This window comes from Streptomyces sp. 2A115 (genome assembly GCF_052245575.1).
Taxonomy (GTDB): domain Bacteria; phylum Actinomycetota; class Actinomycetes; order Streptomycetales; family Streptomycetaceae; genus Streptomyces.
This window is the reverse complement of record NZ_JBQQCG010000006.1, coordinates 115,344-170,207: the sequence shown is the minus strand read 5'-3', so window position 1 is coordinate 170,207 and position 54,864 is coordinate 115,344. Positions and strand designations below refer to the sequence as shown.

Here is a 54,864-nt window from a genome sequence, read left to right as displayed (position 1 = left end):
GTCGCGCGGTTGACGGAGCTGGCCGGTTACATGGCGGTCGACACCGGGCAGCCGGGTCTCGCGCAGCGGTACTACATCCAGGCGCTGCGGCTCGCGCAGGCGGCGGGCGACCGTGGGTACGGCGGGTACGTACTGGCCGCGTCCATGAGCCACCTGGCCGCGCAGCTCGGAAATCCGCGGGAGATCGCGCAGTTGGCGCGGGCGGCGCAGGAGGGGGCGCGCGGGGAGGTCACTCCGCGCGCGGAGTCGATGTTCCACGCCGCGGAGGCGCGGGGGCACGCGTTGATGGGCGACGCGCGCTCCGCGCAGGTGGCGTCGGGGCGTGCCGTGTCGGCGCTGGAGCAGGCCGATCCGGAATCCGGGGACGATCCGCGGTGGATCGCCCACTTCGACGAGGCCTATCTGGCCGACGAGTTGGCGCACTGCCACCGGGATCTGGGGCAGGCCGAGGCGGCCGCGCGGTGCGCGCAGGAGTCCCTGGACGGGCACCCGGAGTCGCGTGCCCGGCGGCGCGCGATCGGGTACGTCCTGCTGGCCAGCGCGCAGGTGCAGCAGCGCGAGGTGGAGCAGGCCTGCCACACGGGGATGCGGGCGGTCGAACTGCTCGGGACCCTTCGGTCGAACCGTGGGGCCGAGTATCTCGACGACTTCCAGCAGCGGCTGGAGCCGTACCAGGACGAGCCGGTGGTGAGGGAGTTCGGGGCGCGGATGGAGTTGCAGGCGGCCGCGTAAGCGTTCCGCTGGAAGAACGGTGATGCTGTGTCGATATGCGGCTCCGCCGCGGGCACGGGCGGGTGGGGGCTGGTCGCGCAGTTCCCCGCGGCCCTTACGGGGCGCGGTACCGCACCGGACTCAACCAAGGCCGCTCAGGTGTACGACATGAGGACTCCGGACTACGCGGGTATGAACGTACGGGATATGGGACGTACGTTGCGAAAGGGGGCATGAACAGCGTCCTGAGAGGCGGTTTTGTTACTTGCTGTCCCGGGTGGCAGGGGTCACGTCCTGTGCTGCGTGGCACCGGGTTGTGGGGACCCGGTAGCGTGAACCGACGATTCCGAAGGTCCCCCATTCGTAGGAGTCCCGGTGACGCACAACGGACAGGGCGACGAGCCCTCGGCGCGGCCCGCGCGCGAAGGCATCGTGCTGCCGTCCGACGGCGGCGAGCCGCTCCTGCCGGGCCAGACTGGCGACCGCGCGGTCCCGGCGGGCGGCCAGGCGTGGGGCCAGCCGTGGGGCCCCGGTCCCGCCCCGCAGGCTCCCCAGGAGCCCGGGCAGGGCTGGACGCCCACCGGTGAATGGGGTAATGCGGGCCCGGATCGGCCGGACCATGGCGCGCAGGCCCCCGGCTGGGACCAGGCCGCTTCGGGCCAGGGTGCGCCGGGCGCGGGTTCCGGTGCGCAGGATTCGGGCTGGGGCGCGCAGGGCGGGGCCGCCGAGGGGGCGCCCGGATGGGGCGCAAACGGGCCGACGTCGCAGTACGCAGACCAGACGTCCCAGTACAGGGCACAGGATGCGGGCCCTCAGTGGGACGGCCGGCAGTCGCCGAACGGCGGAGGCGGGCTTCCGCGGTCGCGGACCGATGGAGCGGGGACCCCGCCCCAGCAGCCGGGCGGTGGGACCCCCCTCTCGCACGAGGGTGCGGGAACGAACGGATACGGCACGCCGCAGACGCAGGGCACGTACGGCACGCCGCAGACGCAGGCCGCGTACGGGGCTCCGCAGCCGGCGGCCCCGCAGGCTCCGGCCGGACAGGCGGACCCGCTGCCGCCCGCCGCCCGCCATGCCGCGCCGCAGGCACCGGCACAGGCACAGGGCGGCTCTGCCGAGTCGCAGGGCTCGGGCGGCGGCTACGGCTTCCCGCACGCCGCTGCCGCGGCACCGCCACCGTCCGGTGCGTACGACGCCTCGCAGGCCCCAGGAGGCCGCGCCGCGCCGCTTCCGCCCGCGGACGCCGGAGCCGGCTCACTGCCTCCGGCCGCTCCCATGGACGAGGGCGCGACCCAGTACCTGCCTCCCGTCGCCGCGGCGGCTCCCGCGGACGAGGGCGTCACGCAGTACATACCCCCCGTGGGCCCCGGTGCGCTGCCGCCCGAGATGTCCTCCGGGTCGCCTTCCCAAGCGATGCCCTCCCCGGCGACACCTTCCGAGGCCACGCAGTATCTCGGGTGGGTCCCCCAGGACCGGCCCGGGCCGATGCCCGGAGGGGGCGGCGCCGGGCCCATGCCTCCGGTCGCGGACCCCGACGCCCAGGCCACGCAGTTCATCGCACCCGTGCCCGCGCAGCCCGGCGCGGCGCCGTACGGGATACGGCCGGGCGGGCCGGAGGGCCGGCAGCAACCGCCGGCCGAGTTCGACAACCTCTTCCGGGCGGACGCCGCGGGCTCCACACAGCAGCTGCCCCGGTTCGAACAACCGCGGGCGAGGCAGGGCGGCGCTCCCGGATACGGCACCCCGGGCCATCCGGGCACCCCAGGCGCCCCCGGCTCTCCCGACGGCCCCGCCGGGCGCGGCACCCGCCGCGGTGCGACGGACGGCGACAACGGCCGCGGCGGTGGTGGCCGTGGCGGCCGCACCCGTTCACGCGTGCCCCTCGTCGCCGCCGTCGGCGTGGGCATCGCCGTGCTCGGCATCGGCGCGGGCGCCCTGCTCAGCGCCGGCGGAGGCGGAGACGACGACAAGGACGACGAGAGCAAGCCGGTGGCGGCGACCGCGCCCGCGACGGACGGCTCGGCGTCCCCGTCCGCCGACCCGGCCAAGGAGCAGGCCGTCGCCCTGGACAAGCTCCTGGCGGACAGCAACGACAGCCGCGACTCGGTGATCAAGGCCGTCACCAACGTACGGGCGTGCACCGACCTCGGCGCGGCCGCCACCGACCTGCGCAACGCGGCCAAGCAGCGCAACGGCCTGGTCACCCGCCTCGCGGCCCTCCCCGTCGACAAGCTGCCGAACCAGGCGCAGCTGACCGCCGCGCTCAACAGCGCCTGGAAGGCCTCCGCCGCGGCGGACACCCACTACGCGGCCTGGGCCGACCAGGTCGCCGGCAAGAAGGGCTGCCCCAAGGGCAAGGCCCGCACCACGGGGCAGACCCAGGCCGGCAACCGCGAGAGCGGCACCGCGACCACGGAGAAGGCCAAGGCCGCGAAACTGTGGAACTCCATCGCCCAGACCTACGGATTGACGGAGCGTCAGCCCAACCAGCTCTGACAAGCGGGGATCGGCTCGGGTCGGCGCGGAGGCGGGGCGGCCCGAGCCGGCCAGGTCAACCTGGATCAGGACGCGTCCGTGCTCTCAGAGGGCGCCTCTCAGAGCGCGTCCGTGCTCTCCAGCACCTTCGACACGTTGACGAACCCCTTGCGTGCCGACACCAGTTGGCCTCTGCGTACCACCTGGAAGGTCACGTCCGAGTTGACCAGGCGTGGAAAACCGGTCGCCGCGATCAGATCCTGGAAGCTCCAACTGAGCGTCGGAGTCAGCCCGCCCGTGTTGACCTTCAGCCCGTCGTCGAGCGTGCGCCGCAACGTCCGCGAGGACACCTCGCCCTCGCCCAGCGACTCGACGGCCTTCTTCAGGACGGTGTACGCGACCCACGTGGTCTGCACACCCGGGTCCGCGGCGTCGACCCGGTTGTCGCCGAAGGCCTCCTCGCGGATGACGTCGCGCATCGGCTTCCAGCGCGAGTCGCTCGACGCGGGGTACCAGCCGGTGACGTACGACCCCTCGTACGTGCTGCCCGCCGCGTCGACCACCGACTGGTCGACGTTGCCCATCACGGATGCCGTTCGCACCTTCGGGAAGTTCTGGCGGGCACGCCGGAAGGAGTCCATGAAGGTGCTCGTGCGGTCGCCGAGCGCGGGCACCACGCACCCCTCCTTCAGCGGGTCCGACGTGACCCTCTTCAGCGCCCGCTCGGCATGACCCGAGTACTCCGTGGCGTCCTCGGCGGCCTGCTGGTCGACGGCGGCCGGATGCCGGCCCGTGGACAGGCCGGAGTCGAGCAGCACGGGCAGTTCGTCGCCGGCGACCGAGTCGGGGCGTACGAGGGTGACGGGGCCGCAGGTCTTGGCGAGCTCCTGGCCGAGGCCGGCGAGGAGGGAGGGCTGGCCGCCGTTGACGGGGTAGGAGAGCGGGCTGGTGAACTCGTCGTCGGTGAGGCCGTACCCGCCGAGGTACGGGATGCCGGCCGCCTCCAGCGGGGAGAAGAAGGAACGGGCGTGCTGGCTGTACGAGCCGACTACCGCGACGACGTTCTCCTTGACCGCGCGCCGCGCGCAGTTGGCGGCGCCCACCGTGTCGTTGTGGTCGTTGCAGGTGAGGACCTTGAGCTTGCGGCCGTTGATACCGCCGTTGGCGTTGACCCAGCGCGCGTACGCCAGCGCCATGGCGGGCATGCCGGGCTTGTTGGTCGCCGGGGTCTTCTCCGGAGCCCACGTCATGACGACGACGGGGCCGTCGTCCCCGGAGCCCCCCGAGACACCGGGGACGACCCCGCAACCGACGGCTATGGACGCGCACGCCGCCAGCGCTCCCGCGGACAGCACTCTGCGCGAGAGCGCTTTGTGCCTGGCGGGACGGGATCGGGCGGGGAGGAAGGTGCGGGTGCGTCGCCTGCCGGTCATGGACATGCACGATTCCGTCACATCGCTAAGGCCTGTGTGACCCGCGGTCAACGCTTGGTGACGGGAAGGTGAACAGCGGGGTGCGATGCGAGACGATCGGACGGGAACGTACGATCGATGACCGTGCAAGGTTCGGAGAACTCTTCCCGTCGCGGCCGTCGCTCATCCACCATGGGCGACATGCCACTGAACGACATGCCCTGGTGGCGCTGGCGCAGCAATGTGCGCTCCGCGCTGCACATGCTTTCCGACCCCGAGTTCCAGCGGGGCGTCTGGCTCGCTGGGATCGACGGGTACGGAGACGTGACCGATGCCGTCTATCGGCTCGTCGAGGACACCTGGCTGGACAACTGGTCCGCCGAGAAGTACGTCGGGACGATCTTCCGGGACTCGCAGGAGGCGGCGCTTGTCGATACCGCCGTGCTTCGGGTGCTGAGGATCATGCATCAGGTGGGGCCTGATGCGGCCGTCTCCGCGTACCTCGATCACGAAGGGTGGGGGGAGGCTGTGCGGGCCGCGCGGGACGCGCATGTGCGGATGGCCGTGAGCGATGGGGAGGATCCCGACGCCGCGCCTCGCACTCTCGAGGTTTTGCGGATCATGACCCGGACCGCGTAGGCGCTCCGCTCGGTGCGGCGGTGATCCGCGGGTTGCGGGCGCCGGCCGCGCCCGCGAGGGGTCCGGCACTCGGGACGCCTGCTCGTCGCGGTGTGGGGATATGGGACCCTGGCGGGCATGAACGAGCAGTCCGTCCGTGTCGCCGCGCCGGTTGAGCAGTACGTCCTCACTCTTTCCTGTCCTGACAAACAGGGCATCGTGCACGCCGTGTCGAGTTATCTCTTCATGACCGGGTGCAACATCGAGGACAGTCAGCAGTTCGGTGATCACGACACGGGGCTGTTCTTCATGCGGGTCCACTTCTCGGCGGAGGCGTCGGTGACGGTGGAGAAGCTGCGGGCGAGCTTCGCGGCGATCGGTGACTCCTTCCAGATGGACTGGCAGATCAACCGGGCCGAGGACAGGATGCGGGTCGTGCTGATGGTCAGCAGGTTCGGGCACTGCCTGAACGATCTGTTGTTCCGGGCTCGGATCGGGGCGTTGCCCGTCGAGATCGCGGCTGTGGTGTCCAATCACACTGATTTCGCTGAACTCGTTGCTTCGTACGACGTTCCCTTCCATCACATTCCGGTAACCAAGGACAACAAGGCACAGGCTGAGGCGCAGTTGCTGGAGCTGGTGCGGGAGAAGGACGTCGAGCTTGTCGTGCTCGCGCGGTATATGCAGGTCCTCTCCGACGACCTCTGCAAGCAGTTGAGTGGGCGGATCATCAACATCCATCACTCGTTCCTGCCTAGCTTCAAGGGCGCGAAGCCTTACCACCAGGCGCATGTTCGTGGTGTGAAGCTCATTGGTGCCACCGCGCACTATGTGACGGCCGACCTCGACGAGGGGCCGATCATCGAGCAGGAGGTCGAGCGGGTCGGGCATCAGGCCACGCCGGAGCAGTTGGTCGCGGTGGGGCGTGATGTGGAGTGCCAGGCGCTGGCGCGGGCCGTGAAGTGGCATGCGGAGCGGCGGATTCTGTTGAACGGGCGGCGGACGGTCGTCTTCGCGTAGGCCGCCGGCGGTTTGTTGGGTGCGGGTCCGGTGGGGGGCCGGTCGCGCCCCGCGGCGGAGCCGCGTATATCTCAGCTCCGCGCCCCTACTGGGCGCGGAGCCCCCGATTTCGGCTTTCTACATGCGGCTCAGTGAGGCCGCTGCGAAAAGCACGTCTCTGATTGCCTCTCGGTCTCCTACCTGGCCTGCTGCCGCCTCTTCAGGGGAGACGTGGCCCGCGGCCAGTTGGCAGAACTCGACGCCGTCCAGGGCTACGTGGGCCACCTCGTGTTCGGCGGAGGCGAGGGCGCCGGGAGAGTCGAGGGGGATGAGCCACTCGCCGCCTCCCAGGCCCTCGATCTCCAGGCGCAGGCTGCGGCCGGGGGCGCCGGCCGGGACCAGGTGCCGGGCGTGACCCGGAGGGGCGAGGCCTGCCTGGCGGCGGGCGGCCAGGGTGTTGGGGAGCATGCGGGCGCCCAGGTCGATCATGGCGTGCAGGTGGCGCGGGGAGGGAGGCCCGTAGGGGTAGTCGACGGCGTCCGCGATGTCGCCGGCGTGGACCCAGCACTCGAAGGCGCGGTCCAGCATCGAGTCCCGTAGGGGGAGTTCGAAGTCGCCGTACGAGACGGGGAGCCGGCCGGAGCCTCCCCCACGCTCGGCTTCGCTCGCGCGGGAGGTACCCCCAGCCGCGAAGGCCACCGTGCGGACCAGGTTGTGGGCCTGCTCGCGCCACGGGGCGCGTACGGAGCGGGTGGGCGGGAAGTGCGAGGCTCGCCAGAAGGCCTCCGTGCGGGCCGAGGGGGTCGCCTTGTCCGCCGGTGTGTCGCCGAGGGGGTCGTCCAGGCCGAGGGCCAGGGCGACCAGGCCGTCGACCGTCAGGAGATGGGCGATCACGCCCGCGACTGTGGTGCGGCGGCTTGTCGGGTCGTTGCCCTCGAACCAGCGCAGGCGTACGGGTGCGTGCCACTCCGCGTCGCCGATGTCCTGCAACAGGGCGTCCAGGCGGGCTGTCTCCGCGTCGTACGGGGCCGCCCATTCGGGGACCGGGATGCGGGGCGGGCGTCGGTCCAGACAGCTCTCCAGGACGCGGTTGCGCAGGGCCGGGTCCAGGTCGAGGCTCTCCGACGGGTGCAGGAGGCCGACCGCCTCGCGCAGGCGCAGGGCCTCGTCCGCGCAGGCGCCGCAGGTGCCGAGGTGGTCTTCGACGGCCGCCGTCTCCTCGGGCGAGCAGGCCGCCAGGGCCCACGCGCCGAGCAGGGCCTTCAGGACCCGGTGTTCCAGGACGAGGGGTGTGAGAGCTGGTTCGGGGAGAGGTAGGCCCGTGTCCTCCACCGACGAGCGCGGCATGGGTATGCGCGGGGGCTCGTCGGGATCCTGGCCGTTCCCCTTCTCGGGGTTCCTGGGGTCGCCGGGTCCTTGTGGGCCGTGCCCGGAGCCCGGACTGTTGTGCTCCGGTGGGTCCGCTCGGCCGTCGTACTCCTCCGGGTCCGTGCCGTCCCCGTGCCCGTACCCGTCGTGGCCGTCGTGCGCCTCGAAGCGGTTCGCGCCGCTCACCGCGCACCTCCGTGCTCGGGCGGTGCCCCGGACGGGCCGGTGTCGTGGGCGGTGGACAGGAGCTGGAGGCCGAGGCGGAGGCGGCGGCGGGCCTCGTCCTCGGTGACGCCGAGGTCGGTGGCGGCCTGGCGGTAGTCGCGGCGCTGGAAGTAGGCGAGTTCCAGGGCGGCGCGCAGCGGAGTCGGCATGGACGTGACGATGTAGTCGGCGCGGGCTGCCACCGAGGCGCGGCGAACCCTGCGCTCCAGCTCCTCGGTGCTGCCCCGGCCGTCCTGGGCGAGCGCGGCCGTCTCGGTCGCGCGCAGGCGCTGCACGGCGAGGCGGTGGGTGAGCGTGGCGACCCAGGAGCGCAGGGGGCCGTGCTTGGGGTCGTACGCCTCGGGGTTCTCCCAGACGTGGGCGAAGACCTCGCGGGTGATCCCGTCGGCGGCGTGTTCGTCTCCGAGCACACGATGGGCGAGGGCGTGCACGAGTGAAGCGAATCGGTCATAGAGCTCGCCGAGCGCGGCCGCCTCCCCGCGTGCGAGCCGCTGCTGCATCTTGCGGTCCCAGCGGGGCGGCGCGTCCTGCTTGGCCATGCGGCCCCCTCACCCCTGGTCGTGCCCGGCGCCTGTCCCTGTGTCCACCGGATTCTCCTCTCCGGCTTCCTCCCGAATGTAGTCGGCACCCCTGACAGCGCACGCCCCTTTGTGGCAATGCGCGCCCCTGGCCGAGCCGCGGATGGTAGTGCCTTCCTCACGCGCTGCGCGCGCGGCCTCACGCTGCGCGCGCGCCGAGCCGCTCTGCGCGTGCACTTACCCCAACTTGGCCTGATCAGGCCTGACTGGAATCGATCGTTCTCGACTGAAGGGGTCCACGCGGGGGCACGCTTCGTTTCAGCATCCCGTGTTTCACGCCGCGAGGGCGGGGCAGCCGCGCACCAAGGGAAGCGAAGGAGTTTATTCCGCTTCCGATTTCGGGGGTCCGGCGTCGCCGCGCGGTCCGGGTCCGACAACGTCGAGCGAGGGGCAGGCGCGTGACGCTCAGGGTGACCGACGATGAGCAGGGTGACTGGGCCGTGCTCTGGGTCTCGGGCGAGATGGATCTGGTGACGTCACCGGTGCTGCGCCAGCGGGTGCACGACGCGGTGGCCGACGGCCGGCACAGTATCGTCCTCGATCTCTCCGGAGTCCTCTTCTGCGACTCCAGCGGCGTCGGGGTTCTCATCGCCACCCGCCGGCTGGTCCGTTCCTGCCAGGGCCGGCTTCGTCTGATCCTGCCCGCTCAGGGAGCGGAAGGAGGCGCCTCCCGGCCCGGTGAACTCGACATCGGGGGAGGGGCCCACGTCAACCGGGTCCTCGGTGCCCTGGGTGTGCGCCGCCTCTTCGACGTGTATCCCGACGTGAGCGCGGCCGTGGACGACGAATCGAGCCCTTTGTCGGCATGATTCGCGTCACGTGCGGGATGATCGTCCCGGAACCGTGCAACGACGTTGTCGGGGAATTCCCTCGGTCTTGGCACAAGCGTCGCTTTCCCGCTCCCCGAGGGCCCCGCTCGTCGTACGCTCCGTGCCAGACGCACCCACGTGATGTAAGGCGGCCCGAACAGACATGGTCAGCACCGAGTACGAGCGAAAGATCGCCGCCCGGTTCGCCACCTTCGACCAGGACGGCAACGGCTATATCGACCGCGAGGACTTCAGTGCGGCGGCCAAGGCGCTGCTCGCGGAGTTCGGCACGACGGCCCGGTCCGACAAGGGCCAGGCCCTCTACATCGGCGCCGAGGCTTTTTGGCAGGGCATGGCCGGGATCGCGGACCGGGACGGCGACCAGCGCATCACCCGCGAGGAGTTCGTGTACGGCGCCGTGAAGCGGCTGCGGGACAACCCGGACCGGTTCGCCGACATCGCCCGCCCCTTCCTGGACGCGGCCCTCGCCGTGGCCGACGGCGACGCGGACGGAGCCGTGACCGTGGCCGAGACCGCGCGCGTCCTGAAAGTCCTGGGCGTGAGCGAGGACATCGCCACCGGGGCCGCCACCGCGCTCGACACCGACACCGACGGCCGCGTCACCGAGCCGGAGATCGTGAGCGCCTTCGCCCGCTACTTCACGGTGCCCGAATAGCGCTCCCTGAGCTTGTACTTGAGCACCTTCCGCAGTGTCTCGTTGCGCGGAAGGGCGTCCACCACCTCCAGCTGCTCCGGCAGCTTGTGCACGGACAGCCCTTCCGCGCGCAGGTAGGCGGTGACGGCGGAGAGAGTCAACTCCGAAGCTCCCTCCGGCTGTTCGACCACCGCGCACACCCGCTCCCCGCGCTCGGCGTCCGGCAGCCCGACCACCGCCACGTCGCCCACCGCCGGATGCCGGTGCAACAGGTCCTCGATCTCCTGGGCCGAGATGTTCTCGCCCTTGCGGATGATGACGTCCTTGAGGCGGCCGGTCAGCACGAGATGCCCGCTCTCCGTGAGCCGACCGAGGTCCCCGGTGATCAGGAACCCGTCCTCGTCGAAGGCCTCCGCGGTCTGCGCCGCGTCGAGGTACCCCTTGCAGACGGCCTCCCCGCGCAGCCGCACCTCCCCGTCCACGATCCGTATCTCCATGCCCTCCGGGGGCCGTCCCTCGGTCGTGGCGAGGTTCTCCGGAGTGTCGTCGGGCGAGCCCATCGTGATCATCGGCACCTCGGTCATGCCGTATCCGTGGGTGAGCTGGACGCCCATCTCGCGTACGACGGCGTGGTGCACCTCGGGCGGCTTCGGCGCCCCACCGCCCGCGAGGAGCCGCAGAGTCGGGATGATCCTCTCGCCCGGCTGCTTGCGCTGCTCGGCCAGGAACATCGAGTAGAAGGCGGTCGACCCGCCCGCCACCGTCACCCCGTGCTTGCGACAACCCTCCAGAGAGTCCGGCAGCGCGAACTTCTCGAAGAGCACCGCCGGGAACCCGTACAGCAGCAGCATGACCAGATAGTCGGGCCCGCCGATGTGCGCGAACGGGAACGCGATCGACCCGACGTCGTCGGCCGACAGGTGCAGCGCGTGGGCGAGGCACGAGCCGCCCGCGATCAGCGAACGGTCCGTGTGCAGCACGCCCTTGGGGTCGGAGGTCGTCCCCGACGTCCAGTAGATCCAGCGCACGTCCGTGCCGCTCACGGGCGGCGGGGGCAGCACCGACGGGTCCCCTTCGGGGAGTGAGTCGTACGCCTCGAAGACGCCCCGCGCCCCGATGCGCCGCGCCATCTCGGTGTGGTCGAAACCGCGCCACTCGCCCGGCACGGCGAAGTGCGCGGCCCGCGACTCCCGTAGCGCGAACGCGACTTCGCGGTCCCGGTAGAAGGGGATCACCGGCGACTGCACGGCCCCGAGCCGGGCCAGGGCCATCGCGAGCAGGGCCGTCTCGATGCGCGTGGGCAGCTGCCAGGCGACGACCGTCCCGGGGCGTACGCCCATGTCGTACAGGCCCGCCGCGGCCCGCTCCGCACCCGAGCGCAGCTCCTCGAAGGTGAGGGTCCGGTCGTCCTGGAGGAGGACGGGGCGATCGGGGGTGAGCGCGGCGCGGCGCTCGACGAGTTCCCAGAAGGTCCGGGAGGCGCCCAGTACATGCGCGGTATCGGTCATGCCCGTACTCCTCATAGCTGACGGACAGTCAGATTTCGTGGAGAGCGTAGGCCCCGGCGCCTTGTCGGTCCAGGGTGTGGGGGCTAGCGTTCTTTCTGACGACCCATCAGATCTGCCTGCCGGAGGGGAAGTGGCCCGGGCCATGGATCTCACGTACACGCCCGAGGAGGACGATTTCCGGGCGCGGCTGCGGGAATGGCTCGCGAAGGTGCTCCCCACGCTGCCCCCGAAGCCGTCCCCGGACGACTGGCCCGGGCGGCGCGCGTACGACCTCGACTGGCAGCGGATGCTGTACGACGCCGGGTACGCGGGACTCCACTGGCCCGTCGACGCGGGCGGCCGCGGAGCCACCCCCACCCAGCATCTGATCTTCCTGGAGGAGACGGAAAAGGCGGGTGCCCCCTACGTAGGGGCCAATTTCGTCGGGCTGCTGCACGCCGGGCCCACGATCGCCGCCGAGGGAACCGCCGAGCAGCGGGCGCGCTGGCTGCCGCCCGTGCTGCGCGGCGAGGAGGTGTGGTGCCAGGGGTTCAGCGAGCCGGACGCCGGCTCGGACCTCGCGGCACTGCGCACGCGCGCGTGGCGGGACGGCGACGACTACGTAGTGAGCGGATCCAAGATCTGGACCTCCCACGCGGAAGTCGCCGACTGGTGCGAGCTGTTGGTGCGCACCGATGCGAAGGCGCCGAAACACCGGGGAATTTCGTGGCTCGCGATGCCGATGGACGCCCCGGGGATCACGGTGCGCCCGCTGCGTACGCTCGCGGGTTCGACCGAGTTCGCGGAGGTCTTCCTCGACGAGGTGCGGGTGCCGGTCGCCAACAGGGTCGGCGAGGAGAACGACGGCTGGCGCGTGACCATGGTGACCCTGTCGTTCGAGCGCGGCACCGCCTTCGTTGGCGAGGTGGTGGCATGCCGCCGCGTCCTCGGCGGACTCGCGTGCGAGGCCCGGAAGAACGGGCGCTGGGACGACCCCTCGCTGCGGCGCGGGCTCGGCCGGCTCAACGCGGAGTTCCGCGCGCTGTGGCGGCTCACGCAGTGGAACGTCGGCGAGGCGGAGCGGACGGGCGGGGTGCCGGGGGTCGGGGGTTCGGTCTTCAAACTGAGGTACTCGCAGGCGCGGCAGGAGTTGTACGACCTGGCGGCGGACGTGCTCGGCCCGGAAGGGCTCGACCTCGACAGTGAGTGGACCCTGGACCGGCTGTCGTCCCTCTCCTACACCATCGCGGCCGGCACCTCGCAGATCCAGCGGAACATCGTGGCCGAGCGAATCCTGGGCCTGCCGAAGGGGCGGTGACGTCGCGGGTATGGACTTCCAACTCTCCGATGACCAGCGAGCCTTGCGGGCAGGCGTACGAGAACTGCTGGACCGGCGCTTCGGACGCGAGCGACTACGGGCCGCCGTGGACCTGCCGAGCGGGCCCGGCCTCGACCGCGCACTGTGGCGGGAGTTGGGCGAGGCGGGGTTCTTCGCGCTCCGGCTCCCGGAGGCGGACGGCGGGGTCGGACTCGGTCTTCCCGAGGCGGTGTTGGCCTTCGAGGAGGCCGGGCGGGCCCTGCTCCCCGGACCGCTCGTGGCCACGCACCTCGCGGCAGGCGAGGTGCCCGGCGCCGCCACCGGCGAGACCGTAGTCGCGGCCGTGGACGGCACGCTCGTGGAGTGGCTGAACGAGGCGGACGTCGTACGCGGAGACGTGACCGGAGCCGTCGAGCTGCGGTCGGTGGACCCCCTCACGCCGCTGCACCGGGTACCCCGGGCCGCACCGCCCGATCCCCTGGCCGCTCTGCTGACCGCCGCCGAGCAACTCGGCTCGGCCGCACGCACCTGTGAGCTGGCCGTGCAACACGCCCGGACCCGTGAGCAGTTCGGGCAGCCGATCGGGGCCTTCCAGGCGGTGAAACACCTGTGCTCGGAGATGCTGGTGCGCGTGGAAGTCGCGCGCGCGGCGGTGTACGCGGCCGCTGTCACGGCCGACCGGCTCGACATCGCGGCGGCCGGGCTGCTCGCCGACGACGCCGCCGAGCGCGGCGCCCGCGACTGCCTTCAAGTGCACGGCGGCATGGGCTTCACATGGGAGTCCGACGTGCACCTTCACCTCAAACGGGCCTGGCTGCGGACCCGGCGGGGACAGAGCGCGGCCGAGGCCGAGGAGGCACTCGCGGAGGACTTGCTGATCGCCGCGGCCGAGCCCAGGAGGTGAACCGTCGGAGCGAATTGCCGCCGATCGTGGCACCACGGAAAGGGTCGGAAGGGATGGAAGTCGCGGAACGTGGCATACCGGAATTACCGAGCGTTGATATCGGGTTGTGTCCTAGGCGTGACTCGTCACGGCCTGGAGTCAGCGCTCTGCTCCGGTACCTTGTGTGGGATGCGAGTGGTTCTGAGGCCGGGCCATCACGGTGTTGCCCCTGAGGCAGCCCCGGATCCGGCGATGCGCGCCGCTCGCAGGGCAGGGCGAAGGATCGTACCTGCTTGTTCGACTCCCCGTGGCGAGCGTCGCACAGTATGCCGCACGCGTACTCCTTCGCGCTGGAATATGCCCGAAGCGCTTGTTGGGGTGACTGTACGTCAACCATGCTGTCTCGTAAGGGAATCACGTTCCGTGAGCCCTTTTCTGACCACGATCGTGGCCCTTGCGAGGCGCGAGGCGATGTGTCCGCCGGTTCGGATGGTGTGAGCGGTGCAGGTGCTTCAAGTGCAGCTGGAGATCCGGCCCGACCCCGCGGAGGTGGGGCGAGCCCGGAGGTGGGCCCGTTCGCGGCTTGCCGGGTCCGGGATAGGGGTCGATGAACCGCTCGCGGAGACGCTGATCCTGCTCGTCTCGGAACTCGTCACCAACGCCGTGGTGCACACCGGCCGACCCGCCGTGCTGCGCCTGTCGCTGCCGGATGCGGCGGGGGACGCGGCCGTGGGGGAGACCTCCGCCACCGTCCGTCTGGAGGTCGCCGACGCCAGCGCCCGCCCGCCCCGCCCCCGGTGCGCTGACGGCGACGAGACCAACGGCCGCGGCCTGGCGCTCGTCGACGGCCTCGCCGACCGCTGGGGCTGGAACTCCGAGGGCGTCGGCAAGAGCATCTGGTGCGAGGTGGACAGCTGTTCACCCCAGGCCGCGGTCAGGGCGACGTGCGACTCGGCTCCGGTGGCGTACGGGGATCTGGCGTACGAGGCGGTCTGAGCGGGGCGTGCCCCGTGGCGTCGGCGCACGGCGTCGGGGTTTCGGGCGTCCGGTGCCGCCGGGTGCGCCGGGCAGTGCTTCCGCCGGTGACCCTCGCAAAAGGTGCGTAAGTGGCGAATCCCCGAGTGGGTATTGACGTGACCTGTCCGTTTGATCACGCTTGTGGTCAGCGATTCGCCGTGAGGGGACGACGAGGGTTTCGGTGACGGGAGCCCTTGACGAGTGCGGATCGTGATTCGGCGTCGGCTCCTACGGGGTCAGGAGCGGGGCGGGTACGCCGGAGCCGGATGGCGGCGCGCGGTGCTGTGCTCGGGGCGAGCAGTGACGCGCCGCCAGCCGACCCTTCTTGCGGGCCCTGCTCTCTCAAGGTGTCGTCGCCTGTTCGGCGGGGTCGCTCAGGGGTGTCTCAGAGGATGGCGACCGGTGCCACGGGGGTCCCTGTGCCGCCGACGAACGGTTCGGGCATCGCCGACAGCAGGAACACGTACCGGGATTCTTGTCCACAGGCTGTGGACAACTCTTCGAGATTCCAGTTCTGGCCTTGGAGCATGCCCATCTCGACGAGGTCGAGAGCGTGCACAGGCAGCCACAAATCCTCTATTTCCGGCGGAAATATCTCAAAGGTCATGGTGTCGTTCGCGACCGCCGCGACGTCGCGCGCGTGGAACCACTCCGGGGTGCGGACGGAGAGTCCGGGGGACGGGTACGCGTACGCGTGCTTGTCGCCGGCCAAGTAGAGCTGGATCTGGCCGGTGCGGACCAGGACGATGTCGCCGGCGCGGACCTGTGTGCCGGCGAGTTCCTCGGCCGCCTCCAGGTCCTCGGGGGTGACCGGGTGGCCGCCGTCCAGGCGCTCCTTGCCGCGTGCGCGGGCCACGTCCAGGAGGATGCCGCGCGAGACGATGTGCCGGGGCTTGTCGATGCCGCTGAACTCGGCGCCCGCGTGGGCCGTGACGGTGTCGGCCGGGCGGCCGTTGTAGATCTTTCCCGAGTGTGAGACATGGGTGAGCGCGTCCCAGTGAGTGGCCGCCTGGAGGCCCATCGTCACCGCGTCGTCGTTGCACGCGACCGTGCCGGGGCCGAAGATCTCCTGGTTGATCTGCACCATCGCGTGCAGCGGGTTGATCCGGCCCGGGATCATGCCGGTCTGCACGCCGTCCTGCTGGAGGGGGAGGGCGAGGGGGACGCGGCGGCCCGTACGGACGGTCGCGGCGGCCTCGCGGACGACCGCGTCGGTGATGAGGTTCAGCGTGCCGATCTCGTCGTCGGCGCCCCAACGGCCCCAGTTGTTCACGCGCTTGGCGATGTCGTGGAACGCCGGATGCAGCGTCGGCAGTGACATGGACCCTCCCCAGGGCTTGTCTTCGGGTATCTGACGGGTCGTAGAATCTGAGTCGAATCTAACGGACCGTCAGAAACTGCGGGAAGGGGCCGGGGCGTGGGGAACTTCTTGGCAGGCAAGGTCGTCGCCGTGACCGGGGCGGGGCGGGGCATCGGACGCGCGGTCGCGCTGGCGGCCGCGGCTGAAGGGGCGCGGGTCGTCGTCAACGACTTCGGGGTGTCGATCGAGGGGGCGGAGCCGACGAGCTCGGTGGCCGATGCCGTGGTCAAGGAGATCGAGGCGGCGGGCGGGGACGCGGTCGCGGTGGCCGACGACATCTCGACGATGGCGGGCGGGCAGCGGGTCGTCGACACGGCGGTGGAGGAGTACGGGCGGCTCGACGGGGTCGTCTGCGTGGCCGGCATCCTGCGCGAGCGGATGCTCTTCAACATGTCCGAGGAGGAGTGGGATCCGGTCCTCGCCACGCATCTGAAGGGCACGTTCACGGTGTTCCGCGCGGCGTCGGCGGTGATGCGGGGGCAGCGGTCCGGGACGCTCATCGGGTTCACGAGCGGCAACCATCAGGGATCCGTCTCCCAGGCCAACTACAGCGCGGCGAAGGGCGGGATCATCTCGCTCGTACGGAGCGCGGCGCTGGGCCTCCACAAGTACGGGGTGACGGCGAACGCGGTCGCACCGGTCGCCCGTACGCGCATGTCGGCGAACGTGCCGATGGAGTTGAAGGAGATCGGCGAGCCCGAGGACGTGGCCGCGCTGGTCGCCTATCTGCTGTCGGACCGGGCCCGCGAGGAGCGGATCACCGGGCAGGTCTACACGATCGCCGGGCCGAAGATCGCGGTGTGGGCGCAGCCGCGGGAACTCCGCGCCGCGTACGCGGAGGGGTCCTGGACGCCGGAGAGGATCGCGGACTTCCTGCCGGGGACCGTGGGCGTGGACCCGATGCCGATGCTCGAGCAGGTGGAGGAGATGGCGGAAGCGGCGAGGCGCTCCGCGCGGCGGGCGTGACGGGCGCCGCAGGGGCTGGGCGGTTCGGTGGGTGCGGGTTGTCTGTGGCCGGTCACGCCCACACGGCGGAGCCACGAACGTCACAGCCCCGCGTCCCTATCCAGGCGGGCGGGAGTACTTCATGGAGTTCGGATTCACACCGTCGGACGAGGCGTTTCGTGCGGAGGCGCGGGCGTGGCTCGCGGAGCACGCAACGGATGCCGAGGAGCGCAGGACGTGGGAACGCGCGCTCGGCAAGGCCGGTTGGATAGGCCTTGGCTGGCCCGAGGACGGCTACGGCAACCGGCGGGCCGGCCTCACCCAACAGGTCGCCTGGGCGGAGGAGTACGCCCGCTCCCGGGCCCCCGCTCGCTCCGGGCACATCGGCGAGAACCTCCTCGCCCCCACGCTCATCGCCAACGGCAGCGACGAACAGAAGAAACGCTTCCTGCCGCCGATCGCCCGCGGCGAGGAGCTCTGGTGCCAGGGGTACAGCGAGCCCGGCGCGGGTTCGGACCTCGCGGGGGTTCGGACGGCGGCGGTACGGGATGCGGACACGGGCACGTATCGGATCACCGGGCAGAAGATCTGGACCTCGCTCGCCCACGAGGCGGACTGGTGCTTCGTCCTGGCCCGCACGGAAACGGGATCCCGGCGGCATCACGGGCTGAGCTTCCTGCTCGTGCCCATGGACCAGCCGGGTCGCATCGAAGTCCGGCCGATCCGCCAGATGACCGGGACGAGCGAGTTCAACGAGGTCTTCTTCGACGGTGCGCACGCGCGCGTGGAGCACGTTGTCGGGGGCGAGGGGAACGGGTGGCAGGTCGCGATGGGGCTGCTGGGCTTCGAACGGGGCGTCTCCACGCTGGCCCAACAGATCGGCTTCGCGAAGGAGTTGGGGCGGGTGGTCGAGGTGGCCGTCGCTACGGGTGCGGTGGACGATCCCGTCGTACGTGACCGTCTCGTACGGCAGTGGGCCGAGCTGCGCGCCATGCGGTGGAACGCCTTGCGGACGCTGGGGAGTTCGGCCGATCTCGGTGCCCCCAGTGTGGCCAAGCTGCTGTGGGGGCGGTGGCATCAGCGGCTCGGTGAGCTGGCCGTGCAGGTGCGGGGCGCGGGCGCGGCGGTGGGGCCGGTGGACTGGTCGGCCTCGAAGCCGTACGAACTGGACGCTCTGCAGCACCTGTTCCTCTTCAGCCGGGCCGACACCGTCTACGGGGGCTCGGACGAGATCCAGCGCACGATCATCGCCGAGCGCGTGCTCGGCCTTCCCAGGGAGCCGAGGGGTTGAGTATGGGCGCGATGCGAGACGGGGTCACCCGAGGTGAGGTCTCCCGGGACGGGCTCTCCCGAGGTGGGGTCTTTCGAGGTGTGGTCTTCGACGGGAAGCAGACCCAGGTCGTGGACGACTTGGAGGTACGAGACCCCGGGCCCGGCGAGGTGCAGGTCGCGATCGCGGCGGCCGGGCTGTGCCACAGCGATCTGTCGGTGGTGGACGGGACCATACCTTTCCCGGTTCCTGTGGTGCTCGGCCATGAGGGCGCGGGTGTGGTCGAGGCGGTGGGTGTGGGCGTCACCCATGTTCAGCCCGGAGATCATGTCTCCTTGTCCACGCTCGCGAACTGCGGTGCGTGCGCACAGTGCGACCGGGGACGGCCGACGATGTGCCGGAAGGCGATCGGGAGGCCGGCCCAGCCGTTCACGCGTGACGGTCGGCCCGTGTACCAGTTCGCTTCCAACTCGGCCTTCGCGGAACGGACGTTGGTGAAGGCCGTGCAGGCGGTCCGGATCCCGAAGGACATTCCGATGGCCTGCGCCGCGCTGATCGGGTGCGGGGTGCTGACCGGGGTCGGTGCCGTGCTCAACCGTGCGCGGGTGGATCACGGGGAGAGCGTGGTCGTCATCGGCACGGGCGGGATCGGGCTCAATGTGATCCAGGGAGCACGGATCGCCGGTGCGCTGAAGATCGTCGCGGTGGATGCCAACCCGGCGAAGGAGGCGACGGCGCGGCAGTTCGGGGCGACGCACTTCCTGCCCTCGACGGAGGGGGTGAAGGACATCCTCCCCACGGGCGCGGACCACGCCTTCGAGTGCGTCGGCCGCGTGGAACTCATCCGCCAGGCCATCGACCTGCTGGACCGACACGGCCAGGCGGTCCTCCTCGGGGTTCCCCCGGCGACGGCCGAGGCGTCCTTCCTCGTCTCGTCGATGTACCTCGACAAGTCCATCCTCGGCTGCCGCTACGGCTCGTCGCGCCCGCAACGGGACATCGCGCTGTACGCGGAGCTGTACCGGGAAGGGCGGCTGCTGCTGGACGAGTTGGTGACGCAGACGTATCCGGTGGAGGACTTCGAGAAGGCGGCGGCGGACGCGCATGCGGGGCGGGTGGCTCGGGCGGTGCTGACGTTTTGACGTCGCGGTGATGGCGAGGTCGAGTCGCTGTCGCTGTCGCTGTCGCTGTCGCCGAGGTCTGGTCAGGGGCGCCGATGTCCGGCACGCGGAGTTGTCCACAGGGCCGGAAATCCTGTGGGCCGCTGTCAGTGCCGTCCCATAACGTCGTCGCCATGACCTACCGCGATGTCGCCTCCAAACGGGTGCTGACCTGGGCGCTTGTGGCCATCGGCGCGAGAATGCCGGTGGCCATGGCACCCCTCGCCCTCGTGTTCCTCGTGCGCGAGCGCCCCGGCGGCTACACGCTGGGCGCGATCCTCGCGGCGGTGTACGTGATCGGCGAGATCGTCGGCGCACCGCTGCTCGGCATGCGGATGCGGCCGGAGCGGGCCCGCCCACAGCTGGCCCTGGGCCTGGTGGTGGGGGCCGTCGGCTTCGCGGGACTGGGCGCGCTGCCGGAGGCACACCCGGTGGTACTCGGCGCGTTCGCATTGGTCGCGGGCTCCGCTCCGGCGGCCGTGACCGGGGGCCTGCGGACGCTGCTGACCGAACTGGTTCCGGAGCGGTCCGTCGCACAGGCGCTTTCGCTCGAGTCGGTGTTGACCTCAGTCATATGGGCCCTGTCGCCGGCCGCGGTCGCGGGATTCGCGCTCGGAGTCGCCCCCTGGGTTCCGCTGCTGCTGGCGGCTGCCCTGATGGCGGCCTCGGTGGGGGGTCTGTGGGCGCTGCCGACGGGCTGGTCGGCGGACGAGACGGACCGCGACGGCGAGTCGATGGTGCGCATCCTGGTCCGGGCCTGGCCGGTGTACTTCACGGGTGCGGCCAGCCTCTCCCTGCTCGCCCTCGCCGAACTCGTGCTGCCCGCACTCATGGAGCAGCGCGGCACAGGTGTCGGCTGGTCGGGCCCGCTGCTCGTCGGGTTCTCCCTCGGCTCGGCGGTCGGTGCGTTCGTCTACGGGCTGCGTTCCTGGCCGGGACAGCTGCGTACGCGAAGTCTGGTGCTGATGACCGGCGTCTCGGCCTGTGTGGCGCTGGTCGCGCTGATACCGGACCTCGCCTGGATGGCCGTTGCCCTGGTCGCCGCGGGCATGTTCCAGGCGGGCGCGACGCTCACCCGCAACGTCGCCCTGCGCGAGGCCCTCCCGCCGAGCGCCCTGGCCGCGGGCTACTCCGTGATGTACGCGGCCGTGGGCGCCGGTTACGCCGCGACCGGTTCCTTCGCGGGCGCCCTGCTCCAGGTCGTGGCGCCCTCGACGGCGATCCTGGCGGGGGTGGGGCTGACGATGGTGCTGGCCCTCATAGGCGCGTGGGGCGAGCGGGGCCGGGCGGGAGAGGCGCCGTCAACTTCCGGCGCCGGAGACCAGGTTGGACGCGAGGTTGTCCGATCGGAAGGTACGGCGATACGCGGTCGGCGTGACTCCGAGCGCCGACTGTAGGTGCTGGCGCATCGACTGGGCCGTGCCGAAGCCGGAGTCGTGGGCCACCTGGTCGATGCCGAGGTCGGTGGATTCGAGGAGGTGCCGGGCGCGTTCGACACGTTGCTGGGTGAGCCACTGGCCGGGGCTGACGCCGGCCTCCTCGCGGAAGCGGCGCGTGAAGGTGCGTACCGACATGGACTCCTGCTCGGCCATGTCGCGGAGCTGGATCGGCTCGTGCAGACGGCTCAGGGCCCAGGCGCGGGCGGCGGTCGTGGTGGCCAACTGCGGCTCGGGCACGGGGCGTTGGATGTACTGCGCCTGTCCGCCGTCGCGGTGCGGCGGTACGACCGTGCGGCGGGCCACCTCGTTGGCGACGGCCGTGCCGTGGTCGCGGCGCACGATGTGGATGCACAGGTCGATGCCGGCCGCGACACCGGCGGAGGTCAGCACGTCGCCGTCGTCGATGAACAGCACGTCCGCGTCGACCCGGACCTTCGGGAAGAGGCGCTGGAAGTGCTCGGCGGAGGACCAGTGCGTGGTCGCCGGGCGGCCGTCGAGGTATCCGGCGGCGGCGAGGACGTATCCGCCCGTGCAGATGGAGACGAGCCGGGTGCCGGGCCGGATGTGCGCGAGGGCGGCGGCCAGTTCCTCGGTGACCACGCCCTCGTCGTGGACCGGGCCGCGGTCGTAGAAGGCCGGGACGACGACGGTGTCGGCGGTGGCCAGGGCCTCAGGCCCGTTCTCGACGAGCACGGAGAAGTCGGCGTCCGTCTCGACCGGGCCCGGCGGCCGGATCGAGCAGGTGACGAGCTCGTACAGCTTCCGGCCCTCCGCGTCGCGGGCGCGACCGAAGATCCGTTGCGGAATGCCCAGCTCGAAGGGGAGGAGGCCGTCCAGGGCGAGGACGACGACGCGGTGCCGACGGTGTCGACCGTGTGGACGGAGAGGGGTCTGAGTATCCGTGTGCGTGCCCGTTCCCGTGTAGGTACCCATGGCCCGATCCTAGCGAATGATGTCCTTCGGGCCACTCGCTCGTGGGGCTCACGGGCCGGAAGCTCTATGACGTGACACAGACATCCGATGCCGCGGCCGAAGCGGCACCTGGCACCGCATCCGGAGCCGCATCCGCCTCCGCATCTGAAGCCGCTGCCGTGGTCGCAGCCGCTCGGGAGTCCGAGACCGGAAGGCGTCGCACTCGGGTGCACCGGGCGTGGTTCGTGGCCGCCGTTACCTTCGTGACGATCATCGGGGCCGCGGCTTTCCGGTCGCTGCCCGGGCTGCTGATCGACCCGTTGCACCAGGAGTTCCACTGGTCGCGCGGCACGATCGGTCTCGCGGTCTCCATCAACCTCGCGCTGTACGGTCTCACGGCGCCGTTCGCCGCCGCGCTGATGGACCGGTTCGGCATCCGGCGGGTGGTCGCGCTCGCCCTGGTGGTGATCGCGCTCGGCTCGGGTGCCACGGTGTGGATGACGGCGGCATGGCAACTGCTGCTGTGCTGGGGGCTGTTGGTCGGCCTGGGTTCGGGTTCGATGGCGCTGGCCTTCGCCGCGACCGTCACGAACCGCTGGTTCACCGAGCGGCGCGGCCTGGTGACGGGCATCCTCACGGCGGCCTCGGCCTCAGGCCAGTTGATCTTCCTGCCGGTGTTGTCGTGGATCGTGTCGGAGCACGACTGGCGTCCGGCGGCGGTGACGGTCTCGCTGGCGGCCCTCGCGGTCGTCCCCTTCGTGTGGCTGCTGCTGCGGGACCACCCGGCGGACGTGGGACTGAAGCCGTACGGGGCGACGGAGTTCGTCGAGAAGCCGCCGCCCATGCCCGGGGCGGCGCGGCGGGCGGTGAAGGTCCTCTTCTCGGCGGCGCGCACCGGTCCGTTCTGGCTGCTGGCCGGTACGTTCGCGATCTGCGGGGCCTCGACGAACGGCCTGATCCAGACCCACTTCGTGCCCGCGGCCCACGATCACGGCATGCCCATCACGGCGGCCGCGTCGCTGCTCGCGGTCATCGGCGTCTTCGACGTCGTCGGCACGATCGCCTCCGGCTGGTTCACGGACCGCTTCGAGCCGCGACGACTGCTGGCGGTCTACTACGCCCTGCGCGGCGTGTCGCTCCTCTTCCTCCCGATGCTCCTCGCACCGAGCGTCCACCCCCCGATGATCTTCTTCATCGTCTTCTACGGTCTCGACTGGGTCGCCACGGTCCCGCCCACCATCGCCCTCTGCCGCGAGCATTTCGGCGACGACAGCGCCATCGTGTTCGGCTGGGTCCTGGCCTCCCACCAGGTGGGTGCCGCCCTCGTCGCGTTGCTCGGGGGCATCGCTCGGGACACCTTCGGCTCGTACGACGTGATGTGGTACGCCTCCGGGGCGCTGTGCGCGGCGGCGGCGCTGATGGCCTTGGTGATTCGGCGGCGGCCGGTTCTGGACGCCAGTCCGGCAACCGTCAGTCCGTGAGCGGGCCGAACCGGCCGAACCGGCCCCGGTGGAACAGCAGCGGGGTGTCGTCGGCATCGTCGGACGTACCCAGTGCGTCCACCCGTCCCACCACGATCAGGTGGTCGCCGCCCGTGTGCATGGCGTGGATCGTGCAGTCGATCCACGCGGGGGCGCCCGCGAGGCGTGGGGAGCCGGAGACCGGCGCCGCGTCGTACTCGACCCCGGCGAACTTGTCCGTTCCGCTCACCGCGAAGCCCCGGCACAACTCGCCCTGGTGGGCGCCCAGGACGTTCACGCAGAAGACGCCCGCGCGGGCGATGCGCGGCCAGGTGGTCGACGTACGGCCGACCATGAAGGCGACGAGTGGCGGGTCGAGTGAGAGGGAGGAGAAGGACTGGCAGGCGAAGCCGGCGGGGCCGGTCAGGCGGGCCAGGCCGGTGGGGTCGTCTTCGGCTTCGGGTGTGGTGGCCGGTGCGGTGACGACCGTCACGCCGGTCGCGAAGTTGCCCAGTACGCGCCGGAATTCGGCGGGATGGATCGGGGTTCGCTCGTCGTCGCCGACGGCGCGCAGATCCGGGCGCGGCAGTGGTTCGACGGGGCCCGCGGCCGTCGGGGCTCCGGCTGACCTGAGGTAGCGGACTGCTGCGGCGGCCATTCCTGCGTGTCCCATCACATCACCCATTGAAGCTGACGGTACGTCAGATAGGAAGCCCTGGAGCGGTGCGAAGGGCCGGAGCGGGCCTGGGGGATGGGATGCTCAGCGGCCTCGGAACTCCGGTCCGCGGCGCTTCACGAACGCCGCCACCCCCTCGTTCGCGTCCGTCGTCGTCATGTTGATCTCCTGCGCGGTGGCCTCGGTGGCGAAGGCGGTGGCGCGGTCGGTGTCCAGGGATGCGTTCACCAGTTGTTTCGTGAGGGCGAGGGCCCTGGTCGGGCCGGTGGCGAGGCGTTCGGCCCAGGTGCGGGCCGTCTTTTCCAGGTCCTCGGCCGGTACGACACGGTTGACGAGGCCGAGGCGTTCCGCGTCCGCGGCGGTCAGGGCATCGCCGAAGAACATCAGCTCCTTCGCCCGTTGTGGGCCGATCAGGCGGGGGAGGAGATACGCGCCGCCGCCGTCCGGAACCAGGCCACGGCGTACGAACACCTCGATGAACCTGGCCGACTCGGCGGCGACGACCAGGTCGCAGGCGTATGCGAGGTGGGCGCCGATTCCGGCCGCCGTGCCGTTCACCGCGGCGATCACCGGCTTCTCGCAGTCGAGGACCGCGGAGATCAGGCGTTGTGCGCCGAGGCGGATGACTCGGCTTACGTCGCCGGCGACGCGGTCCCCGCTGGGCGGACCGCCGCGCAGGTCCGCACCCGCGCAGAAGCCGCGGCCCGTCGCGGTGATCACGACGGCCCGTACGTCGGGGTCGGTAGAGGCTTCGGCGAGAAGTTGAATCAGGCGTTCTCGCTGGTCGGAGGTGATGGCGTTCATGGCTTCGGGGCGGTTGAGGGTGATCCAGGAGACCTGATTGTCAGTGGCGTGAAGTACCAATGAGTCAAGGGATTCGCGGGGGGTGGTGGCGGACATGGGGTTCTCCGTTTCGTACGTGGGTGTGAGTGTCTCCGGCGGTGGGGCGATTGTTTGGTGCGGGCTGGTGGGGGCCGGGTGCGCAGTTCCCCGCGCCCCTGAAAGCGCGCCTCAGGTCGGTTCGTACAGTGCGGGTGGGTGGGGGCTTGTCGCGCAGTTCCCCGCGCCCCTAAAAGCGGTGCCTCGCGCCGGTTCCTATGGTGCGGGCCGTCAGCGGCTGGTCGCGCAGTTCCCCGCGCCCCTGACGGGGCCCTCAGCCCCCACCCATCCGCAGCCTTCCGTCGGCGTGAGGGGGCGTGCCGGGGCGTCCGAGCGCCGCGCTTCCCGGCCAACCCGACTACCTCAGAGCGGCGGTCGGATGTCCCGACGCGACCCCGACCCCCCACACACCCAAGGGGCGGGGAACTGCGCGACCAGCCCCCACCCACCCGCAGACAAACAAACAACCCAACCGCCCAACCGCCGGAGGCAACCGTCAGCGGCACACCGCCAGCGCGTCCAGGGCCACCGCCCCCTGCCCCCGCGGCAGCACCATCAGCGGATTGATGTCGAGCTCCGCCAACTCCCCGTCGAGTTCGAGAGCCATACGCTGGACTCGCAGCACGACCTCGACCAGCGCGTCGAGGTCGGCCGGAGGACGACCGCGGACTCCGTCGAGGAGTGCGCGCCCCCGGAGCTCGGAGAGCATGTCCCGCGCCTGGTCCTCGCCGAACGGCGGCACGCGTACGGCCGTGTCCCGCAGCACCTCGACGAGCACGCCGCCGAGTCCGACCGTCACGGTGGGTCCGAAGAGCTCGTCGTGCGTGACGCCCACGACCATCTCGACACCGGGCTCGACCATCTGGCAGACCAGGACACCGTCGAGCGAGACGTCCTCGTAGCGGGCGATGTCGGTCATCTCCCGGTAGGCGTCCCGGACCTGGCTGGCGGAGGTCAAGCCGATCTTCACGAGGCCGAGTTCGGTCTTGTGGGCGAGCTGCGCGCCGGAGGCCTTCATGACGACGGGGTAGCCGACGAGCCCGGCCGCCCGGACGGCCGCCGCCGCGCTGGTCACCAACTGCTCGCGCGGCACCCGGATCCCGTACGCGCGCAGAAGCTGCTTCGCCGCGTGTTCGCTCAGCTGCTGTCCCGGACGCATGAGGGCCTGCGCCTTGCGGAAGGACGGCGAGTGGGTGCGCGGCGCCTCGTCGAAAGGGGAGCGGTAGAAGGAGGTGAACCGGGCATGGTCGAGGTGGGCGCGGACGGCCGTGATGCAGTTCGCGAACGTGCGGAACGTGGCGACGCGCGACGAGCCCAGCAGCGTGTCGCGGTACGCGGACTCGGTGCCGACCGGCGACCCCCACACCACGCACACCAGCTTGTCCGTCTGTTCCGCCGCGTCCACCAGATCCTGCGCCAGCTTGTCGCTCATCGGAGGGAAGGGCCCGGTGATGGGGCAGATCAGCACACCGACCGACGGGTCGGCGAGGATCGCGTCGATGATCTTGCGGCCGCGCCAGTCGCCGACCGGGTGCCCGCCGTTGTCGACGGGGTTGGCGACGTCGAGGTACTCGGGTATCCACTGGTGCAGCTCGGCCTGCTTGTCCTCCGAAAGCCGGGGCAGCCGCAGCCCCGCCTCCGTCGCCAGGTCGGAGAAGTGCGCGCCCGTGCCGCCCGAGATCGAATAGACGACGACACCGTCGGCGCCCGTGGTCAGCGTGTGGGTGCGGGCGCGGGCCAACAGGGCGGCGGTGTCCTGGAGTTCGTCGAGGCCGTCGACGCGGATCACGCCGTACTGCCGCATCGCCGCGTCCACCACCGCGTCGGCGCCGGTCAGCTTGCCGGTGTGTGAGGCGGCCGTCCGGGCCCCGGTCTCCGTGCGGCCGACCTTGACCGCGACGACGGGGACACCGCGCCGGGCGGCCCGGTCGGCGGCGAGGAGGAAGGAGCGGCCGTCCTTCAGCCCTTCGACGTAGCAGGCGATGGCACCGACCTCCGGCCGCTCGGCGAAGTAGGAGATGAAGTCGGCGGTTTCCAGGTCGGCCTCGTTGCCGGTGGGCGCCCAGTGCGAGAGCCGTACGCCGAGTTCCTGCATCGTGAAGACGGGACGCCCCTGGTGCCCGGACTGGGTGATCAGCGCGATCGCCGGTCCGTCCAGGTCGTCGCGGAACTTCTCGAAGGCGTTGAGGTTGGTGTTCGGCCCGAGCAGCCGTAGCCCGGAGCGCTCCACGGCGGCGGTGAGCCGGGCCTGCGCGGCGGCACCCTCCGCCCCGGTCTCGGCGAACCCGGAGGCGAAGGCGACCGCGAACTTCACTTTGGCCTCGGCGAGTTCCTCGATCACGGGAAGGGGATCGGAGATCAGCAGCACGGCCAGGTCGACCTGCTCGGGCAGGTCCGCGACAGAAGGGACGCACGGTATGCCGAAGACGGACTGACGCGTGGGATGCACCGGGTGCAGTCGCGCGCCGACCCGCTCGGCCCAGGCCAGCAACTGCTGGGTGATACCGGTGTTCGGCCGCCCCTCGGTGTCCGAGGCGCCGATGACGGCCACGGACTCGGGCCGGAAGAAGCGGTCGAGGTCGGGTACGCCGGCGTACAGCGGCCGGCCGCTGACGTCGAGGTCGTCGGTGGCGGCAGGCCTGCCGTGCACGGCAGGTGCCGGTTGCTCGCCGCAGGCGGTGACCCGAGCCCGGCGGGAGTCGGTGGTGAGGGTGCCGTGGGTTGATCCAAGCATCGGTCCGCCCGCTCCTGTGTGGCTGCCAATAACTGACGCAGTGTCAGATTACTGGAACTGACGCCACGTCAGGAACTGGTCTGCACGCAAAGAACTTGTGGCGGGCACCGGGCTCCACGCACGAAAACGTGTGGCGGGCGAAAGGAGCCGTACATGGGTTCGTACCCGCTATGGCCGTCACCGGAACTCTGCGGCCGTCGCCGGAGACGCCAGGAACTGGGTCGGGACCCAAGAGAGCCCGTCAGGGCGCGGCAGAACCCATCCGAAAGCCGCACCCGCTACACCCGCCAGGTCCCGCGAGAACCCGAACCTGCGAGAACCCGAACCCGCGAGAACCCGAACCGGCCTGAATCTGCCAGGACCTGCCTGAACCCGCCAGGACCCGTCCGAACCTGTCAGGATCCGTCCGAACCTGTCAGGATCCGTCCGAACCTTCCAGGTCCCGCGAGAACTCGAACCCGCGAGAACTCGAACCCGCGAGAACCTGAACCTGCGAGAACCCGAACCTGCGAGAACCCGAACCCGCGAGAACCCGAACCGGCCTGAATCTGCCAGGACCTGCCTGAACCCGCCAGGACCCGTCCGAACCTGTCAGGATCCGTCCGAACCTTCCAGGTCCCGCGAGAACTCGAACCCGCGAGAACCCGAGCCTGCCTGAATCTGCCAGGACCGCCAGAACCCGCCAGGTCCCGTCCGAATCCGCCAGGACCCGCCAGGACCTGGCGGGCGTCGGCAACGTCGGTGGGCATCGTGGGCATCGGCGGACCCGCCGGGGGTGGCTCAGGGTGTGATGCGGGACGGATGCCTTCGCTCCGCGTCGCGTGCGATCGCCCGCGCGATCTTCTCGGCGTCGATGGCCAGTTCGCGGAGCATGCCGCTGATGGGGTTGGTGAAGCCGGTGAAGTACAGGCCGCGGGCGTTCTTCGGTGTGCGGGCGCCGTGCACGACGGGGCGACCTCGCCCGTCGAGTACGTCGAGGTGGCCGACGATGCCTTCCAGCGCGCGCCGGTAGCCGGTCGCGGCGATGACGACGTCCGGGCCGATCCGGTCGCCGTTCGCGAGGACGACCTTGCCGTCCTCGAACCCGTCGACCGCAGCCACGACCTCGACCCGCCCTTTCCGGACGGCGTCGATGAGGCCGACGTCCTGGACGGGAATGGACCCCTCGTTCACGCGCGAGTAGAGGCCGGTGTCGGGCCGGGGGAGCCCCTTCGCCGACAGGTCCGGCACGCTGAGTTTCGCCAGCGGCCGGGCCATCCGGTCCACCAGGCCGACCGGTAGCCGCCGTACGAGGACCGCGGTGTTCTGGGCCGCCCAGCCGGCCGTCGACCGGCGCACGATGTGCGGCGCGGTCCGCACCGAGAGCCGTACCCGCTGGGCCCCGCCCTCGACGAGGTCGACGGCGATCTCGGCACCGGTGTTGCCGACGCCGACGACGAGGACGTCGCGGCCGGCGTAGGGGGCGGGGTTGCGGTACTCGCCGGCGTGCAGCAGCTCGCCCTTGTACGCGTCGCGGCCGGGCCATTCCGGCACGCGCGGCGTGTGGTTGTAGCCGGTGGCGACCACGACCGCGCTGCCCGTCAGCTCACGTCCGCCGGTGGCGTGCAGCAGCCACCCGCTGCCGTCGCCCAAGGGCTCCACGCGGGAGACCTCGACCCCGGTGACGATCTCCAGCTCGTGGTGCTCGGCGTACTTCTCCAGGTACCGCACCACGTTGTCCCGCGACACCCACCGCCCGAACGAGCGCGGCATGCGAAGTCCCGGCAGCCCAGACAGCCGCCGCGTGGTGTGCAGGTGCAGGCGGTCGTAGTGCCGCCGCCAGGACGCCCCGACCTGCTCGGACTTCTCGAGCACGACGGCCCGAACGCCGTGGGCGCGCAACGCGTACGCCGCGGCGAGGCCGCCCGGGCCGCCCCCGATGACGTACACGGGGCGGTCGTGGTGGGTCGGTACCGCGGGGTCCGCGGGCGGTGTGGAGTCGCCATTCGAGTCGGCCATGTGCCTGAGCGTATTCACGTCGTGACTTGATGGGTCTCGGTCAAGCCGGGAATCGGTTGCGAATAGATCACGACTGTAGGAGGGGTGTGTGGAACTCGTGGCGTAGGTCTCATGGAACGTGTGAGTTCGGTGTGGTGTGAGACGGGGGCGCGACACTGTGCGCCCTTGCGGGGCCTGCCTCGTCTTGGCGCGGGAGGGCGCCAGGAGCTCACGTCCCTGATCGACAGGCCCAGCCGGGTGAGGTGCTGCTCGTAGGTGGGGCGAAGGGCCTCGCCGTCGTCCGACGGCGTGGTGGGCGCGGGTTCGTGGAGGCCGAGCATTCGTGGGAGTTGCGACTCTCGGGCTCGCGATCGTCACTGTCCTGCTCTGTGGCTCAGTCCTGCTCTGATGGCTCAGTAGCTTCTTAGGGATATACTCCTTAGGGGTGCACCCCTAAGGAGTCAACGTGCAGCGTCAGGCATTGCCCGGCAAGCCGTCCCACGTCTACGACCGCGGCGCCGAATGGGACGGGCTCACCGCCTTTGTGGGCCGCCCCCTGCCGCACGCCATGCTCGGCATCGTCAGTGGGAGGCGCCGCATGGGTAAGACCTACCTCCTGCGGGCGCTCGTCGAGCAGTGTGGAGGCTTCTACTTCGGCGCCACGGCGGGAACCGAGGCGGAGTCCCTTCGTCAGTTCAGTGCCGCCCTGGCCGAACACGTGGGTTCCCCCGTACCTTTCTCCTTCGCCACCTGGGACGACGCGGTCTCCTATCTCTTCGGGCTGGCCGCCCGCGGAAAGAGAGGCGCCTCGGTGGGGTCGCCGCCGGGCGACCCGTTTCTCGTAGTCATCGACGAGTTCCCGTACCTGGTCAAGGTCGCTCCGGAGCTCCCGTCGCTCATCCAGCGCGAGATCGACCGTTTCCAGGTGGAGGAGAGCCGCATGAGGCTGCTCCTGTGTGGTTCGGCGATGTCCGTCATGGGTGGTCTCCTGGCCAGTACCGCGCCCCTGCGAGGCCGGGCACAGCTGGAACTCGTCGTGCGGCCCTTCGGGTATCGAGCGGCCGCGGACTTCTGGAGCGTCACCGACCCCGCGCTCGCCGCCCGGCTGCATGCCGTTGTCGGAGGTACGCCCGCATACCGTCGTCAGTTCCTGGCGGACGATGTTCCCGCGAGCCTCCGCGACTTCGACGGCTGGATCTGTCGTACGGTCCTCTCGCCGCTCAGCCCCCTCTTCCGTGAAGCGCGGTACCTGCTTGCCGAGGAAGCGGACATCCGCGACACGGCGCTGTATCACTCGGTCCTGGCTGCCGTGGCGCAGGGCAATACGACGCGCGGCGGCATCGCGGGTTACATCGGCCGCAAATCGGTCGACATCTCGCATCCGCTCAACGTCTTGGAGGACAGCCACCTGCTGGTGCGGGAATTGGATGTCTTCCGTGCCGGGAAGTCGCAGTACCGCATCACCGAACCGCTGATCAACTTCTATGAGGCCGTCATGCGTCCCTCCTGGGCGCGACTGGAGAGCGGTCAGGCCGCGGAGGTGTGGGGGCAGGCGGCGGAGCGTTTCGCTGCGCAGGTGGCCGGGCCTCACTTCGAGGCGATGTGCCGTGAATACGTGCTCGGACCAGGGCGGTCCCTGCTCAGTACGTCCCTGGGTGAAGTGGGCGGCGGTGTGGTGACCGACCCCAAGGAGCGTCGGCAGATTCAGATCGACGTGGCGGTGGTCGAACCGGGGTCCGGGGGGAGCAGGCCGTCGGTTGCTCTGCTCGGAGAGGTGAAATGGGGCACCGTCATGGGGGTCGGTCATCTGGAGCGGCTCGGCCGGGCCAGGGAACTGCTCGCCGGCCGGGGGATGGACACCACGCACTGCGGGCTGGCGTGTTTCAGTGCCGCGGGCTTCACCGACGCGCTGCGCGCCGAAGTCGTGCGAGGTGGCGTACTGCTGGTCGGCCTCGACGAGTTGTATGGGCGGGCGATGCCGACCGGGGTCCAGTTCTAGACCCCGCCGGTGGATCAGTGGCGTACGCCTCTTGCGCGTCTGCTGGCCGTGCGCTGAACTGACGTATCGTCAGATCTGTGGCTGTGGCTGTGGCTGTGGCTGTGGACGGGCCGGGAGCGAGGTGAGGTATGGACACGATCTGGCTCACCGGCTCGGAACGGGTCGCTGTTCTCCGTTTCGGCCTCGGGCCGTGGTGGCCGGAGAGCTGGCGGCACAAGGACCAGAAGGGCTGGTTCCTCTGATGGCTGGGGTGGTGGTTCCGATGGCCGCGCGGTTCGATGTACCGGAGGTCGACGCCTTCACGCGCCCGTACTGGGACGCGGCCGCCCAGGGGCACCTTCTCCTGCGCCGTTGCGGAGCGTGCGGGCGTGCCCACCACTACCCCCGCGAGTTCTGCCCGCACTGCTGGAGCGAGGACGTGACCTGGGAGCGGGCGAGCGGGCGCGCCACGCTCTACACATGGTCCGTCGTCCACCGCAACGACCTGCCGCCGTTCGGGTCGCGTACGCCGTACGTCGCCGCCGTCGTCGATCTGGCGGAGGGGCCGCGGATGATGACCGAGGTGGTGGACTGCGCGGAGGGGGCGTTGCGGGTCGGAATGGGGCTGGAGGTCTCCTTCCGCACGGAGGGCACGGAGGGCAGGGAAAGCGCGGAGGGCGCGGAAGGCAGGGAGGGCGCGGAAGGTTCGGTCACGGTCCCCGTGTTCCGGCCCGTTTCCTAGCCCTCTGCCTCTGCCTCTGCCCATGCCTCTGCCTCTGCCTCTGCCCCTGCCGGGGAGCCGGCCCGGGGCGCCCCCGCGGTCGGCCCTCCCAGCCCTCCGTTGTTGAATGACTCGATGACCGGCTTGTACGAATCCCACGCGTCCCACCCCTTCCCCGAACTCCATGGTTACGGTCTGCGGCTGCGCCCCTGGGACGTCGCGGCCGGTGCGGACGTCGAGGCATGGCTGCGTGGGTATTCGGACCCGGAGTTCAAGCGGTGGAACACGCCGCTCAAGCCGGTCGAGGACCGGCACGGGGCGCGCGAGTCAATGCGGGCGCGGGCCAGGGCGGCCGAGGAGGGTGCTGGGGCGTCCTTCTGCGTCACCGACGCGGACAGCGGTGCGACGCTCGGGCACATCGGCATCAACGACGTCGACCACGTCATACGAGTCGCCCGGGTCGGCTACTGGGTGCTGCCCGAGGCGCGCGGACGCCAGGTCGCCACCCGCGCTCTCACCCTGGCCGCACGTTGGGCCTTCGACGAATTCGGCTTGCACCGGCTGGAGTTGGGCCACGGGCTCGGCCATGACGCGTCCTGCCGGATAGCGGAGCGATGCGGATTCCCGTACGAGGGGACCTTGCGCGGGGCGATGTTCGAGGCGGGCCGGCACGACGCGTTCCGGGACCTGCATCTGCACGCACGGCTGGCCACGGATCCGGAACCGACGCCGAAGCAGGAACCGAAGCCGAAGTAGGAACCGAAGTAGGAATCGAAGTCGGAATCGGTGGATTCGCAGCGGCCGTAGAGCCGCGCAATTGGCGAGCGTCACCGACGACGATGCCGGGGACGACTACGGCCACAGCAGCTCCCTGACCCAAGTTCCCTCCACCCGCCGGTAGTTGAGCCGTACATGCCGTCGCCGTGCGTCCCCCTGGAAGAACTCCACCTCGTCCGGCTCCAGCACGTACACCGTCCACGACGGCACGGGCGCGTCCGGCTCGCGCTGGGCGCGGTCCCAGGCGGCGTTCGAGGCGCGCTCCAACTCCTCGTAGTCGCCCAGTACTTCACTCTGGTGGCCCACCAGCGCGGAGGCGAGAGCACCGGTCGAGCGGGCGTGCAGGTCGGCGTGGGCGACCTCGGGCGGGGCGGCGGTGACTCGGCCGCGCACCCGGATCTGCCGGCCCTGCACGGGCCAGTAGAAGCCGAGTGCGGCGTACGGTCTGGCCGCGAGCTGCCGTCCTTTGCGGCTGCCCGCGTGCGAGGCGAAGTGCCAGCCCTCCTCGTCGGCACCGTGCAGCATCACGGTCCGTACGTCCGGCCGCCCGTCCGCGTCCGAGGTCGCCAGCGACATGGTGTGCGGCTCGGTCTGCCCGGCGGCCACGGCCTCCGCGAACCACCGTTCGAAGAGCGGCAGCGGCTCCGCGGGGGCCGTGTCCGGGGTGAAGTGGGGCAGTTCGGTGTCCCAGACCCGCTGGGACCTCAGCAGTCGGACGAACTCGGAGGAAAGGGCTGAAGAGTCGGCACTCATGCCCCGATTGTCACGTGCGACCCGGCTCGGACGTCACCCGGGACCGGCGTCACACCGTACCGAGGTCGGACGAGAGCCAGTGTTCGGGCCGCATGCGGACGATCACCTGTTCGCCGTGCTCCTTCCAGGCGAAGTCGACGTAGCCGTCGACCTTCCCGGCCGGGAGGTAGCGGGCGGCGAGCTCATGGAGGTGCTCGCGGGTGGCGGGCGCTGTGTCGATGACCGGTCCCTCGACCGACACGTACCGGATGGTGGGCTCGAGCCGGTCGATCATCAGGGAGAACCGGCCCGCCGCACCGATGCGCTGGTTCTTGCGGGAGTCGAGTCCGGTCAGGATCCACACGATGCCGCCGGGTTCGTACTGGTACCAGATGGGCACGGTGAGCGGGGCGCGTCCCGCCCCGCCGTCGACCGCGAACGCGGCGACGTGGGGCTCGGAGAGGAACTGTTCGCGCTCTTCACGGGTCAGGGCCATGCGGGGCTCCTCCGGAGTGCGGGTGGTTGACGGTTTGTTGTTGCGGACAGTGGACGTCCTCGTCTTCAGCGTGCCTTGTCCCACTCCGTATTCCGGGAATCCTCCATCCGGGGATCCAACGGACAGAGCTGAACAAGACGGCCCGGTAAGACGGCCCACTGAGGCGAAACCCCCGACCGATGGTGGAGCCAGCCCCACCATCGGTTCGGGTGTGGGCTCACTCGTGCGGGTGAGCGAACGACGGCATCGTTGAACCCAGTTGATCCAGAGGTTCACGCCCCCGCCGCTCGGAAGGAAAACCCCCATGGAGTCGCAGCTCGCGTCGAAGCCGGAGACGGTGGGCGAGGCCGCTCCCGGGCCGTTCGCCGCCTTCGTCCGGTTCGTGGTCTGCGGCGGCGGTATCGGGGTCCTCTCCAGCGGCGCGGTGGCGCTGCTGGCGGCTGGGGTGCCCTGGGTGGTGGCGAACGCGGTGATCACCGTCGCTTCGACCATCCTCTGCACCGAGCTGCACGCCCGCTTCACCTTCGGCACCGGGCAACGGGCCGGCTGGCGTCAGCACTGGCAGTCCGCCGGATCGGCCACCGCCGCCTACGCGGTGACCACCGTGGCGATGCTCATCCTGCACCTGGTCCAGTCCTCGCCCGGAGTGCTCACCGAACAGGCCGTCTACCTCAGCGCCTCCGGCCTCGCCGGCATCGGCCGCTTCCTGATCCTGCGGCTGTTCGTCTTCGCCGGAGCCCGCAACAGGACCACGCCGGTGTCGGCGACGAGTCCGCTCAAGAGCCGCCCGACGCTGGTCCCGGTGACGAGTGTGACGGTGGCCCCGTCCGTCCCGTCGAGTCTGTCCATCCCCTCCATCCCCTCCATCCCCTCCATCCCCTCCATCCCCTCCATCCCGGTCCCGGCGTGGTCGCAGGCCGCCATGAAGGCGTCGGCGGCCTGGAGGCGGACGGGCGCGGCATCGACCGGCACGCTGCCCTGGTCGGTCACCCCCAACTCGGCCGCTGGAGGCCTCTGACTTCGAGGCCATCACCGATCGCGTTCTGCTGCCCCTTCTCACGTACCGGTCCCGGCCCTGACCTGCGGGGCCTGAGGGCGGGGGTTCTTTTCGGGTTCTTGGGGCGGTGTGTTTGCTGCGGGTGGGTGGGGGCTTGTCGCGCAGTTCCCCGCGCCCCTTGAAAGATCGGGGGCCTCAGGTCAGTTCCTGCACTGCCTGTCCTCGTGGGCTGAGCGCGCAGTTCCCCGCGCCCCTGAAGGGGCCTCAGCCCCCACCCGTCCGCACCCGGCCCTCGGCGTGAGGGGACGTGCCGGGATGTCCGAGCGCCACGCTTCCCGGCTGACCCGACTACCTCAGAGTGGCGCTCGGATGTCCCGGTGCGTCCCCGCCCCACATCCAACCCAGGGGCGCGGGGAACTGCGCGACCAGCCCCCACAAACCCGCGCCCCAACAAACAACCAACCACCCGCCCAACCGCCGGAGGCACCGTCACCCCCGCCCCAACACCACCGTCCCCGAGGAACAGAACCACCCACCCGTCCCCGAGGCCACCGCCACCTCCGGAAGCCGCCCGCCGGCCTTCCGCACCTGCCGCTCCCCGGCCTCCCCCCGCAACTGCCGGACGGCCTCCACCAGCAGGAACAGCCCTCGCATACCCGGATGTTGGGCCGACAGCCCACCTCCGTCCGTGTTCACCGGAAACTCCCCGCCGACCGCCAGCCGCCCCTTCCCGGACCCGGACTCGGACCCGGACCCGGACTCGCTATCCACGAACGCACCCCCCTCCCCCTTCTCGCAGAAACCGAGATCCTCCAGCGTCACGAGCGTCATGTACGTGAACGCGTCGTAGATCTCCGCCAGATCCACCTCCTCCGGCCGAACCCCCGCCCGCCCGAAGGCGATCCGACCGCTCACCGCCGCCGGTGACACGGTGAAGTCCGCCCACTCGGACATGGCGGTGTGCGAGACGTGCTCCCCGGTGCCGAGGATCCACACAGGCCTGGCGCGACAGTCCCGTACGTACTCCTCCGCCGCCAGTAACACCGCCGCCCCGCCGTCCGACCGTATGCAGCAGTGCAGTTTGGTGAACGGGTCAGCGATCATCGGTCCCGACAGGACGTCGTCGACGGTGATCGGGTCCCGGAACATCGCGTCCGGATTCAGCGCCGCGTTCGCCCGAGCCTGTACCGCCACCGACGCCAACTGCTCCAGCGTCGTGCCGTACTCGTGCATGTGGCGGCGCGCGGCCATCGCGTACTTGGCGATGAGCGTGTGACCGTACGGAACCTCGAACTGCGACGGCCCGCGCGCGCCGAACGACAGGTTGCCCGTACGCCGCCCCGCCTTGATGTCCGCGCGGGCGGTGGACCCGTACACCAGCAGGACCGCGTTCGCGTGCCCGGCGGCGATCGCGTCCGCCGCGTGCGCCGCCATGACCTCCCAGGTGGAGCCGCCGACGGAGGTGGAGTCGACCCAGGTGGGCCGCAGGCCGAGATACTCGGCCACCTCGACGGGCGCCAGCGTGCCGAGGCCCGCCGAGGCGAAGCCGTCCACCACCGAGCGGTCGAGACCGGCGTCGGCGAGGGCCCGGCGAGCTGCCTGGGCGTGCAGGGCGTACGGCGTCGCCTCGTCCACCCGGCCGCAGTCGGAGAGGGATACGCCGACTATTGCCACCTTGCGCTTCCCTGAGGTCATGAAATCTGACGGTACATCAGATAAGCCCATCCGGAACAGATGATCCACGGCGCGGAAGGGGAGGGAGCGAAAGGGGAGGGAACGGGAGGGAGCGAAAGGGGAGGGGTGGAGGCGCCAGGGGCCGAAGGCGTCACACCCCTGTGCATCTGCTGATCGTCGCTCTAACATGACGCCCCGTCAGATCTGGGAGCCGGGAGCCGGGGAACCGGCCCGGGGAGGAGCCCGCCGATGGACGCCGCCTTCACCGCGGAACAGGACGAGATCCGCCGCACCCTCCGTGAGCTGCTCCTCAAACGCTGCGGCCCGGAGGAGGTCAGGGCCGCCGTAGGGACCGCGGACGGGTACGACCCCGCACTCTGGGAGGCCCTCGCTCAGCAACTCGGGCTGCCCGGACTCGCGCTTCCCGAGGCGTACGGGGGAGTCGGCTGCTCCGTCACCGAACTCGCTCTCGCCAGCGAGGAGTTGGGGCGAGCCCTGGCTCCCTCACCGCTCTTCGCGACCGCCGTACTGAGCGCCCCGCTCCTCCTCGCGCTCGGCACCGAGGGCCAGCGCGGGGAGTTCCTCCCCCGCATCGCCTCCGGCGAGCTCACCGCCGCCCTCGCCGTGCCGGGCGCGGGCCTGGCCACCGCACTGGGGCTGGTCGGCGACAACCATGGCGACTGGGCCGGCGGCGGCCGGGCAGGGGGCGTACAGGCCCGGCGGGCCGACGGCGTGTGGAGGCTGTACGGGCAGGCCGACCAGGTACTCGACGGGCACGGCGCGGGCCTGCTGCTCGTGGCCGCGCACACCGGGGGCTTCGCCCGCTCACGCACACTGCTCTTCCTCGTGCGCGAGGGCGGAACCCGCGTACGGCAGACGTCCCTTGACGAGAGCCGCCACGACGAGACCCGCGTACGGCAGACCTCCCTCGACGAGACCCGGCCGCGAGCCCGGCTCGAACTCCGGGACGTGAGGGCCGAGTTGCTGGGTGAGGACGAGTCGGCCGATGTGGCCGGCACTCTCGCCGCCGTGGGGGACTCGGCCGCCGCCGTTCTCGCCGCGGAAGCCGTCGGCGCCGCCGACCGCGTACTGGAGCGGACCGTCGAATACGTCAAGCAGCGCGAGCAGTTCGGGCGCGCGATCGGGTCGTTCCAGGCGGTGAAGCACCGGCTGGCCGACCTGTACGTACAGGTCCAGGCGGCGCGGTCGGCCGCGTACTACGCGGCCTGGGCGACGGCCACGGGTGACGAGCGCGTGGGCGGGCTGGCGCTCGCGCAGGCCCTGGAAGCCCTGCGCACCACCGCCTCCGAGGCCATCCAGCTGCACGGCGGGATCGGCTTCACCTGGGAGCACGAGGCGCACCTGTACTTCAAGCGGGCGGCCGGCGACGAGCTGCTCCTCGGCCCGGTGCACCGGCTGCGGGCGTACGCGGCGGATGCGGCGCAGCTGTTCGCGGGCGGGGAGGTGGCGGTCTGATGGCGCCGCAGCCCTCACGGCTCCCGGGAGTCCGGATCGTCCAGAAGGTGTCCTCGACCCGCGCCTTCGCGAAGATCGCGCCGCATGTCGTCCCCGCTCTGGACCGCGCCATACACCGGCTGACCCGCGGAAAAGTCCTGCTCAGCGCCCAGATGCTGCCCGGTGTCATCCTCACGGCGCGGGGCGCGAGGAGTGGGCTTCCCCGTCGTACGCCACTCGCCTGCATGCCGGAGGAAGGCTCGGGGGATGCGGCGGGGAGCTGGATCCTCATCGGGTCCAACTTCGGGCGGACCGACCATCCCGCCTGGACCGCCAACCTTCTCGCCCACCCCGACGCCGAGATCAGTTGGAAGGGCGAGGACATCCCCGTCACCGCCCATCTCCTGCGGGGCGAGGAACGGGACACGGCGTGGAAGGCACTGCTGGACTTCTGGCCGCCGTACGCGACGTACCAGTCCCGGGTAAGCCGTGAGATCCGGCTCTTCCGGATCGTACGGCGCTGAAGGCCCTGCGGCGTACGACGCTGAGCGAACCGGGAACACGAACCGGGAACACGAACGGGTAAGCCACCCAGGAACGCGACAGGCGGCAGCCCACCGAAGCGAGCTGCCGCCTGAGTGACAGGACGTGTGCCTGGAAAGTGTGGCGAACTACTTCGTGGGCTTCTTGCCCGTCACACCCAGATGCACCAACAGCGCGAGGTTCGGCTTGAGTTCAGCCTGCTTGACGCCCCACGACTGGAAGCCCTTCTGGTGCGAGGCCACCGCCGCGAGCATCGCGACGAGGGAACCCGCCATCGCCGACGGGCTGACGTCCTTGTCGATCTTGCCCTTGGCCTGGAGCTCCTTGACCGTGTCCGTAAGGGAGTTGTTCACGGAGTTCAGGATCTTCATGCGGATCTTGTAGAAACGTTTGTCGCCCTCGGCGGCGCCCAGGTCGACGACTCGAAGGATGGCGTCGTTTTTGCGCCAGAACTCGAGGAATCCGTCCACGAGTTCCTGCGCGGTCTGCCAACCGGCCTTGCCGACCCAGGAGCGCCCTTCGAGCAACTCGGTCAACCCGACGCCCTCCGCGGCCATTTGCTCGGCGATTTCCAGAACGGCGCCCTCGACGTCCGGGAAGTACTGATAGAAGGTCGCCGGTGAAGTGCCCGCCTTCCGCGCGACGTCGATGACTTTGACGTCGCGGTAAGGCGAGGAGCTGAGCATCTCGCTGAGGCAGTCGAGCAGCTTCTGCCGCGTCGCCTGCCCGCGCCGACCGGCCACACGGCCGTCGACGGTACGCACTTGTCCTGTCATGACGTCAGCTTACCGAGGGGTGATCGGAGCGCGATTCGGCCGACTGCAAATGGGGTGTGCATGCTCAGACAGCGGGCTGTGCATGCTCAGACAGGGAGGTGCGCGTGCTCGGACAGAAGCAACGCGGCCTGCTCTGCGGGATACGTGGAAGGCCGTTAGCTTGGCCGCATGGCTGGATCTGAGGCATCTGCCGCTTTCTCCGAGGGCGTCCCCTGCTGGGTCGACGCCCAGCTCCCGGACGTCCCGGCGGGCAAGCGCTTCTACGGTGAGCTCTTCGGGTGGACCTTCGAGGCCTTCGAGGGGGCTGAGGAGGCGGATGAGGCCTATGGGGGCTCCGTGCCCTCCGCGTCCTCCGTGCCCTCGGTACGGGCGCTCCTCGACGGAGAGCCCGTCGCCGCCCTGGCCCCCAAGCGGGACGCACGCATGCCCACCGTCTGGACGGTGTACTTCGCGACCCCGGACGCGGACGCGCTGGTCGGCCGAATCGTGGAGGCGGGCGGTCAGGTGATCACGGCGCCGGTGCCGGTGGGCCCGTACGGCAGGACGGGGCTCGCCGCCGATCCCGAGGGCGCCGTCTTCGGGCTCTGGGAGGCCGGCACCCACCCCGGCTTCGGAAAGCGCCACGAACCGGGCGCTTTCGCCTGGGCCGAGCTGTACGCGCGGGACACGGCCGTCGCCGACTCCTTCTACGCCGACCTCTTCCACGACGCCCTCTTCGGTCCCGGCACCACCCGCGACTTCGGCCGCGCACCCGTCTCCGACGTCTTCCCCGCCGAGATGCCGCCCCACTTCCTCGTCCATTTCGGCGTGGAGGACTGCGAGGCCGTACTCGGTACGGTCCTTCGACTTGGCGGCCGAATCCAGGCGCCGCCTTTCGACACTTCGTACGGGCATGTGGCCGTCGTCACTGACAATCAGGGAGCGTCCTTCGCGATTCTCCAGCGCTGAATCAGTGCAGAAAGCCACCGAAAGGCGACGAGAAGCGGCGGGAAGGCCTTGAAAAGCGAGGAAGAGCGAGGCCGACGCGGGGTATTTGTCCTAGAACACTCCAAGACCTCCCGATCAGGCCCCGGGTTCGCAACCTATGGCCGGGACAGGAAGAATCGGGGTGCGTGCCGCCGGAGCGGTTCGGTGGTGAGACGCTGCGCAGTGGCGGACCGGTGGCTGGAAGCGCAGCAGCGTACGGGGAGGTGGCAGGCAAGTGGTGGATCAGCTGACACAGCACGATCCGCGGCGGATCGGGCCGTTCGAGGTGCTGGGACGGCTCGGTGCCGGCGGCATGGGGCTGGTCTATCTCGCGCGCTCGGCCTCGGGCCGGCGCGTGGCGATCAAGACGGTCCGGACGGAACTCGCCGAGGACCAGCTGTTCCGGGTCCGCTTCACCCGCGAGGTCGAGGCGGCACGGGCCGTCTCCGGCTTCTACACGGCGGCCGTGGTCGATGCCGACCCCCGCGCGGCCGTGCCGTGGCTGGCCACCGCGTACGTACCCGCGCCCTCCCTCGAGGAAATAGTGACCGAGTGCGGGCCGATGCCGGCCCAGGCGGTCCGCTGGCTCGCGGCGGGCGTCGCGGAGGCGCTGCAGTCCATCCACGGCGCCGGACTGGTACACCGCGACCTCAAGCCGTCGAACGTCCTCGTCGTCGAGGACGGGCCGCGCGTCATCGACTTCGGCATCGCGTCAGGGGTCTCCAACACCCGCCTGACCATGACGAACGTCGCCGTCGGCACGCCCGCCTACATGTCGCCCGAGCAGGCGAAGGACTCCCGCAGCGTGACCGGCGCGAGTGACGTCTTCTCGCTCGGCTCGATGCTCGTCTTCGCCGCCACCGGCCACGCGCCCTTCCACGGCGCGAACCCTGTCGAGACCGTCTTCATGTTGCTCAGGGAGGGCCCGGACCTCGAAGGCCTCCCGGACGAACTGCGGCCGCTGATCGAGTCCTGCATGCAGATGGAGGCCACCGGCCGCCCCAACCCGGCCGACCTCCAGGCCCAGCTGGCACCTCACCTCTTCGGCTCAGGCTCCGACGACAGCGGTACGGCGTCCGCGTGGCTGCCCGAGCGGGCCGTGGGCCTGATCGAGCAGCGCCGCGGCGGGCGCCCGCCCGCCAAGCCCTCCTCCGGTCGCAGTGGCGGACGAGGCGCCCCCGTGGTGCCGCCCCCGCCGCCGCACGACCCCCCCGTCCCGCCCGTCCCGGTCGGCGCGGGCACGGGCCGGCGCGGCGGTGCGCCCGACACCGGTCCGGTGCGGCTGGCCGGCGGCCAGGTACCCATCGGGCCGGGCCCGCGCGTCGCCGACGCCCGCGCCGCCGCCGTGAAGGCACCCCCTCCGGAGGCGGGCCTCGCGGCCTCCTGGTCCCGGCCGCGCCCCGGCGTGAACGGCGCCGACCCCGTCGCGCCAGGAGCCGGACCCGTCCCCGTACCCGGGCCCACGGCGGCCCCCGGCCCGGCCTCGGCACCGTCGTCCTGGCGGCCGTGGCGCTTCCGCATGTCGAACGACGTGTGGGGGACCCCCGCCGTCGCCGGCGACCTCGTCTACGTCACCTCCTTCGAGGTGCACGCCCTGGACGTGGCCACCGGTCGGCGCCGCTTCAAGACCCGCGACGTCGCCTGGTCCATGGCGGTCGCCGACGGCCGCGTCCACGCCTCCGACGGCCCCACCCTGTTCGCCCTCGACGCCCGCGAGGGCACCGACCTGTGGCGGCTGCCGACCGACGCCTGGGTGTACTCCCTCAAGGCCGACCGCGGCACCGTCGTCACCGGCACCCGCGGCGGCGGCGTACAGGCCTGGGAGGCCTCCAACGGCCAGAAGCTCTGGGAGATCACCGGAACCCAGACCGACTTCGAGTCGCCCGAGGCCGGACCCGTCATCCACGAAGGCACGGTCTACATCTGGCGGGACGCCCGCCTGCGCGCCCTGGAGGCCCGCACCGGCGAGGAGCGCTGGTCGTACCCCATCGGCGACGCGGCTTCCTGCGGCGGCGTCCCGGTCCGCCTGACGCACGCCGACGACGGATACGTGTACGTGTCCGCCGGCACCCGGGTCCTCGCCATCGACATCGCCGGCGGGCACGTCCGCTGGCACTTCGAGGCGCCCGCCGTGTTCCTGAGCCCGCCCACTTTCGCGCCGGGCCCGGCGGTCACCGGCGGCGGGGTGTACCTCGCCGACTACCTCGGCACGGTGTACGCCCTCGACGCCACCGACGGCCGCGACCGCTGGCGCATCGCCACCGAGTCCCGCGCCTCCATCGACCCGGTCCTCGTCTCGGCCGGTCACGTCCACGTGGGCAGCGGCAAGGGTCTCTACACGCTGGACGCCGTCACCGGCACACCCAAGTGGCGCTTCCAGGCGGGCGGCGAACTGGTGGGCGCCCCCGCCGTCGCCGAGGGGCGGATCCACTTCGGCTCCACGGACCATCTCCTCTACACCCTGAAGGCCGACGACGGCCGCCTGCGCTGGAAGCTCGCCACGGGCGGCGAGATCACCGGCGCCCCGGTCGTCAAGGACGGGGTGGTGTACGCGTGCAGCAAGGACCGCTGCGTGTACGCGCTGGACGCGGAGAAGGGCACGGGGACGGCGACGGCGCGGACGTAAGGGCCGCTCAACAGTGGTCCATTCAACTGTGGTCCATCGGCTCAACTGGGGTCCATCGGTGGCCGCTTCCAGGTCACCGTCGGGGCGTCCTCCGGGGGCACGGTGGACCCGGGCTCGTACGGGCCGTCAAAGGTCGGGTACGTCGGCTCCATGGGTTCCACGGGAGCGACAGGAGCCCTCCGCCCGCCGCGCCCGCGCATGACCGCGGCGGCGACGAGAAGCAGCACACCGCCGCCGAAGGCGAGCCCCGTCCCCACACCCAGCCCGACGCCCTCGTCCCCGGAGACGGCCAGACTGCCCTCGGCCTGCCCCACCCGCACCATCCACAGCACGGTGAACCCGAGCACGATCACGCCGGCCAGGCCCACCAGCAGTCGTGACCGGAGCAGCAGCCCGACCACCGTGATCAGCGCGGCCCCGGCGAACGGCAGGAACGGCGAGGCGAAGAGCTCCGCCCGGACACCCGTGACACCGCCCTCGGAGAACAGGTCCCCGAGGCGGTAGTGCCGCCCGTGACGGCCGTCGTACCAGGCACGGAAGGGGCTCCATACGGCGGCCGTCGCTCCGGCGAGCGCGAGCAGCGACCCGAGTACGTTGCGGACCATACGCGAGCCTCCGTTCCCAGCTCTCGCTTTGTCTCAGACGCTACGCCGGGCTGACGGAGACCGCCACGCGGCGTCACCGGCCGTGACCGGAGTGGGTAGGGTGATGTCATGATCATGCGGGGGCGCAAGCTCAAACTGACTGCGGTACTGGCGATGACGGTGCTCACTCTCACGGGGTTCTCGACGGGACGCGGCCACGGCCGCGGCAGCAGCGGCGGTGACGGAGGCGGGGGCGGCTGCAGCAGTTCCTCTCAGAACCACGGCAGCTCGTCGTCGACGTCGGGAGGCAGCTCGGGAGACAACTCGTACGACGACTCCGACGACGACTCCGACGACGACTCCGACGACGACTCCGACGACTCGTATGGCAACGGCGGAAGCAGCAGCGGTAGCCGCGGCGGCACCTACAACCGGCGCCCGAACAACGGCTCCACGCCCGCCTCCTCCACCGGCAGCGGCGGCGGCGAACTGGAGGACGCCACGGCGAAGCTGCTGAGCTGCGCGACCAAGAAGGCCCCGTACGCGACCGTCGAGGTCAGGAACCCGAACGCGCGGAAGGCCACCTTCTCGGTGTTCGTCGACTTCCAGGACACGGAAGGCCTCACGATCACCAGCGACTTCGAACGCGTCAAGGTGCCCGCCAACGGCAAGGCGACCGTTCGCGTTCCCGTCGGCGGCGAAGGCCTCGTCGACTCGGTCGACCACTGCGAACTCGACCCGCAGGCACGCCCGGTGAGTTGACGCCCCCGGGGCTCACCGCACCCGGAACCCGTCCGGGCGGCGGGCGCCGAACAGTTCCGCCTGCCGCTCACCGGGCAGATTGCCGAGCGAGATGAGGTGCGGCGCGTGCGTGAGCGCCTGGGCGCGCGCCGCTTCCTTCGCCGCCCATACGGCTCGTACGGTGCCCTGGACGGCCTCGGTCGGGTAGGAGGCGATCACCTCGGCGCACCGTACGGCGGCCTGGAGCGCCTCGCCCGGAGCGGTGACTTCGGACACCAGCCCCACCTCGTACGCCCGCCCGGCCGAGATCCGCTCCGCCGTCCCCATCAACGCCATCCGCGCCACCTCCCCGAACGGCATCCGCTGCGCCATGTAGATCGACTCGCACGCGCTGACCATCCCGTACGTCGTGTGCGGATCGAAGAAGGTCGCGTTCTCGTCGGCCACGATGAACTCGGCCTCGCCCAGCAGGTAGAAGGCCCCTCCGCAGGCCATCCCGTTCACGGCGGCGATCACGGGCTTCCACAGGTCGTTCGCCTTCGGCCCGGTCATGGTCAGCGGCTCGTCCACCATGTACGGGGAGCCGGGCTGCGGAACCTCGACGTCGCGATCGAGCCCCGTACAGAAGGCCCGCTCGCCCGCCCCCGTGACGACGACCGCGCGCACGGAGTCGTCGAACCTGAACTCCCGCCAGGCGGCGGCAAGTTCGGCGGCCATGCCGAGATCGATCGCGTTGAGCTTCTCGGGCCGGTCGAGGGTGAGGACGGCGACGCCGCTGCCCTTGTCGATGCTGATGCGAAGGCTCACGGCCGCTCCAGTACCCACCGCGGCAGCCCGCTGCGGCTGAAGACCACCTGCACCTTGACCCCGATCCGAATGCGTTCCGGCGGCACGGAGTTGAGCGGCGCGTCCGGCCCGCTGACGAGATTCCCCACCAGCCGAATCCGGGGAGCCTCCGCCAGCTCGACCACGATGACGGCGTACGGGGCCTGTTCCGCGTAGGCGGGCAGGAGCGGCGGATGCGGGACGACGTACGACCAGACGCGCCCCTTCCCGCTCATCCTCCGCCACTCGCTGTCGAAGGACTGGCAGTGGGGGCAGCAGGGCCGGGGCGGAAAACGGAGCTCGCCGCAGTCCGGATTGGCGCAGGCCTGAATCCGTAGCTCGCCCTGGGTGCCGTACCCCCAGAAAGGGGCGCCGTCGTCGTCCACGACCGGTGTGAGCATCTCAACTCCTCAAGTCCTCAAGTCCTTAGCAGCAGGGCGGACGTCGGGACACCCTCGCCCGCCGTGACCAGGCAGGTGGCGGCCCCCGGGACCTGCGCGGTACTCATGCCCCGGAGCTGCTTCACCCCCTCGTTGATGAGGTTGAAGCCATGGACGTACGCCTCGCTGAGCCCGCCGCCACTGGTGTTGAGCGGCAGCCGCCCCCCGATCTCGAGCGCGCCGCCTTCCGTGAACGCGCCGCCCTCGCCCCGCCCGCAGAAGCCGTAGCCCTCCAGGGAGAGCGGTATGAGAGGAGTGAACGCGTCGTAGATCTGGGCGACATCCACGTCCTCCGGGGTGAAGTCGGCGTGTTTCCACAGGTGTCGGGCGGCGGTCCAGGCCGGTCCTGTGAGCGGGTCGTCGTTCCAGTAGTTGACCATGCCGTGGTGCTGGGCGGGCAGGCCCTGGGCGGCGGAGTGGACGTACACGGGGGTGTGCCGACAGTCGCGTGCCCGCTCTGCGGAGACGACGACGCAGGCCAACGCCCCATCCGTCTCAAGGCAGTTGTCGAAGAGGCAGAGGGGCTCGCTGATCCAGCGGGAGGTCATATACATGTCCCGGGTCAGCGGCCGCTCGTACATGATGGCTCGCGGATTCTGGTTGGCGCGGTTGCGGCAGGCGAGCGCGACGTTGAACAGGTGGTCCCGCGTCGCCCCGTACTCATGCATGTAGCGACGCGTCAGCATGGCGATCTCGTCGGCCGGCCGGAGGAGTCCGAAGGGGCGGGTCCACTGGGCGGGGGTGGGCAGTTGGGCGGCGGTGTTCTTCCACGGGCGCGGCCCGGACCCCCGCTTCCGTGACCGCCAGGCGACCCCGACCGTGGCCTGACCGGTGGCGATGGCGGCGGCGAGATGCGCGACGGTGGCGCAGGAACCCCCACCCCCATACCCAACCTTGCTGAAGAAGGTGAGGTCACCGAGTCCGACGGCCTTCGCGACCTCCACCTCGTCGGTCTCCTCCATGGTGTAGGAGGCGAGCGCGTCCACTTCACTCGGTGCGATCCCGGCGTCGGCGAGGGCGGCGAGGATCGCACGGCAGGCCAAGGTCTTCTCGTTCTCGGGGAGTTGCTTGGCGAAGGGAGTCTGCCCGATGCCGACGACAGCGGTGGCGTCCTTGATGCCTGCCGTGACCCCCGCCGTGCTCCCTGCCCCGATCCCCGCCGTGATCCGTGCCATGGGCGCACACACCTCCGCGCTGTTCGCGAATGCTGACAGGCCGTCAGGCTACAGCTAATCTGACGGGTAGTCAGCTAGTGCTTGTTCCGTGGTTCCGGTCGTGGGGAGGTTGCTGTGCGCGGTGACGAGGAGTGGGGGACGATCCCGGGGCTGGTGCGGGCGGCAGCCGATCAGTACGGATCCGTCGAGGCGGTCGTCGAGGGACGTACGCGGATCTCGTACGCGGAGTTGGGTGCGCGGGTGGAACGAGCGGCGGCGGCGTGCGTCGCGAACGGGGTGCGGCCCGGGGACAGGGTGGCGATCTGGGCGCCCAACACGCTGGACTGGATCGTCTCTTCGCTCGGCGCGGTGTCGGCGGGAGCGGTGCTCGTACCGCTGAACACGCGCTTCAAGGGTGCGGAGGCGGCGTACGTACTGGAACGCAGCCGCGCCCGGCTCCTCTTCGTGACGGGTACGTTCCTGGGGACGTCATACGTTGCCTCGCTGCGGAGGGCCGCCGCGGAGGGTGCCGGGGACGGCCCGCTCCCCGGCCTCCCGCACCTGGAACAGGTGGTGGTGCTGTCGGACGACGCGCCCGCCGACTTCCGTACGTGGAAGGACTTCCTGGCGAGTGGCGACGAGGTGGGCCCGGAGGAGGTGGAGGCCCGTGCCGCTGCCGTTTCCCCCTCCTCCCCCTCGGACATCATCTTCACGTCCGGGACGACGGGCCGGCCGAAGGGGGCGGTGATCACCCATTCCCAGACGCTGCGGGCGTACGCCGTGTGGAGCGAACTGGCGGGTCTGCGTGCCGACGACCGCTACCTGATCGTGAACCCCTTCTTCCACACCTTCGGCTACAAGGCGGGCGTGATCGCCTGCCTGATGCGGGGCGCGACGATGATCCCGCAGCCGGTGTTCAACGTGGACACGGTGATGGCCAACGTGGCGTCGGAGCGCATCTCCGTACTTCCGGGCCCGCCGACCCTCCACCAGTCCCTCCTGGACCACCCGGCACGGGACACCCATGACCTCTCGGCCCTGCGCCTGGTGGTGACGGGCGCGGCGGTGGTGCCGTTGCGGCTGGTGGAGCGCCTGCGCTCGGAACTCGGCGTCGGGACGGTCCTGACGGCCTACGGCCTCTCCGAGGCCAGCGGCATCGTCACGATGTGCCGCCGGGGCGACGAGCCGGAGGTGATCGCCTCCACGTCCGGCCGGGCCATCCCGGGCACGGAGATCCGCGTGGTCACGCCCTCGGGGTCACCGGCCGAGGTCGGCCGGCCCGGGGAGGTCCTGGTCCGCGGCTTCAACGTCATGCGGGGCTACTTCGAGGACCCGAAGGCCACGGCGTCCGTACTCACTCCGGACGGCTGGCTCCGTACGGGGGATGTCGGCGTCCTGGACCCCGCCGGCAATCTCCGTATCACCGACCGCATCAAGGACATGTTCATCGTCGGCGGCTTCAACGCGTACCCGGCTGAGATAGAGCAACTCCTGGGCCTGCACCCGGACGTGGCGGACGTGGCGGTGATCGGCATCCCGGACGGGCGGCTGGGGGAAGTGGGCAAGGCGTATGTCGTGCGCCGGCCGGGCGTGACCCTGACGGGGGACGACCTGATCGCCTGGGCCCGGCGGGAGATGGCGAACTACAAGGTGCCGCGGGTGGTGGAGTTCGTGGGGGAGTTGCCGCGGAACGCGAGTGGGAAGGTGGTCAAGGGGGAGTTGCGGGGGCGGTGAAGGGCACGCGGCCGAGGTGGTTGGTAGCCCGGGGGACGCACACACGCCTGCCCTCGCGACCGATGTAGAACAAGTAGTACATTTGTGGTCATGGGCGGCCACCGAGAGGTTCCGCTTCGTGAACTCAACCAGCAGACATCTCGGGTCATGGCCCGGGTCGAGGCGGGGGAGACCGTCACGATCACCAAGGACGGTGTGCCGATAGGGGACATCGTTCCCCATGGTGTGCGTGACGGGGTTCGTACGGGGCCGCCCATGTACGCCTTCAGGACCGACCCGATGGGGCCGCTCGACCTCCCCGACCTGGGCGGGCCGGCTCTCGGTGACGACGAGATCGACGAGACGCTGCGGGGGATGGGCGGGCTCGATGGCTGAGGCATCCCTCCCCGCGATTCCCGTGGTCGTCGCGGACACCAACGCGCTCTATCGCCTCTTCACGCCGAAGGACCCACGTCACTCCGCACACCGGGCGGCTCTTGAGCGCGTTGGACACCTGGTCGTCTCGCCCATGGTCCTGACCGAGCTCGACTACCTCCTCACGGAACGGTTGGGTGCCAGAGCGTCGATGAACGCCCTCGACTTCATCGCAGGCCAGGTGGAGTCCCGGCGTTTCGAGGTCCCGGAGGCGACGCCGCACCTACGTGGCGCGATGGCCGTGATGCGCGGTTATGAAGACGCCGGTGGCGGCAAGAGAGTGGGGCTCGCGGACGCCATGAACGTGGTTCTGGCCGCCGCCTTCCAGACCATCGACATCTTCACCAGCGACCGCCACTTCCGGATGATGCGCCCGCTCACGGGTGAGGCGGCGTTCCGGCTCATGCCGGACGACATCTGACGGGTGGAGCTACGTACGTATCCGACGGGTGGAGCTACGTTCCGTCTGACGGGTGGAGCCATGTATCTGACGGCTGGAGCCACGATTCCGCCTCCCCTGAGCCGCGGAGCGTCGCGAGGCCGACGTGGATTTCCTCGATCATTCGCTCGGGGTGGTGGAAGACGTCCGCCGCGGTGTAGCGGAGGAGGAGGCGGACCGCGGGGCACTGGAGAACCTCGTTGAAGCGGGCGATGTCCCGCCGGTGGGACTCGCGGGTGCCGTGGTACGCGTACCCCTCGATCTCGACGGCCAGGCCCTCCGCCCGGAAGAGGAAGTCCAGGTAGCGGCGGCGGCCGTTGGGCGTACGGACTTCGGCCTGGCCCTCGGGGCGAAGCCCCGCGTCGTGCATGCGCAGGCGCGCGATGGTCTCGGCGGGTGACCCGGAGCTCGAGTCGGCCAGCTTCAACCAGCGACGAGCTCTTTCCGCTCCGCGCGCCGCCGGGGTTTCGAGCGCGAGGGCGATCAGGGATCTGGTCGTGAGGGGCGGGCGGCGGACCTGCCCGACCCTTCGCCAGGTGAGGGCGGACTCGACGGCGACGAGGGCCTCGTCACGGGGCCCGGCCCGGAGGAGATCGGCGAGCGTACGGTCGATGGTCGTCGCACGCAGGCCGTCTCTTCGGACGACGTCCCCTTCTCCGAGGGGCATGCGGTGTACGAGCACGCCCTCGCCCTGGCGGCGAATCGTGCCCTCGGGGTCGATGAATTCCAGGGCGCCCTGGCCTCGGGCCACCGCTCCCGGGGCTCCCGGGGCTCTCGGGGCTCTCGGGGCTCTCGGGGCTCTCGGGTTGAGCGTCTCGATCTGCCAGAGCGCGGCCGCCGAGCGGTGACTCACGACAAGCTTCGGCCTGAGGAGCTGCACGGCCTGAAGGCGTACCGGGAGCTCCGCCTCGCGCCCCGGCTCGGCCCAGGCCCCGGCACGAATCGGGGTCCACCCCTCCCTCCGGAGCGCACGGGAGAGCGCCCGGCGCCCCCACCCGGCTTCGAGAGCGCGGGAGGCCAGAAGCACGCCGCCCCGGGCGAGAGCGAGTAAAGGTTCCCCGTGATCCACGCGCTCAGCATCCCGGCCCCGCGATCACTCTGACTCGGCCTGTGGATAACGGTGGAGGGGGATTGGAAGGTTTGGGACGGCTGAGGGGTGCTGTGGGTGTCCCAAACCCTCCAATCACTGCTTCAGGGCTGCGATGAAGGTGGACCAGGGGGTGGGGGCGATTAGGAGTACGGGGCCGGGGTGGGACTTGGAGTCGCGGACCGGGACGACTCCGGGGAGGCCGGCGGCTACCTCGACGCACTCGCCGCCGGTGCCGTTGCTGTAGCTGCTCTTGCGCCAGAGCGCGGCGCTCAAGTCAATCTCGTGGCTTGCCATTTCGATAGTCCTCTTCCGCAGCCTCGATCATGGCCAGGGACGCCTCCGGCGGCAGTGCGGCGGCCCTGAGCAGATCGTACGACTCTCGGTACTGCTTCACGAGCGCCGGGTAGTCGATGAGTTGGCCGCTGTGCAAGCTCTCGACGTACACGACGGGAGGAGCGTCCGGGAACGTCATGACCCTGGTCATGCCCATCATGAACGGGTGGGCGGCGGCGGTTTCCGGGACGATCTGCAAAATGGAGCGCGTGGTCCGGGCTACCTCCGCGATGTGATCCAGGAGTTCGGCCATCTGCTCGTCCGGCAGGACCGGGCGACGGATCAGCGACTCGTCGAGGATCGCCCAGAACCTCGGCGGATTCTCCGAGCCGAAGAGTTCTGCCCGTGCCATCCGGGCGTTCACCTTCTTCTCGACCTCTTCGTCCGAGGCCCGGGGCATGGCCGCCCGTACGATCGCGCGCGTATACGCAGCCGTCTGCAGAAGCCCAGGCACGATCATCGGCGCCCAGTCCTCGATCGTCTCCGCATGCCCCTCCATCTCCGCGACATCCGCGAAGTACTCCGCATGCCCCGACTGCCGTGCCTTGCGCGCATCTTCACAACGCCGCTCGAAAAACCCGTCGGTCCCCAGGACCTTGTCGACGTGCCGAGCCAGATCGAGCGGCATGCGCCGCTCACCCCGCTCGATCTGGCTCAGGAACGGGATGCCTCGGAAGCTCCCTTCCGCCAGTTGTTCGAGCGTGAGGCCCGCCAGCTCTCTCTGGTAGCGCAACTCGGCGCCGTAGAAGGAGGGGACGTTCGCCGACGCGTCGGGATCCTTACGTGGGGGCACAACTCATCACCGCCGTTTGCCAGTTGCTCTTGCGCAGCCCAAACGCCTTTTACGGTACGTCGAATGACGTCAACGTGTGACTGAATCGTCACGGATTGCATTCGCGGCACGTAGTCACGCACGGAAAGGCGTCCCCCATGCAAGACGACCCACAACCGCCCATCCCGGCCCCCACCGCCTACGACATGGAACGCTGCGTCGGCGAACTCCGCACCGCCCTCGCCGCCCACGGCATCACGCTCCCCTCCCTGCGCGTCGACCTGCCGACCTTCGCGGGTACGCACTCGCCCCCGGCGGGACTGATCGCGCTCGGCAACTGCAACACCGCGACCGCGCGCAAGCTGGTCGCCGTGCTCCGAGAGGCGGCCGCGCGGTGAAGGCTCCGCCCGCTCTCGAACTCGACCTGCTCGCTCTCCCCAAGGCCGTACCCGACCTGCGCCGCACTGTCCGCAGGCACCTGGGTGCGCCCTGTGCGGACGTCCAGCTCTGCGTCACCGAGCTGGTCGGCAATGTGGTCCGGCATGTGGGGGAGGGGACTCCGGTTCGGGTACGGGTGGCGCGGGCGGGCGGCCGGATCCGGGTGGAGGTGGCTGATCCTGATCCGCGGGCTCTCCCTGTGCTGCTGCGCGCCACGGCGGAGGACGAGTCGGGGCGGGGGCTGGCCTTGCTGGACGCGGTGACGTTGCGGTGGGGCGTGGAGCAAGGGGTGGCGGGCAAGACGGTGTGGTGCGAGCTGGGGGAGCAGTGATGAGTCGCGTACGGGAGCGGGAGGTCTTCATGGCGGGGGCGATGGCGGTTCTCGATCGGTTCGGCGGGCTGATCGATGAGCTGGAGCGTGGCGGGCGGGCCTCGTCACGGGTCGGTATGGTAAGTGGTATGGCAACCAAGAAGTACACCGTGACGCTGCCGGAGGAGCTTGCCGAGGAGATCCGGCGGGAGGTTGGGCCCGGTGGGTTCAGTGCGTACGTCACGCGGGCCATAGAGCGTCAGCGGGAGCGGGACCGGCTGGGGGAGCTGGTGGCGTGGATGCAGGAGGAGGGCGGGCCTCCCACGGACGAGGAACTGGCGGAGGCCGAGGCCGAACGTCGTGAACTTGAGCGCTATTTCGCCGAGCGCGAGGCCACGTCCGGGAACGGCGGATCCGATCTCCCGATGGCGGGCTGATGGGCGTCGGAACCTATGTGCTGGACTGCGAGGCTCTGTCCCGGGCGGCGCTGCGCGAACGGAAGATGACGCTGCGACTCACGGAGGCCCACCGCTCGGGCATCCGCGTGGTGACCAGCTCCATGACGTTGATCGAGGCGTACCACGGTCAGGTGAAGCGTGGGGTCTGGGCGTGGGCGATGTCCCGCGTCGTGGTCGAGCCTGTTTCGAGGGAGGTCGCCGATGCCGCGATCGCGCTGCTGGAGGACTCTGGGCTGCACGGCCACAAGTACGCGATCGATGCGGCGCTCGCGGTGATCGCGGGGCGGCAGGGCGGGAACGTGGTGCTCTACACGTCGGACGAGCGCGACATGAAGGAGTTGTGCGGGGGGCGGGTGGTGGTGAGGGGGCTGTAGCGCGGGTGCTGGCCGGGCATGCCGATGGGGCCGAGCCGGGTGGGCTCGGCCCCATCGGGTAGTGCTGCGTCAGGGTGCGTGGCGGTCCAGCGGGGCGACCGGTGCGTGGCTGTCCGGCGGGGCCACGGGTGCGTGCTGGTCGGCCAGTGCCGGGCTCGCGGCCGCCGCGGTGATGCCGAGCATCAGGGCGATCGTGGCGAGGACCTTCTTGGTACGGGTCATTCCAACTCCTGTGGGAGAGGGGACTGCCGGACACCAAGTGACGCTAGCGCCAGGGGGGGGCGATTGTTCGAGGGTGTCGAACGGTTCGCGCCATCGATTGACCTGAACCGTGGCCCGGACACGCCTCGGCCGCGGTGGCTCCCCCTCCGCGCCACCGCGGCCGGTCCCCGTCGGGATGAAGGTCTTTACTTGTCCGCGTCCGTTGCGGGCGGAGCGGGCATGGGGTTCTCCATCGTCGTGATGGAATCCTTGGCGGGCCCGCTGGGCATGGGGTTCTCCCCCATGGTGGTGACACCCGCGGCGTCCGTTGCGGGCGGGGCGGGCATGGGGTTCTCCCCCATCGTGGTCAGGTTCTCGTCTGTCGTCTGCGGAGTGACGTCCGCGACCTTCTTCTCGTCGCTCATGGGATTGCGCTCCTCTGCTGTGGTGACGTGTAAGGAACGCCCGCCCAGAAGCTCCCCCGAGGGCCGCTGGACGGGCGTTCGGAGCCGCACAGTAGCTGGTTGGGCTCCTGGTCAGACCGTCTGCCCCCCGACGCGACGGTGTGACAGATCTGAGAGTGCCGGGCGGAGATAAACGAATGCTGAACGCCTGCAATTGCCCTGGTGGGAGGCTCGTTGTTCACGCCGCCGCGGCGGGCGTGAGCAGCGCGCGTACCTCGTCGGCTTCCGCGGCGTCGTTCTGTTCGTAGAGATTGAGCGCCTCGCGCCAGCAGACCCTGGCCCGGTCCACCTGCCCCAGCACGGAGAGAGCCCGGCCCAGGAGTGTAAGGACATTGCCTCGCATACGGTCACCGCCGATGCATCCGAGCGCGAGGGCTTGTTCGGCGTGCTGGGCCGCTTGTGCCGGACGACGGGCTGCCAGGTGTACTTCGGCGATGCGGAAGTGGGTCGTTCCTTCCCAGAGGCGTTGCCGGTGGTCGCGGAGGATGCCCAGGGCTTCGGAGAACTGCCCGAGAGCCTCGGAGTGCCGACCAGCCCTGTTCAGGGCGATGCCCACAGCGTAGTGGCTGTTGGCGAGGCGCACGGTGCGACCGAACTCCGCGTGGATCGCCACGCCGAGCTGAGCGAACTCAACCGCCTTCGCGATGTTGCCCATTCCCAGGTGGGCACGCGAGAGGTTGCACAGGCTGGTCGCTTCGGCAGGCCGGTTGCCGGCCGCCTGCAAACCTTCTATCGCCTGGTCGAAGAAGGGCCTGCTCTCCGCGTACCGGCCCTGGTGCAGGCAGATGAGCCCCAGGCTGTTGGCCACCCAGCTGACGGCGCTGGCATCCTGCACGGAACCCGCCAGTTCCATGGCGAGTCGTGCCTCCTGCTCCGCCTGCTGAATACGACCGGAGACCAGGAGGACATCGGTGAGGACCGTTCGTGCCCTGCCCTCCGCGCGAGCATCCCCCGCGGCCCGCGTGGCGTCGCACATCGCCCTCGC

53 protein-coding genes and 2 pseudogenes (2 of these 55 running past the window's edge) are annotated in these 54,864 nt (G+C 70.6%); 31 read left to right on the top strand and 24 right to left on the bottom strand.

Annotation, left to right across the window (positions count from 1 at the left end):
* Together ACTWQR_RS08130 and ACTWQR_RS08125 are read left to right on the top strand one after the other, a co-directional pair.
* A protein-coding gene (locus ACTWQR_RS08130; RefSeq protein ID WP_443226241.1) for a transcriptional regulator crosses the window boundary here: on the top strand, positions 1-732 show its 3' portion. The gene continues 654 nt to the left of window position 1, outside the view; the window shows 732 of its 1,386 coding nt (coding positions 655-1,386); the start codon falls outside the window, past its left edge; it ends in the stop codon at positions 730-732.
* A gap of 354 nt (positions 733-1,086) precedes the next feature.
* Entirely contained in the window at positions 1,087-3,207 is a 2,121-nt protein-coding gene (locus ACTWQR_RS08125) for a hypothetical protein (RefSeq protein ID WP_443226240.1), read from the top strand.
* 98 nt (positions 3,208-3,305) lie between these two features.
* On the opposite strand, the gene ACTWQR_RS08120 is transcribed toward ACTWQR_RS08125, so the two are convergent.
* Positions 3,306-4,619 (bottom strand): ABC transporter substrate-binding protein, encoded by a 1,314-nt coding sequence (locus ACTWQR_RS08120; RefSeq protein WP_443226239.1) that lies wholly within the window; start codon positions 4,617-4,619, stop codon positions 3,306-3,308.
* A 117-nt stretch (positions 4,620-4,736) separates the two neighbouring features.
* Here ACTWQR_RS08120 and ACTWQR_RS08115 point away from each other — a divergent pair, with 117 nt between their 5' ends.
* Positions 4,737-5,237: an SCO4402 family protein gene (locus ACTWQR_RS08115; protein WP_443226238.1), complete on the top strand. Its 501-nt coding sequence runs from the start codon at positions 4,737-4,739 to the stop codon at positions 5,235-5,237.
* A 117-nt stretch (positions 5,238-5,354) separates the two neighbouring features.
* Complete coding sequence (gene purU, locus ACTWQR_RS08110) at positions 5,355-6,236, top strand: formyltetrahydrofolate deformylase (protein ID WP_443226237.1); 882 nt, start codon at positions 5,355-5,357, stop codon at positions 6,234-6,236.
* 117 nt (positions 6,237-6,353) lie between these two features.
* Here purU and ACTWQR_RS08105 read toward each other — a convergent pair whose 3' ends face one another.
* Both ACTWQR_RS08105 and ACTWQR_RS08100 read right to left on the bottom strand, forming a co-directional pair.
* Complete coding sequence (locus tag ACTWQR_RS08105) at positions 6,354-7,769, bottom strand: zf-HC2 domain-containing protein (protein WP_443226236.1); 1,416 nt, start codon at positions 7,767-7,769, stop codon at positions 6,354-6,356.
* Positions 7,766-8,347 carry a sigma-70 family RNA polymerase sigma factor gene (locus ACTWQR_RS08100; RefSeq protein WP_443226235.1) on the bottom strand — a complete coding sequence of 194 codons (582 nt, stop codon included), beginning with the start codon at positions 8,345-8,347 and terminating at the stop codon, positions 7,766-7,768. Before ACTWQR_RS08100 ends, ACTWQR_RS08105 begins: the two co-directional genes overlap by 4 nt.
* A gap of 437 nt (positions 8,348-8,784) precedes the next feature.
* Between ACTWQR_RS08100 and ACTWQR_RS08095 the strand changes: the two genes are divergently transcribed.
* Both ACTWQR_RS08095 and ACTWQR_RS08090 read left to right on the top strand, forming a co-directional pair.
* The gene (locus tag ACTWQR_RS08095) at positions 8,785-9,195 is read left to right on the top strand and encodes an STAS domain-containing protein (RefSeq protein ID WP_443226234.1); all 411 of its coding nucleotides are present in this window, start codon (positions 8,785-8,787) and stop codon (positions 9,193-9,195) included.
* Between the two features lie 163 nt (positions 9,196-9,358).
* Positions 9,359-9,871 (top strand): EF-hand domain-containing protein, encoded by a 513-nt coding sequence (locus ACTWQR_RS08090; RefSeq protein WP_443226233.1) that lies wholly within the window; start codon positions 9,359-9,361, stop codon positions 9,869-9,871.
* Here ACTWQR_RS08090 and ACTWQR_RS08085 read toward each other — a convergent pair.
* Positions 9,850-11,358 (bottom strand): class I adenylate-forming enzyme family protein, encoded by a 1,509-nt coding sequence (locus ACTWQR_RS08085; RefSeq protein ID WP_443226232.1) that lies wholly within the window; start codon positions 11,356-11,358, stop codon positions 9,850-9,852. The genes ACTWQR_RS08090 and ACTWQR_RS08085 overlap by 22 nt on opposite strands.
* Before the next feature lie 142 nt (positions 11,359-11,500).
* On the opposite strand from ACTWQR_RS08085, the gene ACTWQR_RS08080 reads away from it, so the two are divergent.
* The 3 genes from ACTWQR_RS08080 to ACTWQR_RS08070 all read left to right on the top strand — a co-directional run bounded on the left by ACTWQR_RS08080 (position 11,501) and on the right by ACTWQR_RS08070 (position 14,534).
* Positions 11,501-12,655, top strand: coding sequence for an acyl-CoA dehydrogenase (locus ACTWQR_RS08080; RefSeq protein WP_443226231.1), 1,155 nt, complete (start codon positions 11,501-11,503; stop codon positions 12,653-12,655).
* A gap of 10 nt (positions 12,656-12,665) precedes the next feature.
* The gene (locus tag ACTWQR_RS08075; RefSeq protein WP_443226230.1) at positions 12,666-13,559 is read left to right on the top strand and encodes an acyl-CoA dehydrogenase family protein; all 894 of its coding nucleotides are present in this window, start codon (positions 12,666-12,668) and stop codon (positions 13,557-13,559) included.
* 495 nt (positions 13,560-14,054) lie between these two features.
* Complete coding sequence (locus ACTWQR_RS08070; protein WP_443226312.1) at positions 14,055-14,534, top strand: ATP-binding protein; 480 nt, start codon at positions 14,055-14,057, stop codon at positions 14,532-14,534.
* A gap of 406 nt (positions 14,535-14,940) precedes the next feature.
* Here the strand turns inward: ACTWQR_RS08070 and ACTWQR_RS08065 are convergent, their stop codons facing one another.
* Entirely contained in the window at positions 14,941-15,876 is a 936-nt protein-coding gene (locus ACTWQR_RS08065; RefSeq protein WP_443226229.1) for a cyclase family protein, read from the bottom strand.
* A 96-nt stretch (positions 15,877-15,972) separates the two neighbouring features.
* On the opposite strand from ACTWQR_RS08065, the gene ACTWQR_RS08060 reads away from it, so the two are divergent.
* The 4 genes from ACTWQR_RS08060 (at position 15,973) to ACTWQR_RS08045 (ending at position 20,687) form a co-directional block, all read left to right on the top strand.
* Entirely contained in the window at positions 15,973-16,881 is a 909-nt protein-coding gene (locus tag ACTWQR_RS08060; RefSeq protein ID WP_443226228.1) for an SDR family oxidoreductase, read from the top strand.
* Positions 16,882-17,002: 121 nt separating this feature from the next.
* Entirely contained in the window at positions 17,003-18,151 is a 1,149-nt protein-coding gene (locus ACTWQR_RS08055; RefSeq protein ID WP_443226227.1) for an acyl-CoA dehydrogenase family protein, read from the top strand.
* 80 nt (positions 18,152-18,231) lie between these two features.
* Positions 18,232-19,272, top strand: a complete 1,041-nt coding sequence (locus ACTWQR_RS08050; RefSeq protein ID WP_443226311.1) for a Zn-dependent alcohol dehydrogenase — start codon at positions 18,232-18,234, stop codon at positions 19,270-19,272.
* 152 nt (positions 19,273-19,424) lie between these two features.
* Positions 19,425-20,687 (top strand): MFS transporter, encoded by a 1,263-nt coding sequence (locus ACTWQR_RS08045; protein WP_443226225.1) that lies wholly within the window; start codon positions 19,425-19,427, stop codon positions 20,685-20,687.
* Here ACTWQR_RS08045 and ACTWQR_RS08040 read toward each other — a convergent pair.
* Positions 20,592-21,662 carry a GlxA family transcriptional regulator gene (locus ACTWQR_RS08040; RefSeq protein ID WP_443226224.1) on the bottom strand — a complete coding sequence of 357 codons (1,071 nt, stop codon included), beginning with the start codon at positions 21,660-21,662 and terminating at the stop codon, positions 20,592-20,594. The two genes, ACTWQR_RS08045 and ACTWQR_RS08040, sit on opposite strands and share 96 nt — an antisense overlap.
* A gap of 158 nt (positions 21,663-21,820) precedes the next feature.
* Between ACTWQR_RS08040 and ACTWQR_RS08035 the strand changes: the two genes are divergently transcribed.
* Positions 21,821-23,122 carry an MFS transporter gene (locus tag ACTWQR_RS08035; RefSeq protein WP_443226223.1) on the top strand — a complete coding sequence of 434 codons (1,302 nt, stop codon included), beginning with the start codon at positions 21,821-21,823 and terminating at the stop codon, positions 23,120-23,122.
* Here the strand turns inward: ACTWQR_RS08035 and ACTWQR_RS08030 are convergent.
* The 4 genes from ACTWQR_RS08030 to ACTWQR_RS08015 all read right to left on the bottom strand — a co-directional run bounded on the left by ACTWQR_RS08030 (position 23,112) and on the right by ACTWQR_RS08015 (position 29,388).
* The gene (locus tag ACTWQR_RS08030) at positions 23,112-23,759 is read right to left on the bottom strand and encodes a flavin reductase family protein (protein ID WP_443226222.1); all 648 of its coding nucleotides are present in this window, start codon (positions 23,757-23,759) and stop codon (positions 23,112-23,114) included. The genes ACTWQR_RS08035 and ACTWQR_RS08030 overlap by 11 nt on opposite strands.
* Before the next feature lie 102 nt (positions 23,760-23,861).
* On the bottom strand, positions 23,862-24,677 hold the full coding sequence (locus tag ACTWQR_RS08025; protein WP_443226221.1) for an enoyl-CoA hydratase/isomerase family protein: 816 nt from the start codon (positions 24,675-24,677) through the stop codon (positions 23,862-23,864).
* Positions 24,678-25,152: 475 nt separating this feature from the next.
* Positions 25,153-27,390 carry an acetate--CoA ligase family protein gene (locus ACTWQR_RS08020; protein ID WP_443226220.1) on the bottom strand — a complete coding sequence of 746 codons (2,238 nt, stop codon included), beginning with the start codon at positions 27,388-27,390 and terminating at the stop codon, positions 25,153-25,155.
* Between the two features lie 780 nt (positions 27,391-28,170).
* Positions 28,171-29,388, bottom strand: a complete 1,218-nt coding sequence (locus ACTWQR_RS08015) for a flavin-containing monooxygenase (RefSeq protein WP_443226219.1) — start codon at positions 29,386-29,388, stop codon at positions 28,171-28,173.
* A gap of 577 nt (positions 29,389-29,965) precedes the next feature.
* Between ACTWQR_RS08015 and ACTWQR_RS08010 the strand changes: the two genes are divergently transcribed.
* The 4 genes and pseudogenes from ACTWQR_RS08010 (at position 29,966) to ACTWQR_RS07995 (ending at position 32,822) form a co-directional block, all read left to right on the top strand.
* Positions 29,966-31,366, top strand: coding sequence for an AAA family ATPase (locus tag ACTWQR_RS08010; RefSeq protein ID WP_443226310.1), 1,401 nt, complete (start codon positions 29,966-29,968; stop codon positions 31,364-31,366).
* 128 nt (positions 31,367-31,494) lie between these two features.
* A pseudogene (locus ACTWQR_RS08005) lies at positions 31,495-31,602 on the top strand (DoxX family protein); the annotation flags it as partial.
* Between the two features lie 26 nt (positions 31,603-31,628).
* On the top strand, positions 31,629-32,087 hold the full coding sequence (locus ACTWQR_RS08000) for a Zn-ribbon domain-containing OB-fold protein (RefSeq protein ID WP_443226218.1): 459 nt from the start codon (positions 31,629-31,631) through the stop codon (positions 32,085-32,087).
* Between the two features lie 114 nt (positions 32,088-32,201).
* Positions 32,202-32,822 (top strand): GNAT family N-acetyltransferase, encoded by a 621-nt coding sequence (locus ACTWQR_RS07995; RefSeq protein WP_443226217.1) that lies wholly within the window; start codon positions 32,202-32,204, stop codon positions 32,820-32,822.
* A 96-nt stretch (positions 32,823-32,918) separates the two neighbouring features.
* Here the strand turns inward: ACTWQR_RS07995 and ACTWQR_RS07990 are convergent, their stop codons facing one another.
* Positions 32,919-33,596 carry a pyridoxine/pyridoxamine 5'-phosphate oxidase gene (locus ACTWQR_RS07990; RefSeq protein WP_443226216.1) on the bottom strand — a complete coding sequence of 226 codons (678 nt, stop codon included), beginning with the start codon at positions 33,594-33,596 and terminating at the stop codon, positions 32,919-32,921.
* 49 nt (positions 33,597-33,645) lie between these two features.
* A complete protein-coding gene (locus tag ACTWQR_RS07985; RefSeq protein ID WP_443226215.1) occupies positions 33,646-34,071 on the bottom strand; it encodes a pyridoxamine 5'-phosphate oxidase family protein in 426 nt (141 codons plus the stop codon).
* Positions 34,072-34,375: 304 nt separating this feature from the next.
* On the opposite strand from ACTWQR_RS07985, the pseudogene ACTWQR_RS07980 reads away from it, so the two are divergent.
* Positions 34,376-34,822: pseudogene (locus ACTWQR_RS07980) on the top strand (GtrA family protein); the annotation flags it as partial.
* 735 nt (positions 34,823-35,557) lie between these two features.
* Here the strand turns inward: ACTWQR_RS07980 and ACTWQR_RS07975 are convergent.
* Positions 35,558-36,763, bottom strand: coding sequence for a thiolase C-terminal domain-containing protein (locus tag ACTWQR_RS07975; protein ID WP_443226214.1), 1,206 nt, complete (start codon positions 36,761-36,763; stop codon positions 35,558-35,560).
* Between the two features lie 228 nt (positions 36,764-36,991).
* Here ACTWQR_RS07975 and ACTWQR_RS07970 point away from each other — a divergent pair, with 228 nt between their 5' ends.
* Both ACTWQR_RS07970 and ACTWQR_RS07965 read left to right on the top strand, forming a co-directional pair.
* On the top strand, positions 36,992-38,218 hold the full coding sequence (locus tag ACTWQR_RS07970; protein ID WP_443226213.1) for an acyl-CoA dehydrogenase family protein: 1,227 nt from the start codon (positions 36,992-36,994) through the stop codon (positions 38,216-38,218).
* Positions 38,218-38,721 (top strand): nitroreductase family deazaflavin-dependent oxidoreductase, encoded by a 504-nt coding sequence (locus ACTWQR_RS07965; RefSeq protein ID WP_443226212.1) that lies wholly within the window; start codon positions 38,218-38,220, stop codon positions 38,719-38,721. Before ACTWQR_RS07970 ends, ACTWQR_RS07965 begins: the two co-directional genes overlap by 1 nt.
* A 147-nt stretch (positions 38,722-38,868) precedes the next feature.
* Here ACTWQR_RS07965 and ACTWQR_RS07960 read toward each other — a convergent pair whose 3' ends face one another.
* On the bottom strand, positions 38,869-39,516 hold the full coding sequence (locus ACTWQR_RS07960) for a TetR family transcriptional regulator (RefSeq protein ID WP_443226211.1): 648 nt from the start codon (positions 39,514-39,516) through the stop codon (positions 38,869-38,871).
* Positions 39,517-39,684: 168 nt separating this feature from the next.
* Here ACTWQR_RS07960 and ACTWQR_RS07955 point away from each other — a divergent pair, with 168 nt between their 5' ends.
* On the top strand, positions 39,685-40,464 hold the full coding sequence (locus tag ACTWQR_RS07955) for a VOC family protein (RefSeq protein WP_443226210.1): 780 nt from the start codon (positions 39,685-39,687) through the stop codon (positions 40,462-40,464).
* Positions 40,465-40,717: 253 nt separating this feature from the next.
* Positions 40,718-43,108, top strand: coding sequence for an outer membrane protein assembly factor BamB family protein (locus ACTWQR_RS07950; protein ID WP_443226209.1), 2,391 nt, complete (start codon positions 40,718-40,720; stop codon positions 43,106-43,108).
* A gap of 41 nt (positions 43,109-43,149) precedes the next feature.
* Here ACTWQR_RS07950 and ACTWQR_RS07945 read toward each other — a convergent pair whose 3' ends face one another.
* A complete protein-coding gene (locus ACTWQR_RS07945) occupies positions 43,150-43,713 on the bottom strand; it encodes a hypothetical protein (RefSeq protein WP_443226208.1) in 564 nt (187 codons plus the stop codon).
* Between the two features lie 108 nt (positions 43,714-43,821).
* Between ACTWQR_RS07945 and ACTWQR_RS07940 the strand changes: the two genes are divergently transcribed.
* On the top strand, positions 43,822-44,454 hold the full coding sequence (locus tag ACTWQR_RS07940) for a hypothetical protein (protein WP_443226207.1): 633 nt from the start codon (positions 43,822-43,824) through the stop codon (positions 44,452-44,454).
* A gap of 12 nt (positions 44,455-44,466) precedes the next feature.
* Here the strand turns inward: ACTWQR_RS07940 and ACTWQR_RS07935 are convergent, their stop codons facing one another.
* The 3 genes from ACTWQR_RS07935 to ACTWQR_RS07925 are packed head-to-tail and all read right to left on the bottom strand — an operon-like array spanning position 44,467 to position 46,873.
* Positions 44,467-45,240: an enoyl-CoA hydratase/isomerase family protein gene (locus tag ACTWQR_RS07935; RefSeq protein ID WP_443226206.1), complete on the bottom strand. Its 774-nt coding sequence runs from the start codon at positions 45,238-45,240 to the stop codon at positions 44,467-44,469.
* Positions 45,237-45,659 carry a Zn-ribbon domain-containing OB-fold protein gene (locus ACTWQR_RS07930; RefSeq protein WP_443226205.1) on the bottom strand — a complete coding sequence of 141 codons (423 nt, stop codon included), beginning with the start codon at positions 45,657-45,659 and terminating at the stop codon, positions 45,237-45,239. Before ACTWQR_RS07930 ends, ACTWQR_RS07935 begins: the two co-directional genes overlap by 4 nt.
* 17 nt (positions 45,660-45,676) lie before the next feature.
* Entirely contained in the window at positions 45,677-46,873 is a 1,197-nt protein-coding gene (locus ACTWQR_RS07925) for a lipid-transfer protein (protein ID WP_443226204.1), read from the bottom strand.
* Positions 46,874-46,987: 114 nt separating this feature from the next.
* Here ACTWQR_RS07925 and ACTWQR_RS07920 point away from each other — a divergent pair, with 114 nt between their 5' ends.
* From ACTWQR_RS07920 to ACTWQR_RS07910, 3 genes are all read left to right on the top strand, one after another.
* Entirely contained in the window at positions 46,988-48,586 is a 1,599-nt protein-coding gene (locus tag ACTWQR_RS07920) for a FadD3 family acyl-CoA ligase (RefSeq protein WP_443226203.1), read from the top strand.
* Between the two features lie 90 nt (positions 48,587-48,676).
* Positions 48,677-48,961, top strand: coding sequence for a type II toxin-antitoxin system Phd/YefM family antitoxin (locus ACTWQR_RS07915; protein WP_443226202.1), 285 nt, complete (start codon positions 48,677-48,679; stop codon positions 48,959-48,961).
* A complete protein-coding gene (locus ACTWQR_RS07910) occupies positions 48,954-49,421 on the top strand; it encodes a PIN domain-containing protein (protein WP_443226201.1) in 468 nt (155 codons plus the stop codon). Before ACTWQR_RS07915 ends, ACTWQR_RS07910 begins: the two co-directional genes overlap by 8 nt.
* 34 nt (positions 49,422-49,455) lie before the next feature.
* On the opposite strand, the gene ACTWQR_RS07905 is transcribed toward ACTWQR_RS07910, so the two are convergent.
* The 3 genes from ACTWQR_RS07905 to ACTWQR_RS07895 form a co-directional block, all read right to left on the bottom strand.
* Positions 49,456-50,190 (bottom strand): hypothetical protein, encoded by a 735-nt coding sequence (locus ACTWQR_RS07905; protein WP_443226200.1) that lies wholly within the window; start codon positions 50,188-50,190, stop codon positions 49,456-49,458.
* 432 nt (positions 50,191-50,622) lie between these two features.
* Positions 50,623-50,823, bottom strand: a complete 201-nt coding sequence (locus tag ACTWQR_RS07900) for a DUF397 domain-containing protein (protein WP_443226199.1) — start codon at positions 50,821-50,823, stop codon at positions 50,623-50,625.
* The gene (locus ACTWQR_RS07895) at positions 50,804-51,655 is read right to left on the bottom strand and encodes a helix-turn-helix domain-containing protein (protein ID WP_443226198.1); all 852 of its coding nucleotides are present in this window, start codon (positions 51,653-51,655) and stop codon (positions 50,804-50,806) included. Before ACTWQR_RS07895 ends, ACTWQR_RS07900 begins: the two co-directional genes overlap by 20 nt.
* Positions 51,656-51,792: 137 nt before the next feature.
* Here ACTWQR_RS07895 and ACTWQR_RS07890 point away from each other — a divergent pair, with 137 nt between their 5' ends.
* From ACTWQR_RS07890 to ACTWQR_RS07875, 4 genes are all read left to right on the top strand, one after another.
* Positions 51,793-52,032 (top strand): hypothetical protein, encoded by a 240-nt coding sequence (locus ACTWQR_RS07890; protein WP_443226197.1) that lies wholly within the window; start codon positions 51,793-51,795, stop codon positions 52,030-52,032.
* On the top strand, positions 52,029-52,403 hold the full coding sequence (locus ACTWQR_RS07885; RefSeq protein WP_443226196.1) for an ATP-binding protein: 375 nt from the start codon (positions 52,029-52,031) through the stop codon (positions 52,401-52,403). Before ACTWQR_RS07890 ends, ACTWQR_RS07885 begins: the two co-directional genes overlap by 4 nt.
* A gap of 128 nt (positions 52,404-52,531) precedes the next feature.
* Positions 52,532-52,819: a hypothetical protein gene (locus ACTWQR_RS07880; RefSeq protein ID WP_443226195.1), complete on the top strand. Its 288-nt coding sequence runs from the start codon at positions 52,532-52,534 to the stop codon at positions 52,817-52,819.
* Positions 52,819-53,214 (top strand): hypothetical protein, encoded by a 396-nt coding sequence (locus ACTWQR_RS07875; protein ID WP_443226194.1) that lies wholly within the window; start codon positions 52,819-52,821, stop codon positions 53,212-53,214. Before ACTWQR_RS07880 ends, ACTWQR_RS07875 begins: the two co-directional genes overlap by 1 nt.
* 69 nt (positions 53,215-53,283) lie before the next feature.
* Here the strand turns inward: ACTWQR_RS07875 and ACTWQR_RS07870 are convergent, their stop codons facing one another.
* The 3 genes from ACTWQR_RS07870 to ACTWQR_RS07860 form a co-directional block, all read right to left on the bottom strand.
* Positions 53,284-53,436, bottom strand: a complete 153-nt coding sequence (locus tag ACTWQR_RS07870; protein ID WP_443226193.1) for a hypothetical protein — start codon at positions 53,434-53,436, stop codon at positions 53,284-53,286.
* A 185-nt stretch (positions 53,437-53,621) separates the two neighbouring features.
* Positions 53,622-53,840, bottom strand: a complete 219-nt coding sequence (locus tag ACTWQR_RS07865) for a hypothetical protein (RefSeq protein ID WP_443226192.1) — start codon at positions 53,838-53,840, stop codon at positions 53,622-53,624.
* Between the two features lie 217 nt (positions 53,841-54,057).
* A protein-coding gene (locus ACTWQR_RS07860; protein WP_443226191.1) for an AfsR/SARP family transcriptional regulator crosses the window boundary here: on the bottom strand, positions 54,058-54,864 show its end. 2,154 nt of this gene lie beyond the right edge of the window; only the last 807 of its 2,961 coding nucleotides appear in the window; the start codon falls outside the window, past its right edge; its stop codon occupies positions 54,058-54,060.

What these genes read in the sequence shown, in the direction of transcription:
- ACTWQR_RS07925 (WP_443226204.1), bottom strand. Translation starts at nt 46,873, where the DNA reads ATGGCACGGATCACGGCGGGGATCGGGGCAGGGAGCACGGCGGGGGTC.
- ACTWQR_RS07965 (WP_443226212.1), top strand. Translation starts at nt 38,218, where the DNA reads ATGGCGCCGCAGCCCTCACGGCTCCCGGGAGTCCGGATCGTCCAGAAG.
- ACTWQR_RS08115 (WP_443226238.1), top strand. Translation starts at nt 4,737, where the DNA reads ATGACCGTGCAAGGTTCGGAGAACTCTTCCCGTCGCGGCCGTCGCTCA.
- ACTWQR_RS08045 (WP_443226225.1), top strand. Translation starts at nt 19,425, where the DNA reads ATGACCTACCGCGATGTCGCCTCCAAACGGGTGCTGACCTGGGCGCTT.
- ACTWQR_RS07880 (WP_443226195.1), top strand. Translation starts at nt 52,532, where the DNA reads ATGGCAACCAAGAAGTACACCGTGACGCTGCCGGAGGAGCTTGCCGAG.
- ACTWQR_RS07985 (WP_443226215.1), bottom strand. Translation starts at nt 34,071, where the DNA reads ATGGCCCTGACCCGTGAAGAGCGCGAACAGTTCCTCTCCGAGCCCCAC.
- ACTWQR_RS08065 (WP_443226229.1), bottom strand. Translation starts at nt 15,876, where the DNA reads ATGTCACTGCCGACGCTGCATCCGGCGTTCCACGACATCGCCAAGCGC.
- ACTWQR_RS07900 (WP_443226199.1), bottom strand. Translation starts at nt 50,823, where the DNA reads ATGGCAAGCCACGAGATTGACTTGAGCGCCGCGCTCTGGCGCAAGAGC.
- ACTWQR_RS07915 (WP_443226202.1), top strand. Translation starts at nt 48,677, where the DNA reads ATGGGCGGCCACCGAGAGGTTCCGCTTCGTGAACTCAACCAGCAGACA.
- ACTWQR_RS08010 (WP_443226310.1), top strand. Translation starts at nt 29,966, where the DNA reads ATGGGTAAGACCTACCTCCTGCGGGCGCTCGTCGAGCAGTGTGGAGGC.
- ACTWQR_RS08075 (WP_443226230.1), top strand. Translation starts at nt 12,666, where the DNA reads ATGGACTTCCAACTCTCCGATGACCAGCGAGCCTTGCGGGCAGGCGTA.
- ACTWQR_RS07945 (WP_443226208.1), bottom strand. Translation starts at nt 43,713, where the DNA reads ATGGTCCGCAACGTACTCGGGTCGCTGCTCGCGCTCGCCGGAGCGACG.
- ACTWQR_RS07990 (WP_443226216.1), bottom strand. Translation starts at nt 33,596, where the DNA reads ATGAGTGCCGACTCTTCAGCCCTTTCCTCCGAGTTCGTCCGACTGCTG.
- ACTWQR_RS08080 (WP_443226231.1), top strand. Translation starts at nt 11,501, where the DNA reads ATGGATCTCACGTACACGCCCGAGGAGGACGATTTCCGGGCGCGGCTG.
- ACTWQR_RS08085 (WP_443226232.1), bottom strand. Translation starts at nt 11,358, where the DNA reads ATGACCGATACCGCGCATGTACTGGGCGCCTCCCGGACCTTCTGGGAA.
- ACTWQR_RS07875 (WP_443226194.1), top strand. Translation starts at nt 52,819, where the DNA reads ATGGGCGTCGGAACCTATGTGCTGGACTGCGAGGCTCTGTCCCGGGCG.
- ACTWQR_RS07960 (WP_443226211.1), bottom strand. Translation starts at nt 39,516, where the DNA reads ATGACAGGACAAGTGCGTACCGTCGACGGCCGTGTGGCCGGTCGGCGC.
- ACTWQR_RS08015 (WP_443226219.1), bottom strand. Translation starts at nt 29,388, where the DNA reads ATGGCCGACTCGAATGGCGACTCCACACCGCCCGCGGACCCCGCGGTA.
- ACTWQR_RS08120 (WP_443226239.1), bottom strand. Translation starts at nt 4,619, where the DNA reads ATGACCGGCAGGCGACGCACCCGCACCTTCCTCCCCGCCCGATCCCGT.
- ACTWQR_RS08000 (WP_443226218.1), top strand. Translation starts at nt 31,629, where the DNA reads ATGGCCGCGCGGTTCGATGTACCGGAGGTCGACGCCTTCACGCGCCCG.
- ACTWQR_RS07870 (WP_443226193.1), bottom strand. Translation starts at nt 53,436, where the DNA reads ATGACCCGTACCAAGAAGGTCCTCGCCACGATCGCCCTGATGCTCGGC.
- ACTWQR_RS07975 (WP_443226214.1), bottom strand. Translation starts at nt 36,763, where the DNA reads ATGACCTCAGGGAAGCGCAAGGTGGCAATAGTCGGCGTATCCCTCTCC.
- ACTWQR_RS08020 (WP_443226220.1), bottom strand. Translation starts at nt 27,390, where the DNA reads ATGCTTGGATCAACCCACGGCACCCTCACCACCGACTCCCGCCGGGCT.
- ACTWQR_RS07930 (WP_443226205.1), bottom strand. Translation starts at nt 45,659, where the DNA reads ATGCTCACACCGGTCGTGGACGACGACGGCGCCCCTTTCTGGGGGTAC.
- ACTWQR_RS07865 (WP_443226192.1), bottom strand. Translation starts at nt 53,840, where the DNA reads ATGAGCGACGAGAAGAAGGTCGCGGACGTCACTCCGCAGACGACAGAC.
- ACTWQR_RS08040 (WP_443226224.1), bottom strand. Translation starts at nt 21,662, where the DNA reads ATGGGTACCTACACGGGAACGGGCACGCACACGGATACTCAGACCCCT.
- ACTWQR_RS08055 (WP_443226227.1), top strand. Translation starts at nt 17,003, where the DNA reads ATGGAGTTCGGATTCACACCGTCGGACGAGGCGTTTCGTGCGGAGGCG.
- purU (WP_443226237.1), top strand. Translation starts at nt 5,355, where the DNA reads ATGAACGAGCAGTCCGTCCGTGTCGCCGCGCCGGTTGAGCAGTACGTC.
- ACTWQR_RS07955 (WP_443226210.1), top strand. Translation starts at nt 39,685, where the DNA reads ATGGCTGGATCTGAGGCATCTGCCGCTTTCTCCGAGGGCGTCCCCTGC.
- ACTWQR_RS08100 (WP_443226235.1), bottom strand. Translation starts at nt 8,347, where the DNA reads ATGGCCAAGCAGGACGCGCCGCCCCGCTGGGACCGCAAGATGCAGCAG.
- ACTWQR_RS07995 (WP_443226217.1), top strand. Translation starts at nt 32,202, where the DNA reads ATGACCGGCTTGTACGAATCCCACGCGTCCCACCCCTTCCCCGAACTC.
- ACTWQR_RS07970 (WP_443226213.1), top strand. Translation starts at nt 36,992, where the DNA reads ATGGACGCCGCCTTCACCGCGGAACAGGACGAGATCCGCCGCACCCTC.
- ACTWQR_RS08030 (WP_443226222.1), bottom strand. Translation starts at nt 23,759, where the DNA reads ATGGCCGCCGCAGCAGTCCGCTACCTCAGGTCAGCCGGAGCCCCGACG.
- ACTWQR_RS07910 (WP_443226201.1), top strand. Translation starts at nt 48,954, where the DNA reads ATGGCTGAGGCATCCCTCCCCGCGATTCCCGTGGTCGTCGCGGACACC.
- ACTWQR_RS07940 (WP_443226207.1), top strand. Translation starts at nt 43,822, where the DNA reads ATGATCATGCGGGGGCGCAAGCTCAAACTGACTGCGGTACTGGCGATG.
- ACTWQR_RS08025 (WP_443226221.1), bottom strand. Translation starts at nt 24,677, where the DNA reads ATGTCCGCCACCACCCCCCGCGAATCCCTTGACTCATTGGTACTTCAC.
- ACTWQR_RS08090 (WP_443226233.1), top strand. Translation starts at nt 9,359, where the DNA reads ATGGTCAGCACCGAGTACGAGCGAAAGATCGCCGCCCGGTTCGCCACC.
- ACTWQR_RS07890 (WP_443226197.1), top strand. Translation starts at nt 51,793, where the DNA reads ATGCAAGACGACCCACAACCGCCCATCCCGGCCCCCACCGCCTACGAC.